Annotated in this window: 53 protein-coding genes and 1 pseudogene (2 of these 54 only partly in view); 16 read left to right on the top strand and 38 right to left on the bottom strand. The window is 64.0% G+C overall.

Going from position 1 to position 57004, the window contains the following annotated elements; translation table 11 throughout:
• Positions 1-459, bottom strand: the 5' portion of a protein-coding gene (locus ACR65K_RS05490) for a DUF3043 domain-containing protein (protein ID WP_056336780.1). It extends 144 nt beyond the left edge of the window; 459 of the gene's 603 nt are visible here — the first part of the coding sequence; its start codon is at positions 457-459; its stop codon lies off the left edge, out of view.
• A 92-nt stretch (positions 460-551) separates the two neighbouring features.
• Between ACR65K_RS05490 and ACR65K_RS05485 the strand changes: the two genes are divergently transcribed.
• From ACR65K_RS05485 to ACR65K_RS05465, 5 genes are all read left to right on the top strand, one after another.
• Positions 552-2006: a dipeptidase gene (locus ACR65K_RS05485; protein ID WP_440151654.1), complete on the top strand. Its 1455-nt coding sequence runs from the start codon at positions 552-554 to the stop codon at positions 2004-2006.
• Between the two features lie 184 nt (positions 2007-2190).
• Positions 2191-2580, top strand: a complete 390-nt coding sequence (locus ACR65K_RS05480) for a HesB/IscA family protein (protein WP_056336786.1) — start codon at positions 2191-2193, stop codon at positions 2578-2580.
• 185 nt (positions 2581-2765) lie between these two features.
• Positions 2766-3638: an aa3-type cytochrome oxidase subunit II gene (ctaC, locus tag ACR65K_RS05475; RefSeq protein WP_440151653.1), complete on the top strand. Its 873-nt coding sequence runs from the start codon at positions 2766-2768 to the stop codon at positions 3636-3638.
• Positions 3639-3648: 10 nt separating this feature from the next.
• Positions 3649-5376, top strand: a complete 1728-nt coding sequence (gene ctaD, locus ACR65K_RS05470) for an aa3-type cytochrome oxidase subunit I (protein ID WP_440151652.1) — start codon at positions 3649-3651, stop codon at positions 5374-5376.
• Entirely contained in the window at positions 5373-5774 is a 402-nt protein-coding gene (locus ACR65K_RS05465; RefSeq protein ID WP_056336795.1) for a cytochrome c oxidase subunit 4, read from the top strand. Before ctaD ends, ACR65K_RS05465 begins: the two co-directional genes overlap by 4 nt.
• 76 nt (positions 5775-5850) lie before the next feature.
• On the opposite strand, the gene ACR65K_RS05460 is transcribed toward ACR65K_RS05465, so the two are convergent.
• Positions 5851-6144 (bottom strand): HPr family phosphocarrier protein, encoded by a 294-nt coding sequence (locus ACR65K_RS05460; protein ID WP_056336800.1) that lies wholly within the window; start codon positions 6142-6144, stop codon positions 5851-5853.
• Between the two features lie 159 nt (positions 6145-6303).
• Here ACR65K_RS05460 and ACR65K_RS05455 point away from each other — a divergent pair, with 159 nt between their 5' ends.
• Positions 6304-7074, top strand: coding sequence for a GntR family transcriptional regulator (locus ACR65K_RS05455; RefSeq protein WP_056336804.1), 771 nt, complete (start codon positions 6304-6306; stop codon positions 7072-7074).
• A gap of 142 nt (positions 7075-7216) precedes the next feature.
• Here the strand turns inward: ACR65K_RS05455 and qcrB are convergent, their stop codons facing one another.
• From qcrB to ctaE, 4 genes are all read right to left on the bottom strand, one after another.
• Positions 7217-8887, bottom strand: coding sequence for a cytochrome bc1 complex cytochrome b subunit (qcrB, locus tag ACR65K_RS05450; RefSeq protein WP_056336807.1), 1671 nt, complete (start codon positions 8885-8887; stop codon positions 7217-7219).
• The gene (gene qcrA / locus ACR65K_RS05445) at positions 8865-9935 is read right to left on the bottom strand and encodes a cytochrome bc1 complex Rieske iron-sulfur subunit (RefSeq protein ID WP_056336810.1); all 1071 of its coding nucleotides are present in this window, start codon (positions 9933-9935) and stop codon (positions 8865-8867) included. The genes qcrB and qcrA overlap by 23 nt, the downstream gene beginning before the upstream one ends.
• Positions 9936-10034: 99 nt before the next feature.
• Positions 10035-10823: a cytochrome bc1 complex diheme cytochrome c subunit gene (gene qcrC / locus ACR65K_RS05440; RefSeq protein WP_440151649.1), complete on the bottom strand. Its 789-nt coding sequence runs from the start codon at positions 10821-10823 to the stop codon at positions 10035-10037.
• A gap of 86 nt (positions 10824-10909) precedes the next feature.
• Positions 10910-11548: an aa3-type cytochrome oxidase subunit III gene (gene ctaE, locus ACR65K_RS05435; RefSeq protein ID WP_200831397.1), complete on the bottom strand. Its 639-nt coding sequence runs from the start codon at positions 11546-11548 to the stop codon at positions 10910-10912.
• A gap of 148 nt (positions 11549-11696) precedes the next feature.
• On the opposite strand from ctaE, the gene trpD reads away from it, so the two are divergent.
• The gene (gene trpD / locus ACR65K_RS05430) at positions 11697-12752 is read left to right on the top strand and encodes an anthranilate phosphoribosyltransferase (RefSeq protein WP_440151647.1); all 1056 of its coding nucleotides are present in this window, start codon (positions 11697-11699) and stop codon (positions 12750-12752) included.
• 14 nt (positions 12753-12766) lie between these two features.
• Here trpD and ACR65K_RS05425 read toward each other — a convergent pair whose 3' ends face one another.
• From ACR65K_RS05425 to ACR65K_RS05395, 7 genes are all read right to left on the bottom strand, one after another.
• Positions 12767-13048 (bottom strand): Lrp/AsnC family transcriptional regulator, encoded by a 282-nt coding sequence (locus ACR65K_RS05425; protein ID WP_043456257.1) that lies wholly within the window; start codon positions 13046-13048, stop codon positions 12767-12769.
• 114 nt (positions 13049-13162) lie between these two features.
• Positions 13163-13564, bottom strand: a complete 402-nt coding sequence (locus ACR65K_RS05420) for a DUF3054 domain-containing protein (RefSeq protein ID WP_440151645.1) — start codon at positions 13562-13564, stop codon at positions 13163-13165.
• Positions 13565-14012: 448 nt separating this feature from the next.
• A complete protein-coding gene (locus tag ACR65K_RS05415) occupies positions 14013-14288 on the bottom strand; it encodes a hypothetical protein (protein WP_440151643.1) in 276 nt (91 codons plus the stop codon).
• Positions 14289-14362: 74 nt separating this feature from the next.
• The gene (locus tag ACR65K_RS05410; protein WP_235565213.1) at positions 14363-14719 is read right to left on the bottom strand and encodes a hypothetical protein; all 357 of its coding nucleotides are present in this window, start codon (positions 14717-14719) and stop codon (positions 14363-14365) included.
• Between the two features lie 747 nt (positions 14720-15466).
• Entirely contained in the window at positions 15467-16324 is an 858-nt protein-coding gene (locus tag ACR65K_RS05405; protein ID WP_440151641.1) for a site-specific integrase, read from the bottom strand.
• Positions 16325-16979: 655 nt separating this feature from the next.
• On the bottom strand, positions 16980-17318 hold the full coding sequence (locus tag ACR65K_RS05400; RefSeq protein ID WP_387565392.1) for a helix-turn-helix domain-containing protein: 339 nt from the start codon (positions 17316-17318) through the stop codon (positions 16980-16982).
• Positions 17312-18418: a tyrosine-type recombinase/integrase gene (locus ACR65K_RS05395; RefSeq protein WP_440151639.1), complete on the bottom strand. Its 1107-nt coding sequence runs from the start codon at positions 18416-18418 to the stop codon at positions 17312-17314. The genes ACR65K_RS05400 and ACR65K_RS05395 overlap by 7 nt, the downstream gene beginning before the upstream one ends.
• A gap of 415 nt (positions 18419-18833) precedes the next feature.
• On the opposite strand from ACR65K_RS05395, the gene ACR65K_RS05390 reads away from it, so the two are divergent.
• From ACR65K_RS05390 to ACR65K_RS05380, 3 genes are read left to right on the top strand one after another with little or no spacing between them, the layout of a single operon-like run.
• Positions 18834-20057: a type III polyketide synthase gene (locus ACR65K_RS05390; protein ID WP_440151638.1), complete on the top strand. Its 1224-nt coding sequence runs from the start codon at positions 18834-18836 to the stop codon at positions 20055-20057.
• Positions 20058-20072: 15 nt separating this feature from the next.
• Complete coding sequence (locus ACR65K_RS05385; protein ID WP_440151637.1) at positions 20073-20768, top strand: class I SAM-dependent methyltransferase; 696 nt, start codon at positions 20073-20075, stop codon at positions 20766-20768.
• A gap of 1 nt (position 20769) precedes the next feature.
• On the top strand, positions 20770-21942 hold the full coding sequence (locus ACR65K_RS05380; protein WP_440151636.1) for an FAD-dependent oxidoreductase: 1173 nt from the start codon (positions 20770-20772) through the stop codon (positions 21940-21942).
• Between the two features lie 28 nt (positions 21943-21970).
• Here ACR65K_RS05380 and ACR65K_RS05375 read toward each other — a convergent pair whose 3' ends face one another.
• Positions 21971-22384 (bottom strand): nuclear transport factor 2 family protein, encoded by a 414-nt coding sequence (locus tag ACR65K_RS05375; RefSeq protein WP_440151635.1) that lies wholly within the window; start codon positions 22382-22384, stop codon positions 21971-21973.
• Between the two features lie 53 nt (positions 22385-22437).
• Between ACR65K_RS05375 and ACR65K_RS05370 the strand changes: the two genes are divergently transcribed.
• From ACR65K_RS05370 to ACR65K_RS05350, 5 genes are all read left to right on the top strand, one after another.
• Positions 22438-23118 (top strand): peptide deformylase, encoded by a 681-nt coding sequence (locus ACR65K_RS05370; RefSeq protein ID WP_056333947.1) that lies wholly within the window; start codon positions 22438-22440, stop codon positions 23116-23118.
• Positions 23119-23188: 70 nt separating this feature from the next.
• Entirely contained in the window at positions 23189-24070 is an 882-nt protein-coding gene (locus tag ACR65K_RS05365; RefSeq protein WP_440151633.1) for a putative RNA methyltransferase, read from the top strand.
• A 128-nt stretch (positions 24071-24198) separates the two neighbouring features.
• On the top strand, positions 24199-24672 hold the full coding sequence (locus ACR65K_RS05360) for an NfeD family protein (protein WP_440151632.1): 474 nt from the start codon (positions 24199-24201) through the stop codon (positions 24670-24672).
• Positions 24673-24694: 22 nt separating this feature from the next.
• On the top strand, positions 24695-25642 hold the full coding sequence (locus ACR65K_RS05355; protein WP_056333941.1) for an SPFH domain-containing protein: 948 nt from the start codon (positions 24695-24697) through the stop codon (positions 25640-25642).
• A gap of 243 nt (positions 25643-25885) precedes the next feature.
• Positions 25886-26233: an RNA polymerase-binding protein RbpA gene (locus ACR65K_RS05350; protein WP_026266052.1), complete on the top strand. Its 348-nt coding sequence runs from the start codon at positions 25886-25888 to the stop codon at positions 26231-26233.
• Between the two features lie 94 nt (positions 26234-26327).
• Here ACR65K_RS05350 and ACR65K_RS05345 read toward each other — a convergent pair whose 3' ends face one another.
• From ACR65K_RS05345 to ACR65K_RS05260, 18 genes are all read right to left on the bottom strand, one after another.
• On the bottom strand, positions 26328-27071 hold the full coding sequence (locus tag ACR65K_RS05345; protein ID WP_056333939.1) for a polyprenol monophosphomannose synthase: 744 nt from the start codon (positions 27069-27071) through the stop codon (positions 26328-26330).
• Between the two features lie 96 nt (positions 27072-27167).
• Positions 27168-28835, bottom strand: a complete 1668-nt coding sequence (locus tag ACR65K_RS05340) for an amidohydrolase (RefSeq protein ID WP_440151630.1) — start codon at positions 28833-28835, stop codon at positions 27168-27170.
• A 57-nt stretch (positions 28836-28892) separates the two neighbouring features.
• A complete protein-coding gene (locus ACR65K_RS05335; RefSeq protein ID WP_440151629.1) occupies positions 28893-31817 on the bottom strand; it encodes a DEAD/DEAH box helicase in 2925 nt (974 codons plus the stop codon).
• 20 nt (positions 31818-31837) lie between these two features.
• Positions 31838-32632 carry a twin-arginine translocase subunit TatC gene (gene tatC, locus ACR65K_RS05330; protein ID WP_440151627.1) on the bottom strand — a complete coding sequence of 265 codons (795 nt, stop codon included), beginning with the start codon at positions 32630-32632 and terminating at the stop codon, positions 31838-31840.
• Between the two features lie 48 nt (positions 32633-32680).
• A complete protein-coding gene (gene tatA / locus ACR65K_RS05325; protein ID WP_056333928.1) occupies positions 32681-32953 on the bottom strand; it encodes a Sec-independent protein translocase subunit TatA in 273 nt (90 codons plus the stop codon).
• Positions 32954-32985: 32 nt separating this feature from the next.
• A complete protein-coding gene (locus tag ACR65K_RS05320; protein ID WP_056333926.1) occupies positions 32986-33333 on the bottom strand; it encodes a hypothetical protein in 348 nt (115 codons plus the stop codon).
• Positions 33334-33343: 10 nt separating this feature from the next.
• Complete coding sequence (locus ACR65K_RS05315) at positions 33344-35329, bottom strand: helix-turn-helix transcriptional regulator (protein WP_440151625.1); 1986 nt, start codon at positions 35327-35329, stop codon at positions 33344-33346.
• Positions 35330-35421: 92 nt separating this feature from the next.
• The gene (locus ACR65K_RS05310) at positions 35422-35817 is read right to left on the bottom strand and encodes an FKBP-type peptidyl-prolyl cis-trans isomerase (protein ID WP_056333922.1); all 396 of its coding nucleotides are present in this window, start codon (positions 35815-35817) and stop codon (positions 35422-35424) included.
• A 62-nt stretch (positions 35818-35879) separates the two neighbouring features.
• Positions 35880-36848, bottom strand: coding sequence for an FKBP-type peptidyl-prolyl cis-trans isomerase (locus ACR65K_RS05305; RefSeq protein ID WP_440151919.1), 969 nt, complete (start codon positions 36846-36848; stop codon positions 35880-35882).
• A gap of 115 nt (positions 36849-36963) precedes the next feature.
• Entirely contained in the window at positions 36964-38328 is a 1365-nt protein-coding gene (gene pafA / locus ACR65K_RS05300) for a Pup--protein ligase (RefSeq protein WP_440151623.1), read from the bottom strand.
• A gap of 9 nt (positions 38329-38337) precedes the next feature.
• Positions 38338-39048, bottom strand: a complete 711-nt coding sequence (gene prcA, locus ACR65K_RS05295) for a proteasome subunit alpha (RefSeq protein WP_056333918.1) — start codon at positions 39046-39048, stop codon at positions 38338-38340.
• A 1-nt stretch (position 39049) separates the two neighbouring features.
• Positions 39050-39871, bottom strand: a complete 822-nt coding sequence (prcB, locus tag ACR65K_RS05290) for a proteasome subunit beta (RefSeq protein WP_056333914.1) — start codon at positions 39869-39871, stop codon at positions 39050-39052.
• An 81-nt stretch (positions 39872-39952) separates the two neighbouring features.
• On the bottom strand, positions 39953-40156 hold the full coding sequence (locus tag ACR65K_RS05285) for a ubiquitin-like protein Pup (protein ID WP_018761343.1): 204 nt from the start codon (positions 40154-40156) through the stop codon (positions 39953-39955).
• An 84-nt stretch (positions 40157-40240) separates the two neighbouring features.
• Positions 40241-41914 (bottom strand): depupylase/deamidase Dop, encoded by a 1674-nt coding sequence (gene dop / locus ACR65K_RS05280; protein ID WP_440151621.1) that lies wholly within the window; start codon positions 41912-41914, stop codon positions 40241-40243.
• Complete coding sequence (arc, locus tag ACR65K_RS05275) at positions 41911-43662, bottom strand: proteasome ATPase (RefSeq protein ID WP_056333908.1); 1752 nt, start codon at positions 43660-43662, stop codon at positions 41911-41913. Before arc ends, dop begins: the two co-directional genes overlap by 4 nt.
• An 83-nt stretch (positions 43663-43745) precedes the next feature.
• A complete protein-coding gene (locus ACR65K_RS05270) occupies positions 43746-44810 on the bottom strand; it encodes a tRNA (adenine-N1)-methyltransferase (RefSeq protein WP_056333904.1) in 1065 nt (354 codons plus the stop codon).
• Between the two features lie 93 nt (positions 44811-44903).
• Positions 44904-46103 carry a site-2 protease family protein gene (locus ACR65K_RS05265; protein ID WP_056334033.1) on the bottom strand — a complete coding sequence of 400 codons (1200 nt, stop codon included), beginning with the start codon at positions 46101-46103 and terminating at the stop codon, positions 44904-44906.
• A complete protein-coding gene (locus ACR65K_RS05260) occupies positions 46096-46779 on the bottom strand; it encodes an HAD family hydrolase (protein ID WP_440151918.1) in 684 nt (227 codons plus the stop codon). Before ACR65K_RS05260 ends, ACR65K_RS05265 begins: the two co-directional genes overlap by 8 nt.
• 199 nt (positions 46780-46978) lie before the next feature.
• Here ACR65K_RS05260 and ACR65K_RS05255 point away from each other — a divergent pair, with 199 nt between their 5' ends.
• On the top strand, positions 46979-47884 hold the full coding sequence (locus tag ACR65K_RS05255) for a PAC2 family protein (protein ID WP_056333897.1): 906 nt from the start codon (positions 46979-46981) through the stop codon (positions 47882-47884).
• A gap of 357 nt (positions 47885-48241) precedes the next feature.
• Here the strand turns inward: ACR65K_RS05255 and ACR65K_RS05250 are convergent.
• The 6 genes and pseudogenes from ACR65K_RS05250 to ACR65K_RS05225 form a co-directional block, all read right to left on the bottom strand.
• Positions 48242-48794, bottom strand: a pseudogene (locus ACR65K_RS05250) (recombinase family protein).
• Positions 48795-49202: 408 nt separating this feature from the next.
• The gene (locus tag ACR65K_RS05245) at positions 49203-49631 is read right to left on the bottom strand and encodes a hypothetical protein (protein WP_156386175.1); all 429 of its coding nucleotides are present in this window, start codon (positions 49629-49631) and stop codon (positions 49203-49205) included.
• 76 nt (positions 49632-49707) lie between these two features.
• Positions 49708-53973 (bottom strand): RHS repeat domain-containing protein, encoded by a 4266-nt coding sequence (locus ACR65K_RS05240; RefSeq protein WP_440151618.1) that lies wholly within the window; start codon positions 53971-53973, stop codon positions 49708-49710.
• Between the two features lie 585 nt (positions 53974-54558).
• Positions 54559-55029, bottom strand: a complete 471-nt coding sequence (locus ACR65K_RS05235) for a transposase (protein WP_082566762.1) — start codon at positions 55027-55029, stop codon at positions 54559-54561.
• Positions 54995-56272, bottom strand: a complete 1278-nt coding sequence (gene mshC, locus ACR65K_RS05230) for a cysteine--1-D-myo-inosityl 2-amino-2-deoxy-alpha-D-glucopyranoside ligase (RefSeq protein WP_056333885.1) — start codon at positions 56270-56272, stop codon at positions 54995-54997. The genes ACR65K_RS05235 and mshC overlap by 35 nt, the downstream gene beginning before the upstream one ends.
• Positions 56273-56287: 15 nt before the next feature.
• Positions 56288-57004 carry the 3' portion of an undecaprenyl-diphosphate phosphatase gene (locus ACR65K_RS05225; protein ID WP_056333882.1) on the bottom strand. 117 nt of this gene lie beyond the right edge of the window, so only the last 717 of its 834 coding nucleotides appear in the window; its start codon lies off the right edge, out of view; the stop codon is at positions 56288-56290.

Genomic DNA, 57004 nt, shown 5'->3' with positions numbered 1-57004 from the left:
GAGGATAAAGACGTCGACGAAGACTGCCAGGAACATGACCCAGAAAGCTCCCAGGACGTAGATCATCATGTCACTGGAGGCCGGGACCACCAGGGAAACCAGCACGAAGACCAGGGCGCCGAACATCAGGTACTCGCCAAGGTTGAAACGGGCGTCCACAAAGTCGCGGGCAAACCGCTTCTGCGGGCCCTTGTCGCGCAGCGGCAGGAATTTCTCGTCGCCGGTGTCCAGGGCGCGGCGCATTTTCAGCCGCTGTTCCTGGACGGCCTGGCGCTCGGCAGCCTTGGACGCCTTACGGTCCTCAGGCACCAGCGGGCGCTTGCGGGCAGCTTCCTGGGCCCTCCGGGTGGGGGTAGGCGCACCCTTGCCCACCGCACTGTTCTGCCTCGCTGCTGCTTCCGCTGCCTGCTGGTCTATTGTTTCCTGCGCCGTGGGCGCTTCTTTTCTACGTCCGAACACCTGAACAGAATACCTTGCAGCAGCCGGAGCGCTGCGTGCTACCGCATGTGCCCGGGCGGGCAGCGGAATGTGACGGGGGTAATGTTTTGGCCATGACTTCATCACCCGCGGCCACTCCGCACAGCACCACCGGCACAACAGGACCGGGCCCTGAGGTTACCGGCAGGACGGAAGATCTCCGTTCGGCGGTTGACCGTTCCTTCGACCAGACACTGGCACGGCTCAAGGAGCTCGTCGCCATCCCGGGCATCGCATGGCCGAGTTTCGACCGCACGCCCCTGGAGCGCAGTGCCGAGGCAGTCGCGGAGCTCCTCCGGGGCGCCGGGATCGAAGAAGTGCAGGTATTATCCGCCAACAAGGCTGACGGCACGCCCGGCGGCCCGGCCGTCGTCGCCCGCCGTCCTGCCGCTGAAGGACAACCAACCGTCCTCCTGTATGCGCACCATGACGTCCAGCCAGTGGGCGACGAGGCGCTGTGGGAAACAGAGCCTTTTGCCGCCGTCGAGAAGGACGGCCGCCTCTACGGGCGCGGCGCCGCTGACGACAAAGCCGGCATCATGGCCCACGTTGCGGCCTACACGGCTCTTTCGGAGGTCCTTGGCGGCTCCTTGGGACTGGGAATCACCTTCTTCATCGAAGGGGAGGAAGAAGCGGGGTCGCCCACGTTCCGGACATTCCTGGAGGCTAACCGCGAGCTGTTGCGGGCCGACGTCATTGTGGTCGCCGATTCCAGCAACTGGAAGGTCGGCGTTCCTGCCCTGACCACAAGCCTGAGGGGCCTGGTGGACGGAACGATTGAGGTGCAGGTCCTTGACCATGCGGTGCATTCCGGGATGTACGGGGGCCCGGTCCTGGATGCACCCACCCTCTTGTCCCGCCTGATTGCCACCCTCCACGACGCCGATGGCAATGTGGCCATCGAGGGCCTGGTGGCCAGCGACACAGTGACGGTCGACATGCCGGAGGCGGACTACCGTGCGGATGCATCCGTGCTCGACGGCGTCCGGCTGGCAGGAACGGGAAGCATCGCATCGCGGCTGTGGACCAAGCCGGCCTTGTCGATCATCGGCTTCGACGCACCCGCCGTACATGTCGCCTCAAACACCCTCATCCCGCGGGCGCGGGCAAAGTTCAGCCTTCGGCTGGCCCCGGGGCAGGTCCCCGCCGGGGCCATGGAGGCGGTCCGCCGGCACGTGGAAGCCAACGCCCCGTTCGGCGCAAAGGTCGTCTTCACCCCGGGGGAAGAGGGGAACCCGTTCCGGACCGACACCTCCTCCACAGCGGCAACGGTTGCCATGTGGGCCCTGGGCGAGGCGTGGGGAGTTCCTGCCGTTGAAACGGGGATCGGCGGTTCCATCCCCTTCATTGCCGACCTGACGGACGTATACCCAGGCGCGCAGATCCTGGTGACCGGCGTCGAGGACCCCGATTCGCGGGCGCACAGCGCCAACGAATCCCTGCACATTGGTGACTTCCGCAACGCCATCCTGGCCGAGGCCCTCATGCTCACGCGGCTGAACAGTGAAGGCCTTACGGCAGGCGGGTAGGGCTTCCGCAGCGCGAAGTCCAGGCAGCGGAATGCCAGGGAACAATCGGCGTGCTTTGACGGTTACGCCAAGAGTTAGAGCTACAGGACTGCCGCGCGTAGCATGTAGCTATAGCCCATACCGTATTTGTAGGGGCAGGCGCCGTTACGGCGACGCCGCCAGACCGTCCTAAGAAGGTAGGCCAATGAGCACCGCAACCAACGAAAACAGCACCGCCGCCACCAGCGTGGCCAGCGACGAACTGCCCGTTCACGAGGTCAACCTGACCGACGTCGCTGCAGGGAAGGTCCGCAGCCTCCTGGAGCAGGAAGGCCGCACCGACCTGCGCCTGCGCGTGGCCGTGCAGCCCGGCGGATGCTCGGGGCTGATTTACCAGCTCTACTTCGACGAACGGCTCCTTGATGGTGACGCTGTCCGCGACTACGACGGTGTCGAGGTTGTCGTCGACAAGATGAGCGTGCCGTACCTGAGCGGCGCCAGCATCGACTTCGAAGACACCATCTCGAAGCAGGGCTTCACCATCGACAATCCAAACGCCGGCGGGTCCTGCGCCTGCGGCGATTCATTCCACTAAGCCGGTTATTTCGCCTGATGTCCGCGCCGGGCTTCCTGCCGTCCAAAACGGCACGGGGGCTCGGCGCCGACATGTGGGCGAAACGCCCGGCGGAGCGGTAAGCTCTACACCGAGTAGTAAAACTTTTTTGTGCCCGGAGCGCCGATGGCTGCCCGGACAACAGCAACAAGTAGGAAGGGCCGTCTGTGAGTTCGCAGAACCGAACCGGCAGCCGACGCAAAACGATCACCACGATCTCAAGCTTGGCAATTGCCGGCGCGTTGGTTTTGACCGGATGTTCGCCAGAGGTAGAGAAAGGGTGGATGCCCACAGAACGTGGCACCACCAGCAACACCGACCGCATCATGGACCTCTGGGTCAACTCATGGATTGCTGCGCTCGTGGTGGGCACCATTACGTGGGGTCTGATCATCTGGTGCCTGATCGCCTACCGCCGCCGCAAGGGTACGGTTGGCTTCCCCCGGCAGACCAGCTTCAACCTTCCGCTGGAAGTCTTCTACCTCACCATCCCGATCTTCATGGTCCTGGTGTTCTTCTACTTCACTGACCGCGACCAGCAGGCGATCGATGACCGTTCCCAGCCGGCCGACGTCGTTGTTGACGTCCGCGGCAAGCAGTGGGCCTGGGACTTCAACTACAAGTCCGGCGACGTGATCCAGGAAGACGTCCACGAGGCCGGGGTCCAGGCCCACCTCACCGGCAACACCATTGACAAGGAACAGCTCCCCACCCTGTACCTGCCGGTTAATAAGTCCGTTGACCTTGAACTCAACGCCCGCGATGTTATCCACTCCTTCTGGGTTCCCGCCTTCCTGCAGAAGCGCGACATGATCCCCGGCAAGACCAACTACATCCGGTTCACCCCCACTAAAGAGGGCACCTACGACGGCAAGTGTGCCGAACTCTGCGGCGAGTACCACTCCGAAATGCTGTTCCGCGTCAAGGTGGTGTCGGAATCCGAATTCCAGGCCCACATGGACCAGCTCAAGGCTGAAGGCAACACCGGCCTGCTCGGCGTGGAGTACGACCGCAACCCGAACCTGAACGAAACCAAGTAAGGGGAGCGACGTGGCTACGTACACCCAATCCGCACCCACGGGGGTCCTGACGGCTCCCGTGGTACCAAAATCCAAGGGGCGCATCGTCGTCAACTGGATCACCTCCACCGACCACAAGACCATCGGGTACATGTACCTGATCGCGTCCTTCGTGTTCTTCTGCCTAGGCGGCGTCATGGCGCTGCTGATCCGCGCCGAGCTGTTCGAACCCGGCATGCAGATCCTGCAGACCAAGGAACAGTACAACCAGCTGTTCACCATGCACGGCACCATCATGCTGCTGATGTTCGCCACGCCGCTGTTCGCCGGGTTCGCCAACGTCATCATGCCGCTGCAGATCGGCGCCCCTGACGTGGCGTTCCCCCGCCTGAACGCGCTGGCTTTCTGGTTCTTCCTGTTCGGCTCCACCATCGCGGTGTCCGGGTTCATCACCCCGCAGGGCGCTGCCTCGTTCGGCTGGTTCGCCTACGCGCCGCTGTCCAACACCACCTTCACCCCCGGCATCGGTGGTGACCTGTGGGTCTTCGGCCTGGCGCTGTCCGGCTTCGGCACCATCCTCGGTGCGGTCAACTTCATCACCACGATCATCTGCATGCGCGCCCCGGGCATGACCATGTGGCGGATGCCCATCTTCACCTGGAACACCCTGATCACCGCCATCCTGGTGCTGATGGCGTTCCCGCCGCTGGCCGCTGCCCTGTTCGCGCTGGGTGCGGACCGCAAGTTCGGTGCCCACATCTTCGATCCGGAGAACGGCGGCGCCGTCCTCTGGCAGCACCTGTTCTGGTTCTTCGGCCACCCCGAGGTGTACATCATCGCGCTGCCGTTCTTCGGCATCGTGTCCGAGATCTTCCCGGTCTTCAGCCGCAAGCCGATCTTCGGCTACAAGGGCCTGGTCTACGCCACCATCGCCATTGCAGCCCTCTCGGTGACGGTGTGGGCGCACCACATGTACGTCACGGGCGCCGTCCTGCTGCCGTTCTTCTCGTTCATGACCATGCTCATCGCGGTGCCCACCGGCGTGAAGTTCTTCAACTGGATCGGCACCATGTGGCGGGGCTCGCTGACGTTCGAGACGCCCATGCTGTGGAGCATCGGCTTCATGATCACCTTCCTCTTCGGCGGCCTGACCGGCATCATCCTGGCCTCCCCGCCGCTGGACTTCCACGTCTCGGACTCCTACTTCGTGGTGGCCCACTTCCACTACGTGGTGTTCGGCACCGTGGTGTTCGCCATGTTCGCCGGGTTCTACTTCTGGTGGCCCAAGTGGACCGGCAAGATGCTCAACGAACGACTGGGCAAGATCCACTTCTGGCTCCTGTTCCTCGGTTTCCACGGCACCTTCCTGATCCAGCACTGGCTCGGCGTCGAGGGCATGCCCCGCCGCTACGCCGACTACCTGGTGGAGGACAACTTCACCTGGATGAACCAGTTCTCCACCGTGGCGTCGTTCGTCCTTGGTGCGTCCCTGATCCCGTTCTTCTGGAACGTCTACATCACCTGGCGCAATGCTGAGAAGGTCCAGGTTGATGATCCGTGGGGCTTTGGTGCTTCGCTGGAGTGGGCCACGTCCTGCCCGCCGCCGCGCCACAACTTCACGTCCCTGCCCCGGATCCGTTCGGAGCGTCCCGCCCTGGACCTGCACCACCCGGAACTGCGCCAGGTCCACACCGTTGAGTCGCCGGCACCCGCAGCATCGGTTCTCGGCAACGCCGACCAGAAGGACACCGCACAGTGAAAATCGAATCCTGGATCTTTGGCTCTGGAGTCTTCTTCTTCGTCCCTATCGCTGTGGTCTACGGTTTCCTGACCAACTGGGGTGAGTGGGTCGGCATCCTCGGCATCCTGCTCGTCGGTGGCCTCGCCGGCATGATCGGGGCTTACCTCGGTTTCACCGGCAAGCGGGTGGGCCTCCGTCCCGAGGACCGCAGCGACGCTGAAATCCACGAAGGTGCCGGCGAGCAGGGGCACTTCAGCCCCTGGAGCTGGTGGCCGCTGGTCCTGGGCATCGCCTGCGCCACCGGCTTCCTGGGCCTGGCAGTAGGTGCCTGGATCATCTTCATCGCCGGCGGCCTCGCCATCGTGGCCCTCGTTGGCTGGGTCTACGAGTACAGCCGCGGCGACCACGCACACTAGGTAAGCAAGAGAATAACGACGTCGGGCCCCACCAATCTGGTGGGGCCCGACGTCGTTATATGCCGTCCCAGGCCTTCTAGGCGGCCCCCTGCGACTCCAAGAGTTCGCGAAGCTGCCGGAGGGCCTCCTCAGCCTTCTCCCGCCCCAGGGCGCCTTCCAGCTCCACCTCCTTGATGGAAAGCTCCACTTCACATCCCTGTGGGAAGTCAGCTGCCATCACCTGAAGCAGCGAACGTGCATCCACCCTGCCGGCGCCGGCCTTGCTGATGGTGACCGCAAGGCCCGTGTCGGTGACGGCCCGGACGAATACCGCGGCAGATCGTGCATGCAGGCCCACCGGCGCTGCCACCACGGCCTTCATTGTTGGCAAAGGGACTCCTTTTCAAAAGACGGCCCCCACCGTCAAAGTACGAATTTCCAGACCAAATATAGCTGGAGGCCCGGCTGCTCCGCGAAAGGCTGCGGCGGTCGGGCAACTGGTCTAGACCGAACTAAAATTGAGGGGACACCCAACGGCAGGAGAACGATCATGGCAGCTGGCGCCGCCGCAATCACGGGGGAAATAGACCGCACCAGCGGAACGGCCATTTACGTCCAGCTTCGAGAAATCCTTCGTTCCTACATCGCACAGTCATGTCCGCCGGGCTCAGCCCTGCCATCGGAACGGGACCTGGCGGAGCGTTTCGGGCTGGCTCGAATGACGGTACGGCAGGCAATTGATGCCTTGGTGGGGGAGGAGGTCATCGAACGGGTGGTGGGCCTGGGGACATTCGTCCGCCGGCCAAAGCTTGACCTGCAGGTCAAGCTCACGTCCTACAGCGAAGAGATGCAGCGGCGCGGCATGGTTCCGGCCGCGAAGGTGCTCAGTTTCGAACAAATTGGCGCCAGCGCCTTCCTGGCCCGCGAGCTGCAGCTGGATGAGGGCACACCGCTGGTCCGTTTCCGCCGGCTGCTCCTCGCCGACGGGGAGCCCATGAGCGTGGACGAGAACTTCATCCCGGCGCATCGCGTTCCGGGCCTGCTCGACGGCGAACCGCCCACGTCGCTGTACAACGTCCTCAGCGAGCAGTACGGGCTGGTTATGGAGTGGGGCGAGGACATGATCGAGGCGACTGCGGCCTCACCCTCCACGGCCCGCCTGCTCAACGTTGAGGTGGGGGCGCCTTTGCTGAAGATCCAGCGGCACGCGTTTGTAGCCAGGGCAATGGTCGACTACTCGGTGTCCTACTACAGGGCAGACCGGTATAAGCTCTGGGTGCCGCTGCAGCGGCCGGGAGCCAGGCGGGCGCGCAACCACTAACCTGATCCGTCCACGGGCCGCTCCTCCACCGGCCACCAGGCGCACAGGTCCCTTTTTCGGGGAGTTGGGCTGAGCAATGGCGCAGAAACAGAAAAGGCCCGATCCATATGGATCGGGCCTTTCCCATTGCTCGAACTGGAGCCTAGTGCGTCAGGCTCCTGCTGCCTTCTGCCGCTTCAACAGCCTCGTGGCCGTGGCCATGTGCTGCCTCAAGCTCAGCAGGCGTAGCGGGAGCTACGCGGTCCTCAAAGAACCAGCGGGAGAGGAACGCGCGGCGCTTTTCCTTGCGGGTGACGACACCGTGCTCGTTGGGTACGGCCGGGAGGACCTGGGGCGACTCAAAGCCAACCAGCTTGTAGCGCTTGTACTCGTCAAGTGGAGCGTGCACCTCGATGAACTCGCCATGCGGGAGCCGCACGATGCGGCCCGTCTCACGGCCGTGAAGGGCAATTTCACGGTCCTTGCGCTGCAGCGCAAGGGCGACGCGCTTGGTCACGACGAACGCTATGACCGGGCCGATGAAGAACAGTGCGCGCAGCCAGTAGGTGACGTCATTCAGCGACACACCAAAGTGTGTTGCGATGAGGTCGGAACCGGCAGCGGCCCACATGACGCAGTACCAGACGAAGCCTGCCATGCCGATGGCGGTACGGGTGGGGGCGTTCCGGGGACGGTCCAGGACGTGGTGTTCACGGTCGTCCTTGGTGACCCAGCGCTCGATCCATGGGTACATGAACATGACGGTGAACAGGATTCCGGCCGGTACCAGGGCCGGCAGCAGGACGTTGAACGTGAAGACGTGTCCGAAGAACACCTGCTCAACGTGCCAGTCGCCGAAAGTACCCGGCATCAGACGCAGCGCGCCGTCAACAAAGCCGATGTACCAGTCAGGTTGGGTGCCTGCGGACACGGGGGAGGGGTCGTACGGGCCGTAGTTCCAGATCGGGTTGATGGTGAAGAATGCCGCCATCAAAGCGATCACACCGAACACGATGAAGAAGAATCCGCCGGCCTTGGCTGCGTAGACAGGACCGAGGGGGTAACCGACCACATTGTTGTCGTTGCGGCCGGGGCCGGGGTACTGCGTGTGCTTGTGGACGACAACCATGAACAGGTGCACCACGATCATCAGCAGGATCAGCGCCGGCACCAGCAGGATGTGCAGCATGTAGAGGCGGCTGATGATGGCCGTACCGGGGAACTCGCCACCGAACAGGAAGAACGAGATGTACGTTCCGATAACCGGGATGGACTTGATGACGCCGTCGATGATGCGCAGGCCGTTACCGGACAGCAGGTCGTCGGGGAGCGAGTAGCCTGTGAAGCCGGCAGCCATGGCCAGGATGAGCAGGACACCGCCCACAACCCAGTTCATCTCACGCGGACGCCGGAATGCACCGGTGAAGAACACCCTCAGCATGTGGACAGCGATCGATGCCACGAACAGCAGTGCTGCCCAGTGGTGCACCTGGCGCATGAAAAGTCCACCGCGGATGTCGAAGGAGATGTTCAGCGATGAGCTGTACGCCACCGACATCTCCACGCCCTTCAAGGGGACGTAGCCGCCGTCGTAGTGGGTCTCCGCCATTGAAGGATCGAAGAAGAAGGTCAGGAAGGTTCCCGACAGAAGCAGGATGACGAAGGAGTACAGCGCCACTTCACCGAACATGAACGACCAGTGGTCCGGGAAGACCTTGCGGCCGAACTCGCGGAGGATCCCGGAGCCGCCGACGCGTGCGTCGACGAAGTCGGTGATCCGTCCTGTCTTGGTTTTGGCGACGAAAGCCGGCTCAGCTGTTGATGCTGCGCTCATGCGAATCACGCTCCCAGTAACTTGGTCCTACGGGTTCATGGAAGTCGCTGGTAGCGACCAGGTAGCCCTCGTCGTCAACTGCGATGGGCAGCTGGGGGAGAGGACGGCTGGCGGGGCCGAAGATCACCTTGCACTCTTGAGTGAGGTCAAAGGTGGACTGGTGGCACGGGCACAGCAGGTGGTGCGTCTGCTGCTCGTACAAAGCAACGGGGCAACCAACGTGGGTGCAGATCTTCGAGTAGGCAACGATGCCGTTGTAGCCCCACTCTTCGCGGCCCGCGGACGGGTTCAGCGAGGCGGGATCAAGGCGCATGAGCAGCACAACGGACTTTGCCTTTTCGTTGAGCTTGCCTTCCTCGAGTTCGTTCAGGCCTTCCGGGATGACGTGGAAGGCAGAACCGATGGTGACGTCCGAGGCCTTGATGGGGGTTCCGTCAGGGTCACGGGTCAGGCGCTTGCGCTTTCCGTCCTGGGGCGCCCACATGGTGTGTGCGAGCTTGTCGTCCGGACGGGGTCCGAGGTCACCAAAGATGGCGACGGCGGGAAGCGGGGCAAGCGCCACAGCACCGAGCAGGGTGTTGCGGATCAGCGGCCGGCGCTTGATGCCGGTCTCTTCCACGATGTCATCGACGATGCGGACAGCGGCCTGGCGGTCCTCTTCGTAGCGGATCGCGTGGCGTTCTTCGGAGACTTCGTGGTCGGGCATCAGGGCCTTGGCCCAGTGCACGATGCCGGTACCGATACCCAGCATGGCGAAGGCAGTGCCTACGCCGAGCAGGGCGTTCTGGAGCCGGATGGTGGCGATGCTGGAGTCATCACCCAGATCAATGGCGAAGTACGCCACCAGGAAGATCAGGGTTCCAACAACAGAAATGCCAAATAGTAAGGCGACCTGCCGTTCTGCCCGCTTTGCGGCCTTCGGGTCCGTGTCAGCCAGGCGCAAACGATGCGGGGGAATTCCAGGATCCTGGAACTTCTCCACCTCATTCTGACCAGCCGTAGCTACGGTGCCCGAGTGGTTCGGACTGCCGTCACTATGGTTGCCCATAATTCGCCTCATCCTTCTCTCGTCCCGGCGTTTACCGGGTTAGTTTCTAATTTCAAGCTGCTGACTGGGCAGCAGAAGTTGTGTGTTTCCCGCGGGAAGTCAGGACGTCCTGGAGGTCAGCCAGATGGTGAAGGCGATGATGACGCCCAGGCCGGCAACCCATACGAACAGGCCTTCAGCAACGGGGCCGAGGGAGCCGAGGTCGGCGCCGCCCGGAGAACCGGTGGTTTCGATCTGCTTCAGGAAGGTGATGATGTCCTTCTTGCCCTCGGGGGTGATGTTGGCGTCATTGAACACGGGCATGTTCTGCGGGCCCGTGGCCATGGCTTCGTAGATGTGCTTGCCGGATACGTCCGCCAGGGCCGGTGCGAACTTGCCCCGGGTCAGTGCGCCACCGGCAGCGGCGGCGTTGTGGCACATGGCGCAGTTGGTCCGGAACAGCTCGCCACCGGCAGCAGCGTCGCCGCCACCGTTTGTCAGGTCCTCTTCAGGAATGGCCGGGCCGGCTCCAAGGGAAGCGACGTAGGCTGCAAGCTGGTGGGTCTGTTCATCGTTAAACTGGACCGGCTTCTTCAGGGCCTGGGGGCCGTTCATCTGCATCGGCATGCGGCCGGTGCCCACCTGGAAGTCGACAGCAGCGGCACCGACACCAACCAGCGAGGGGCCGTCCTTGGACCCACTGGCACCCATGCCGTGGCAGGTGGCGCAGTTGGCCGCGAAGAGCTTGCCGCCCTCTTCCGCGTCATTAGTGCTGAAGGTGGTGGTGGAAGCTTTGGCCTCGTTGACGGTGGTTGCCACGGCGTACAGCCCACCCGTGAGGAGGAGCCCCATCAGAAGCAGCGCTATGGCTGCAAGTGGGTGACGCCGCTTTTGTGAGAGTGCCTTCACGTGGTGGTTCCTTTATTCGATCCTGCGCCGGCTCCGGGAGCCGCTACCTGAAATTCTGCCTCTTGTAGAAAAAGAATCAAAGCTGGCTACTTGAGTACGTAGATGACCAGGAAGAGGCCGATCCACACAACGTCAACGAAGTGCCAGTAGTAAGAGGTGACGATCGCGGACGTTGCTTCAAAGTGTCCGAACTTCTTCGCCGCAAAGGACCGGCCCATGATGAGCAGGAAGGCGATCAGGCCGCCGATGACGTGGAGGCCGTGGAAGCCGGTGGTCATGTAGAAGGCAGAGCCGTAGGCGTTGGAGGAGAGCGAGACATGCTCGGAAACCAGCATCGCGTATTCGGTGGTCTGGCCGGCAACGAAGAACGCACCCATGATGAACGTCAGGGTGAACCATTCGTTCATTCCCCAACGGGCGAACGAAAGGGCACCCCCGGTACGCCGGGGCTGCAGTCGCTCTGCAGCGAAGACGCCCATCTGGCAAGTAAAGGAACTGGCCACAAGGACGATCGTGTTGACGAGCGCAAAGGGGAAGTTGAGCTTGGCTGTCTCTTCAGCCCACATCTCACCACTCGTGGAGCGGAGCGTGAAATACATGGCGAAGAGACCGGCGAAGAACATCAACTCGCTGGACAGCCACACAACGGTTCCGACAGAAACCATGTTGGGGCGGTTCAGCGTGGGGTGCGCCGGGGTACTGGGGGCATGGGTCGCAGATGTCACATAGACATTATGTCTGTAAAAGTCCGTGCTGCCCAACGCAAACCGCCTTTTCGGAGGACTTTTTCTACAAAGACGCGAAATTGCCCGGAAAAGTTCCGGCAGCCGTTCACATTGGTCAGCGCCTGCCATCGGTCGATAGCATCAGCAGGTGACTTCACAGGCAACTGCAGCGTCCGGCAACACCTGGCCCCGGCTGATTTCGGCACTGATTAAAGGCAATGACCTCACGGCGGAGAACACGTCCTGGGCCATGGATACCATCATGTCCGGCGAAGCCACGCCCGCCCAGATCGCCGGATTCCTGGTGGCCCTCAGCGCCAAGGGTGAAACCGTGGATGAGCTTTCGGGTTTGGTCGAAGCAATGCTTGCCCATGCCAATCCGGTGGAAATTTCCGGGGAGAAACTGGACATTGTTGGCACCGGAGGTGACCAACTTAACACCGTCAACATCTCAACCATGGCCGCCCTTGTCGCTGCCGGCGCCGGCGCGAAGGTGGTGAAGCACGGCAACCGGGCCGCGTCGTCGTCGTCCGGATCCGCGGACGTGCTCGAAGCGCTGGGCGTTCGTCTTGACCTCTCCATAGGCCAGGTGGCCCGGAACGCCGAACAGGCGGGCATCACATTCTGCTTTGCTCAGGTGTTCCACCCGTCATTCCGCCACACCGCTGTGCCCCGCCGCGAACTGGCCATCCCCACGGCATTCAATTTCCTGGGTCCGCTCACCAACCCTGCCAACGTGCAGGCGTCTGCCGTGGGCGTCGCCAATGCGCGGATGGCACCGCTGGTTGCAGGAGTCCTGGCGCGGCGGGGGAGCAGGGGACTGGTCTTCCGTGGCAATGACGGCCTGGATGAACTGACCACCACGGGTCCTTCCACCGTTTGGGAGATCCGTGACGGTGCCGTTGATGAGTTGCTGTTCTCCCCGCAGGACCTTGGCATAAGCCTGGCCACGGTCGAACAGCTTCGCGGCGGTGATGCAGCCGCGAACGCAGGCGTAGTCCGTGACGTGCTGGCCGGCAAGGAGGGCCCGGCCCGCGACGCAGTCCTGGTCAATGCAGCGGCCGGTCTGGTTGCCTTCGATCTTGAAGCAGAGGGCCCGTTCCTGGCGCGGATGCAAAGGGCCTTCGCACGGGCGGCCCAATCAATCGACTCCGGTGCCGCTGCCGCCGTCCTGGACCGTTGGGTCTCCCTGTCCCGCGCCTGATGCCGGGCGCCGGGTTACTGCTCGAAACCCAGGGAAAAGGCTGCGTCCAGGTCGTGCTGTGAGTATGCGCGGAATGCGATGTGGGTGGTTGTGTGGACGACGGCGGGAACTTTGGAGAGCCGGTCGGCGATGACGTCGGCCAGGTCCTCGTGCCGGTGTACCCGCGCAACCGCAATCAAATCCCACTCTCCGGTGACGGAGTAGACCTCGCTGATGCCTTCGATGGCGGAGATTTCCTCCGCGGTCTCGGGTATGCGGGCGGCGTCAGTCTTGATCAGAACAAATGCGGTAACCACGTTTGTACCCCTTTAATCAGTTCCGCCGCAGCAAGGCACGGCAGGTTTGTCTCTCCTGCCAGCCTATTACACGGGGGTCCCTTTCCCGGCAGGCACCTGCCGGTTGGCCCTCCGTTACCGGCTGCGGAGCCGGACGGCGGCGGCCAGCAGGAGCCGGTAGCCCACGAGGAAAACGGCCAGGGCCAGTGTGGCCACGATGACGAAGGGAAGGACTATCGTCTGCGCGGTAAGTGCCCGGAGGAGCATGCCGACGATCAGGCTGCCAAGCCATACGGGAACTCCGGTATGGAGGACCGACAAGGGACGGCGCCGGGCCCGGGAAGCGGCCCATCCCGCTGCTGCCCCTGCAAGGAAGGGCCAGGCTGTCAGCAGCACACCAAGGATGGGTTCCTCGCGGTGATGCGCGTCGCGGCCTATTGCGGCGAAGGCGAGAATCAGCACAACATCGGTCACTGCGGCTGCCAGCACCGTCTTTCCGGAAGCCGTTGCCGCCGCCTTCGTTTTCAAGGAACTCATGGTTTCGAGCTTAGCCGCCCGGGGACTTGGCCTGGCGCGGCTCAATAGGTACAAGGTGTGGGGGAGTGGTCGTCCTGGTCCTAAGGAGTCCGTGCTGCGATGCTTTGATGAGGTGAACGATGGAATGGGCAGGAGCTGTTTCACAGGACTTCCCCGTGGCGGTTACATAGGCAGTAGGGTCTCAGCAGGAAGCTGGGGTCAGCCCAGCCATATAGGAGGCGCAGTGAACAAGGCCTTGTGGATTTGCAGCCTGCTTGGTGCTGCCTTGGGGATCAGCTTGGGGCTCGCACTGTTCCATACGCCGTTTTGGGGCCTCGCGCTGGGACTTGGCATCGGTGCCGTGGTCGGGGCGTCAATGCAGCGGCGCCACTAGCCGGAAGCTGGGCTGAATAGCCAAAGCAGGGGCGCTGATATGTACTACTGGTAACGGTGCATATTCGATTCGGAACTATTCAGCGTCGGTCGACGGAAAGCGCTCCGGATGCTTAGGATCCCGTCCTTTTTCGCGCCAGTATTCGTCCCGCTGCCATAGCGAGAATCTGGTGACTTGGACGCAGAATACGACGGCGGCGATGCCGAAGAGAATGCTCCGAGTCCAGAACCACGGCTCCGAATCGACACCAACGAGACTTAGGACGGTGGAGATCAGCATGATGATCGTTACTGGAAGGAACCAGCGGAGGATGCGTTGAAGCCTCCGCTGCAGTTCTTCCTTTGTTGCCACCTTTGCCTCCATTAGTCGGGCTGCCTTCGGAGAGGCCCGGCCCCGTTCCCGATTCGAAGGTCTCCAAGGAGCGCTTATCGACCCATCCCGATGGTGTCAGTCATTATCCGCGTCGCCTGGATTCTTGGGTAGCGGGACCAGGGTTCGGCAGCCGCTGCGGAGTGTTTCTGGGTGACTTGGTAGCTGTAGCCGAGCATTTCGGCCACGAGCGGGGCTGGCACTTCCTTCACGAGGGCGCGGAGAGATGCATTGCGTGCGCCCAAGAGGTCGATGCCGATTTCCCGGAGACGTTCCATGAGCGTGTTGGGGTGGATGTGTTGCCCGGGCCGGTATCCGGGGAACAGCCATTCGCTGCCGGAGCTGCTGCCGGTCCGCATGTTGGGGCGTGCGGCCAGGTGTTCTGTGAGCAGTGAGGCGAACGGTTCGGGCACGGGCGCTGGATCTCCTTCCGCGAGTGACAGATGCGGGCGGATCAAAGGGCCCTTTCCGGCCTGATGCAGTCCAACTCTTGAGGACTGCATGGTGGACTCAAGAGTCGGCCCCAGTCGACCATTCTCACAGTGTTTGCGCAGGTCACAGGCATTTTTCTGCTTCAAGCGAGGCCATGCCGGTGGCAATGAGCGGAGGGAGGAGTGATCGTGCATCAGATGCAATAATCACGATTCTACTGGCATCCCTGCGGATTCGAGACCGGCGTATTTGTGGGCAGCAGCGCCCGGCGGAATGATGAGTCAGATCGAAGTGGGGATACGGTGTCCACTCCAAGGACCCCGGCTAACGTTCACCATAGATTTCCTGGCGTGAAAGCCCATACGGTGCAGAGAAGGCAGATGGCGCCCAACATCCAGGGAGCTATTTTTGCGCAATAGAGGGCAAATTTGGAGGCATCGTCTCGAAACGGGCTTCTTCCTCTCCTGCGGTAAAACCACAGCATTAAGATCCAGAAGACGAGCATGGCCCCGCTCAGGACTGCAAGAAAGACTTCGCCGACACTTGCCGTATCCGTGAAGTAAGTCATATCCCAAAAGGAGTCGCGTCCCACTCCTCCGTAGCTGGGCAGTAAACGCGCCATGTATCCCCAATTCTGGCGGTACGAGTGTTGCACTCATCGGTTTTGAAATGACCATACGCCCGGCGGCCGACGTCAGGAAGGTCGGTGTGGATTTTCAGCGGCGGTATCAGGGTTTGGTGCGCAGGTTGACGTAGCGTGACCAGGCGTCGCCTGCTGCGTCGGCGTGGAGGAAGGCTACTTGGTGGCTATAGCCAAGGGCGTCGGCGACCAGCGGCGGTGGTGAGGCTAAGAGGTGTTCGTCGAGGGCCGTGTTTCGTGCGCCCTGAAGATCGATGCCCAAGCTTCGGAGCCTATCCATGATGCCGTTTGGGTGAAGTGGTTGTCCGGCCCGGGTCCCCGGGAAGAGCCAAGGGCTTTGTGCGTCTGATCCTGTTCTAAGATTCGGACGGCCTTTAAGGTGCTCTCGAAGCAAGTCGGCGAAGGGTTCGGGAATGGGCACTGGGTGCGGGCCGAAGGTGATCCGCATGTTGCCGGTGCTTTCATTGGTTTCGATAGCGTCGGTCCGGAGTTTGGCGACCCGAACGAGCGGCTGGGCGTAGAGAAGCAGCAGGATGCCTGCGACTCGGTAGGGCATGGACTCGCTGGTGCCTGTAAGCAGTTCCCGGAGCCAGGCCACGCGCTGGTCCTGGGTGATCGCGGGGCGGGTCTTGGCTGTGTAGTGGCCCATGTCCACGCGGTGGTTCGTGCCGGTGTTCTTGATGAAGACGATGAAGGTGCGAATGGCTTTTCTGGTCGTGGGACCGGTTGCGAGCCAGGTTTCGATGTCTTGTTGGGTGCAGTTCGCCGCTGTCCGCTGGTGGGTTTCCCAGAGCCAGTCCAGAAACTTGATGGTTTCGGTGATCTCTTGCTTGGCGGAGTGGACCGGGGCTTGGGCGCTCTTCTCCGGTGTTGTGATGGACCGGATGCGCCGGAGGTGATGCCAGGTGGCGAACTGTGCGACGGGTTTGGCGACCTCCTCGGGCAAGTGGCGGAGCTTGTCGTCAATCCAGGTTTCGAACCGGGCCAGATACGGGTCTTGGTAGGGGAGGAGTCCGTGATGAATGAACAGGGCGCGCAGGTGATTGGCTTCGCGGTTCGCTGACTTAGCCGCGGCATCGAGTCCTTCGTGCGTCAGCGGAGTCTCCCCGCTCGATAGAGAGCCGAGGAGTGCTTGGACTTTGGGGGAGCGCTTCCACGTGATGATGCTTTCAGGCCGGTCTGCTTTGCAGAGGACATCAACGATTTTGCGGGCTGTTTCTGGGCCGGGGCCGGACGAGCCTGGCGACAGTAGTTCGTTGAGGTCCTCCCGGAGAGCGCAGCGGGCGCATATGCCGCGCCGGTAGAACTCGCCCTCCGTATTGCAACGGGTGCAGTGGAAGTCATGGAGGATGCCTGCGCAGGGTGCGCAGCGTGGCCCTCCGCTGATGTCCGGTGGCCCGGGTAGAAGTCTGTGCTGGCCGCACTCCGGGCAGGTTCCGTGGGTGCGGGTGGCGGTGGTGAAGCAGGGGCCGCAGATTCGGCCTTCGGGCCAGCTGGCGCGTGTTCGGCCGGCGGACCGGCCGCAGCGTGCGCAGGTTGCCGTTCCGGTGGTGCGGGGCCGGCCGCGGTTGGTGCTGCGGGGGCTGAGGCCTTGGGGTTTGTCAGTGATCATTGTCGATGATGCGCGCCCGTCGTGGTCTGACGGTGCGGTTCAGGTCGACGACGTTGGGGGCGCTGGTTCCGGTTTTGCGGGCGCGGGCGTCGGCGGCTGTGACGGTGATGAGGTCCTCGGGTCCGCAGGAGAAGATGTCGCAGATCGCGGCGATGACCTGCAGTGCGACGCGTTCGGGTTTCTGGTTGACGAGACGGTAGACCTGTGGCCGGGACAAGGTGATGCCGCGCTCGGCCAACAGGGGGATGAGGTCGGTTGTGTTGTGCAGTCCCCGTGCTGCCATGAGCTCGGAGAGCCGCCATTTGTATTCGACTTCGCGCCTCACCATTGACCTCGCATCTGCACGCCCAGGACCTCATCGATGGTGCGGTCCAGCGCCGCACGGAGAGTCGTGTTGCGGAAGTCGTCGCTGACGAACTGGTAGATCCCGGTGGTGGAGGCGTGTTCGTGGCCCATCTGATGTTGCACGAATCTAGGATCCCATCCGTCCTCAAGCAGGTGCGTTGCATAGGAGCGCCGGAGTGAATGCAGGTCCAGGCCATCCATTGGCAGGCCCAGCTCGTTGAGGTAGCGCCGGAGCCGGCGCAGCAGGGTGGATTCACAGATTAGGCCGCCGCGTTCGCTGGGGAACAGGTCCAGGGTGTCGAGCGGGCCTCGTCCGTTGGCGAGCCAGTCTTCGAGAACGCCGGCGGTCCAGTCGAAGACCGTCAGGACGCTGCGGGGTTTGTGGGGGGAGCCCTTGCGTGATTTGCCGAACCGGACCTTGCAGACGCCTGCCTTGCCGAACCTTCGTGCTTGGGGATTGGCGGCAAAGTCGATGGTTTGCAGGTGCCGGAGCTCGTTGAATCTGAGCCCGTACGAGTAGGCGATTTTCAGCATGACGGCGTCCCGGTAGGCTGCCTGCCAGCCTTTCTTGCCTGAGGCGGCGATGAGTTCGACCTGGTCGTCGGCGTGATCGAACAGCATCTGCAGTTCCGTCTTTGTGAACGGCCGCTTGGAGGCGCGTCCTTCGTACTCCTGTGTGTGGGAGGCGGTGTTCCAGTCAAAGAAGACCTGGGACGGGTGTGTGCCGAAGCGCTGTTCGCAGACCTGGTCCCAGCCGTAGTCGGGGTTCGACACGTATGACGTGAACCGGCGGAGCGTGGACTGGTAACCGCGGACGGTGGAGTGCTTCAGCTGGTGGATCGAGCGGAGGTCACCGAAATACTCCTCGACATGCTCCGGTGCCCAGTTCCAGGGGAACTCGTTCACGTGGCTGACGAACCTGCGGACACTTGCGATTCCCTTGTCGATCGTGTCGAACTGGAGGTTCCTGGAGAGCTGCTGGTTGCGCCACCCGGTCAGCATGTCCTCAAGCGTCTGTTCCTCGGGATGCAGCAGCTGAACAGCACTCAGCTGCAGCACACGCCCGGACGCGTCGACCGCCATTTTCGCCCCACAGTTCCATCGAAGTTTGCGCTCAAATCCTGAATCAATGATTCATTAAATGCATCATCGGCACAAAACCTCAGGTCAGACGCTTGTTACAACCGCTTCGAGGGTCGATATTGCACCCGCCAGGCAGCGCCTGGCCAGCGGCGCATTAACGCTGTCAGGCCGCAAATTCCGCGGAATCTCAAGGAAGTGAGAGAACTCCTTGCGGATCGGGGGGATCGGGATGATTGATTCATCTGATGCAATACGCAGATTATTACTTGACATAATGTAGATTATCGGCGCTTTGGAGCGGCCTGGGGTTGGGGTCGCATCCAGCCGCCTGGTGACCGGGAAACGCCCCCGCAAAAGCGCTGGTCAAAGCCGCAACCCCATTGTCTTTGTTCTGGCGCCCGTCAAGAATGAACCAATGACGGTCTATGTGCGCTCACTTGAAACTGCAGTTCCGGGGACAAAGCTCGTCCAGTCCGAAGCCCGTGATGTGTTTGCGGCCCAGCCGGGACTGACCCGTTTGGGTTCACGGCTGGTCAATACCTGTTTTGACGGTGCAGCAATCGAGACAAGGTTCACCGCCGTGCAGGAACTCACCAACACGTCCCGCTCGGAAAACCCGCAGTTCTACGACCAGGAAACCGGGCTGCTGCTGAACCCCAGCACCAAAGTGCGCAACGATATCTTTGCCAGCGAGGCCACCAAGCTGTTCGTGGAGGCCGCCCGCGCTGCCCTGCGGGCAGCCCCGGAACTCGATTTACTTGACATAACTCACCTCGTGACAGTCTCCTGCACCGGTTTCTTCAATCCTGGCCCCGACTACAAGCTGGTCCGCGAACTCGGCCTCAACCCCGCAGTCCAGCGCTACCACCTGGGCTTCATGGGCTGCTACGCGGCCTTTCCAGCGCTGCGTGCGGCGAAACTCTTTTGCGAGGCTGACCCCAACGCCGTCGTCCTGGTTGTCTGCGCCGAACTGTGCTCCCTCCATGTCCGCACCTCCAACGACCCGGACACCATCATGGGCTCGGCGCTGTTCGCCGACGGTGCCGCCGCCGCCGTCGTGACTGCGCGCCAAGGTGCGGAAGAAACCGCGCTGATGAAACTGGACCACTTCGAGACGGTCCTGACGCCTGTCGGTGAGGATTCCATGGCATGGAACATCGGCGACAACGGCTTCGAGATGATTCTCGGAAACTACGTTCCCCACATTATCGATGACCACATTGTCGGCGCCCTGGAGCCCCTTCTCGAAACGGAACCGGAACTGGCGGCGCTCCCCTACACGGCAATCCCCCACTGGGCCATCCATCCCGGCGGCCGCAGCATCCTGGACAAGGTGCAGTCGAGGCTTGGCCTCAGCGACGTCCAGCTGGTCCCCGCACGGGAGATCCTCCGCAACTACGGCAACATGAGCAGCGCCACGGTCCTTTTCGTCCTCAAGCACATCCTGGAGCAACCCTTGCAGGAGGGACCTGCCGGGGACGAACGCATCTGTTCCATGGCCTTTGGCCCGGGCCTGACGGTGGAAACCGGCCTGTTCACCAAGCTCCGGCAGGCAACAGGCGGCCAGGAGGACAAGGCGACCGAGGGTGACCTGACGGTGTTCCAAAGCCGGACTGCCGCCGAAGCGCCCGTAGCCTGAGGCAGGCTCCGCCGAATGGGATTCCTGCTGCGCCAACGCGCCACGACGGACATCGAGCAGATGGACCGCCCTGACTGCGATGCCCGCCTCCTGGACAACACTTACCGGCAGTTTGGTGTCATCAACCGGGTGCTGTCCGGCTGGCGGAAACTGTACGCTAAGGAGCTTCGACCCATGATTACGCCCGTCCACCACCCGTTGACGGTGCTGGACGTCGGATCCGGCGGCGGTGACCTGGCCGTAATGCTGGCCCGCTGGGCGGCGCGGGACGGGAAGGCGATGCACATCACGGGCATCGATCCCGATCTCCGCGCAGACCGTTTCGCCGGGCAGCGCCCCTCCATGGCCGGCGTCGAGTTCCGCAAGGCGCACAGTAATGACCTGGTCAGCGAAGGTGCCCGGTTCGACGTCGTCATCTCCAACCACGTGCTGCACCATCTGACACCGGAGGAGCTCCGGAAACTCCTGGCGGACTCGGAAATCCTGGCAACCGGGAAGGTACTGCACAACGACCTGGTCCGCAGCCCGGCCGCATTTACCCTCTTCAGCGTGGCCGCCCTGCCGTTCCGGCAGTCCTTCATCCGGGAGGACGGCCTCACCTCCATCCGGCGCAGCTACAGGCCAGCCGAGTTGGCGGCCGCCGCTCCCCCGGGCTGGTCCGTAGAGCGTTCGTCGGCCTTCCATCAGGTCCTCACCTACCGGCGGGGCTGACGTGGACGCCGATGTCCTGATCGCCGGGGGCGGGCCCGTGGGCCTGTACCTGGCTGCCGCGCTCCTGCAGGAAGGCGTAAAGGTCAAGGTTCTTGAACAGCGGACGTCACGGAACCGGCATACCCGCGCCATCGGCATCCATCCTCCGGCGTTGGAGGCACTGGCCGGGATCCAGGTTGCGTCCGGCCTGGTCCAGGAAGGCGTCCGCATCAGGACGGGCATGGCGGTCAGCGGCGGGAGAACGGTGGGAACCATGGCGTTCGACGCCGTATCGAACCACTATCCCTTCGTCCTGGCGCTGCCACAGTTCAGGACCGAGGAACTCCTGGAGGACCGTGTCCGCGCCCTGGATCCCGGGGCGCTGATCAGGGGTGCCAGTGTCACCGGAGCCAGGGACGACGGCGACAAGGTCACCATCACGGTCCGGTCCAGCCCGGGTGCCACGATCCCAAGCAGCCACGGCAGCAGCGCCACCGCCGCCTTGCTGGTGGCGGCAGATGGAGCCCGGTCACTGCTTCGCGGCGCGCTGGGCGTCCCAGTGGACCGCAAGGCGTACCCCGACCACTACCTCATGGGGGATTTCGACGACGACAGCGGCTACGGTGACAAGGCCGTCCTGTTCCTCGAACCGGAAGGGATCGTCGAGTCCTTTCCATTGCCCGGCCGGGTGCGCCGGTGGGTGGTGCGGCTGGACCGGCCGGCCCAACCTGAAGCAAGTCCCCGGGAGCTGGCGGAACTGGTGCACGGCCGGACCGGCTTCCTGCCTGATTCGGCTACCAACTCCATGCTGAGCGCGTTCAGCGTCCGGGCGGTGACGGCCCGGCGGATGGTGACCGGGCGGACTGTGCTGCTGGGGGATGCGGCCCATGAGATCAGCCCCATTGGGGGGCAGGGCATGAACCTTGGCTGGCTTGACGCTGCGGAGCTGGTCCCTGTGATGTGTGCCGCGCTGGCGGGCGAATCCACGGGAACGAGGGTCCGGGAGTTCGAGAAGAGCCGGCGCCGGGCTGCGGCCGCATCCCGCCGGCAGGCCGAAATCAACATGATGCTGGGCAGGCCGCTGCCCCGGCCGCTCCTTCGGGTCCGCACTGCCGCGATCGGCGCGGCCGCTGCCGTCCCCAGGGTGAACCAGTGGGCGGCCAGGCGCTTCACCATGCAACAGATGGCTCACTAACCTGACGTCCGGACCCGCAGTTGCAGGGCTACCGGTAATAGCAGTCGTAACTGTCCTGGCTCACGATGGCACCGTCACGCACCTCGAACACCGAGGACGTCCTGGCCCGGAGGGTTTCGCCGCGGTCCCAGTACCGCAGATCCATCAGCACCGTCGCCGACCAGTCTGCTTCCACCACCACCCGGCCTCCCTCACAGGTGGTCCGCCGGATGATGAACTGCTGGTCCTTCACCACCTCGCGGCTTTGGTCTGCACCGGCAAGCACTCCCGCCAGCGTCCGGGTGGAACCTTCGGGAGCCAGGAGGTGCGGAGCCTCCGTCAACACGAACGATTCCGACAGGAACGGCCGGATATCCTCCGCTCCGCCGCCCGCCTCAAGGACCCGGATGAATTCCAGGACGTGGTCCAGCGGGGAAACCGGCGGGAAAGAGTCATCAGCCATGCAGTCGACCCTAGCTCAAGGGTCCTGAACCTGTCCGCCAGTAGGCTGTCCCCATGACCCAGACTGTTCCCCCAACAACCGCCGGCACCGGCGAAATCCGTCAGATTGTTGAGCGCATCCTGTCCGCCGGGTCCCTCCCGCCCATTGTCCAGGCCGGGCACCCCGCGCTCCGCCGGCGTGCCGCCGCGTTCGACGGCCAGCTCTCCGCCAACGAATTGGAACGACTGATCGGGGTCATGCGGCAGGTCATGCATGAGGCCCCTGGGGTGGGCCTGGCCGCCCCGCAACTGGGCATCCCCCTGCAGCTCGCCGTGCTGGAAGACCAGTTCGACGTCGATCCGGACGCCGCGGTGCTGCGGAACCGGAGCCCGCTGGAGTTCCTCGCCATCCTCAACCCCAGGTACACGCCGCTGGGTTCCGGACTTGCCTCGTTTTATGAGGGCTGCCTGTCCGTCAACGGGCTCCAGGCGGTGGTGGCGCGGCCGGACGCCGTGCTGCTGGAGTACCTGACGCCCGACGGCGCGGCGGAGCGGCGGGAGTTCTCGGGGTGGCAGGCACGGATCGTCCAGCACGAGACGGACCACCTCAACGGGATCCTGTACCTGGACCGCGCCCAGCTCCGGTCCCTGAGCAGCAATGCCGAATATGCAGCGCACTGGGCTGAAGCCGGCATCAGCAAGGCGCAGGAAGGGCTGGGTTTCGACGACGGACCGGCCGGCGTATCGCTCGGCTGACCTTCGCTGTTCCCCGGAGGCAGTGACAGCGGACAGGGAAGGGAAGCCCGGCCGCCCTAAAATGGTTCCCATGCCTTCCGCGGAACTCCCCCTCCTTTGCCCTGTCTGCTCACATCCGCTGGAACACCTCGCGGCAACGGCTGCCCGCCAGTCCTGCCTGCTTTGTCCAAACGGCCACAGTTTCGACGCCGCCCGGCAGGGCTATTTCAATCTCCTGGTGGGCAGGGGCAGCCCCTTCGAGCCGGACAGTGCCGCGATGGTGGCGTCACGCTTCAACTTCCTGGGGAACGGCACCTACCTTCCGCTGGCGCAGGCGGTGGCCGACGCCGTCGTGCCCAACCTGCCGCAGGAAGGTGCAGTGGTGCTGGACTCGGGGACCGGGACCGGACACTATCTGCGGCGGATCCTCGACGCCGCAGCGGCCAGTGGGCGGGAGGTGTCCCCAATCGGCCTGGACATCTCCAAGTTCGCCCTTCGCCGGGCTGCACGGCTCAATCCTGAAGCCCTGAACCTGGTCTGGGACATCTGGCAGCCGTTCCCGTTGGCGGAGAACTCGGTGGACGCCGTCACGGTAGTCTTCGCACCGCGGAATCCTGCCGAATTTGCCCGGGTCCTTCGTCCCCAGGGCGTGCTGGTGGTGGTGACACCACGGCCTGGACACCTTGGGGACATTGCCCGCATTACGGGGATGCTGGGTATCGAGGAGGGCAAGGACGAGCGCCTGGCCGGCGCGATGGTGGAACATTTCGAACTGGACGCCACCTTCGACGTCGACATCCCGCTGGAGCTGACCCGTACCGCCGCCGCAGACCTGGCCTTCATGGGACCGGCCGGACACCACCTGGACCTGGGACAGATTGCCGCCCGGCTCGAAGATTCCCGGGAGCCGGTAACAGCCGAGGCAAGGTTCCGGCTCTTCGTGTTCAGGCCCAGGCGCAATGCGGCCCCGTAACGACTTGGCCACTATCCCCCGGAGCCGGCGTGAACAGGCCCGCGGGGCAGGTCCGCGGACTACGATGAAAGGACAGTTGCTGGCGGGCCCGCGGATGCGGCTCCCCCGTGGCGAAGGGGGAAACAAGGATGTTCGATTGGCTTGGCGAAAACTGGTGGGCATTGTGGCTCACGGCTTTCCTGGCGTTTGCAGTGGTCGAGATGATCACCCTTGACTTGTTTTTCATCATGCTCGGCGGCGGATCGCTCGCCGCACTGGTCGCTGACTTCGCCGGCGCAGAACCCTGGCTGCAGGTGGTGATCTTCTGCGTCGTGTCCCTGCTCATGGTGGCCTTTGTCCGGCCCGTGGCTCTTGCCCACCTGAAGAAGGGACCGGCCGAGCAACGAACCAACGTGGACCGGCTCATCGGTGAGCCGGCCGTGGTGATGGAGGCCGTGACCTCCGACGGGGGCCTGGTGAAAATCGGCGGCGATATTTGGAGCGCCCGCTCCGCGGCCGGGATCCTTCCCGCGGGCCAGAAGGTGGTGGTGGCAGCCATCGATGGCGCAACAGCAGTGGTTTCGGTACCGCCGCCGGCGGTCACCGGTCCAGATACAGCCTGACAATTGGGGAACAAGGAGTTGTATGGAAAACGCAGGCGGAACCGCACTGGCCATCGTGCTGGTGGTTCTGATCGTCTTTGTCATCATAGTTTTGGTCCGGTCCGTCCGGATTATTCCGCAGGCCCGCGCCGGCGTCGTTGAACGGCTCGGCAAGTACCAGCGGACGCTCAACCCCGGACTGACGATCCTCATCCCGTTCGTGGACCGGCTGCTGCCGCTCCTGGACCTGCGTGAACAGGTGGTGTCCTTTCCGCCGCAGCCGGTCATCACCGAGGACAACCTGGTGGTCTCCATCGACACGGTGGTCTACTTCCAGGTCACGGACCCGCGGGCAGCCACCTACGAAATCGCCAACTACATCCAGGCCGTGGAGCAGCTCACCACCACTACCCTCCGCAACGTGGTGGGTGGACTGAACCTGGAGGAAGCCCTCACCTCCCGCGACCAGATCAACGGACAGCTCCGCGGGGTCCTCGATGAGGCGACGGGCCGTTGGGGCATCCGCGTCTCCCGGGTGGAACTGAAGGCCATCGATCCGCCGCACTCCATCCAGGATTCCATGGAGAAGCAGATGCGCGCCGAACGTGACCGCCGCGCAGCCATCCTCACCGCCGAAGGAACCAAGCAGTCAGCCATCCTCACCGCCGAGGGCCAGCGGCAGGCCGCCATCCTGAAGGCAGAGGGCGAGGCCAAGGCAGCCATCCTACGTGCGGATGGTGAGTCGCAGGCAATCCAGAAGGTCTTCGATGCCATCCACAAGGGCAACCCGGACCAGAAACTCCTGGCCTACCAGTACCTGCAGACCCTGCCCAAGTTGGCCGAGGGCTCGGCCAACAAACTATGGATCATCCCAAGTGAAGTTGGCGAAGCCCTGAAGGGTATCGGAAACGCCCTCGGCGGCGCGGGAGCGGAATCCCCCGCTGCAGGTGGGCTTTTCGATGATGTGCAAGGTGAGCGCAGCCAGCCCTAGGTAAGCAAAGAATGCCGGGAGGGTTCCGTGGGTCGCCATGGAACCCTCCCTGTTTTGGTGCGGGCGGGATAACGCGCGTATAATTGGGTATTTGTCCGGCAGGAGACTACCAGCTGGAACAACCAAGCTTCGCAATGCGTTGAATCTTATGAAGCAGCACAGGGCATACAGAAGTCCGGTGGTGCAACGTTGCCACCGGCCAACGTGGAGATTTCATCCGCGAACCGACCAGAGGGAGAAAACATGAGCGATCGCAGCCTGCGGGGCATGCGCCTTGGTGCGCAGAGCATGGAGACCGAGTCCGGCGTTGAGCCGGCTCCGCGCCAGCGGGTCGAGTACCGTTGCGCAGATGGCGAGCAGGTCTTCGTGACGTTCTCCTCCGAGGCGGAAATTCCTCCGGTGTGGGTCTCCAAGACCGGCAAGGAAGCGCTCCTGGTTGACGGTGAAAAGCCGGACACCAGCAATGACAAGGCAGTCCGCACCCACTGGGACATGCTGCTGGAACGCCGGTCGCTTCCTGAACTCGAACAGATCCTTGAGGACCGCCTGACCATCCTGCGCGAACGCCGTGGAGAGCGCCGCTCCGCATAAGGCCAGCCCAAAGAAGGGGGCGGCCCCGCACTGTTGTGCGGGGCCGCCCCCTTTTCTGTGTCCGCTTAAGGCCGTTTGGCCCGGCAGGGGCGGATTACGCCTGCTTGTTCTTCAGCTTCCCGGTCAGGGTGTTCCAGCGGGCTGCCAGTCCCCACCGGGTGACGTTGACCATTGCCTCGATCACGATGTTGCCGCTCATCTTTGAGGCGCCGAGTTCGCGCTCCACGAACGTGATGGGGCGTTCTTCGATGCGGAGCCCGAGTTTGGCCACGCGCCACGCCAGATCCACCTGGAAGCCGTAGCCCACCGAGTCGACCTGGTCCAGGTTGAGCTTTTCCAGGGTGGTCCTGCGGAATGCCCGGTAGCCGCCGGTGACGTCTTTGATCCGCAGGCCGAGCATCAGCCGGGCGTAGGTGCTGCCGACCCTTGAGATGGCCTGGCGGTACAGCGGCCAGTTAACCACGCTGCCGCCGGGAACCCAGCGCGAGCCCATGGCCAGGTCTGCGCCCTGATCCACGGCTTCGAGCAGTTGGGGAAGCTGTTCGGGCTGGTGTGAGCCGTCGGCGTCCATCTCCACCAGGACGTCGTAGCCGGCGTCCAGGCCCCACTTGAACCCGGCGATGTAGGCGGCGCCCAGGCCTTCCTTGCCCTTGCGGTGCAGGACGTGGACCTGGGAGTCCTCGGCGGCGAATCCGTCGGCAAGTTGGCCGGTGCCGTCGGGGCTGTTGTCATCAACCACCAGCACGTCCGACGCCGGAACGGCCTTCCGAAGGCGCTGGAGCGTCTTGGGCAGTGATTCCAGTTCGTTGTAGGTGGGAATGATCGTAAGGACGCGCACAAAGGGCCTTTCCTGGTGGAGGTGGTCGGAGCACCTGATGCCGGGCCGTGCCGGCGGCGGGCGCAACTACCCATTATAGGGCGGAGGGCTGCTGCGTCAGGAACGCAGGGCCGGGCTGGCGAAGAGTTCGGCGCCGTCTTTCACGGTTTGCAGGCATACCGGATCGGAACCCGTGTCCAGGGCCGGCAGCAGCGGGGTCCTGGCCCGCGGATCGGTGCTCCATGACTGCACCCTGCCATCAGCCACCTGGACCATCAATTCCTCCACCTCCCACACGGCGAAACTGGCCGGCGCCCCGGGAACAAGCTGTCCGGCCATGGGGTTGGTGTGGCGTGCGGCCCTCCAACCGGCACGGGTGTGGCCCAGGAAGGCTGCCCGAGCGGAAATGCGTTGCTCCGGGTTGTGGTGTTCCACGCAGGCGCGCACGCTGGACCAGGGACGGAGCGGCGTGACAGGGCTGTCGCTGCCGAAACAGACAGGAACACCCGCCGAGTAGAAAGCGGCGAAGGGGTTCATTGACCGGCTCCGCTCCCCCAACCTCCGCTCGTACAGGGCGCCGGCTCCGCCCCACGCTGCATCAAAGGACGGTTGGGCGCTGACGGTCACGGAGTAGTGCGCCAGCTTGGCCACAGCCGCGGCGTCAGCCATCTCCACATGCTCGAAGCGGTGGCCCGCGGCTCGCACCCGCTGCTCCCCAACTTCCTTGGCTGCCAGGTCCAGTGCCTCCAGCGCAGCGTCCAGCCCGGCATCCCCAATCACATGGAATCCGCCCTGAATCCCTGCCAGGGAACAGGCGGCAAGATGGGCTGCCGCCTGGTCGGCGCTGAGGTACAGGCTGCCGCATTCCTGGCCGGCATCGCTGTAGCCGGCGCGCAGCGCGGCTGTCCTGGAGCCGATCGATCCGTCGATGTTCAAGTCCCCTGCGAGCCCCCGAATGCCGGCGCCGAGCTGCTTAACGAGGGAACGGGCCTCCACCTCGGACGAGACCAGTTCGCCCCAGTACGGCAGCACCTCGGGAAAGCGCTGCACGCCCGGGCCCACCTCATTCCAGCCTGCGGCAAGCCGCACATCATCGGCGCCACCGATGTGCGGGGCCCCCATCTCGGCAACGGCGACATAGCCGTTGGCCGCAGCCTCCGCCAGGGCACGGGCCTGGTGCCGCTTCAACGCGTCCTGCGGCATCTGCCGAGTTGCCAGCCGGGCGGCGTGGTGGGCTGCCCGCATGACCCGAGCGCCGCCGTCGTACCCGTCCCTGCCGCGAAGCTCCGCGGACTGTACCAGCGACGTCGACACCAGAGCCGAGTGGACGTCCACCCTGGAAAGGTAGACCGGACGGCCCCCGGACGCCCGCTCCAGTTCCTCGGCGCTGGGCAGGGCGGGATCCGCCCACGTGGACTCGTCCCAGCCGTGGCCGAGCACGGGCCCTTCCCCGCCAGCGGACGCCACGGCATCCAGCAGCGCGCGGGCCGAGGTGGCCGTCCCCAGTTGCAGCGAGTCCAGCGCAATTCCGGTTTCGGTCAGGTGGATGTGGGAGTCCACGAAGCCCGGTGCAACCAGGGCGCCGCGGAGGTCGATGATCTCCATGGAACTGTCCGCAATGGAGGATGCGGCCTGCTCTGAGCCAACCCAGGCAACGGTGTCACCGTCCACCAGCATGGCGGTTGCGAAGGGATCTGCCGCCGTGTAAACCGAACCATTGCGGTACAGCACCGGCGCGGGACGGGGGGCGGCATTGGGGACGGGCGTGGCATCGGGGCGGGGCATGGCGGGGCAGTCTCCTGGGTGGGGGCACGCCGGCAGGAGCCGGCAGGGACAACGGGGCTAGAGGACAGAGGAATACGCCACGACGCCGCGGCGGATGAGGTTGATCGCCTCGGCGCACAGCCGTGCCAGCCGGGGGTCGAGGCCGGGGATTTTGGCAAGCTGGTCCAGAAGGTCCACCACCTGCTTCACCCAGCGGACAAAGTCGCCGGCCGCAAGATCAGTGCCGCTGAGGACATCCTGCAGGTGGCGCCCGCGGGCCCATTTATACAACGGCCACACAAGTCCCAGTTCAGGTTCGCCGGTCAACGGAAGCTTGTTCTCCTCCTCCACGTCCTCAAGGAAGGACCACTCCTTGACCACAATGTCCACGGAGGTCTCCAGCGAGACGCTGGGCATGCGCGGCCGCAGGCCCCGGTCTTCGCGTTTGGCCTGGTAGACCAGCACGCTGGCCAGCGCAGCAACCTCGGCGGCGTCGAGATCATTGAACGCGCCAAGCCGCAGCGACTGGGAGATCAAGAGGTCCTTCTCGCCATAGATCCTGCGGAGCCGCTGGCCGTCCGCACTGATGTTAAGCCTGCCGTCTCCCGCATCTTCCAGGTAGCCGTAAGCGGACAGTACATCGCAGACCCGGTCGAAGGTCTTGGCGATCGTGTTGGTCCTGCCCTGGATCTGGCGGACCAGGCCGTCCGTTTCGCGCCGGAGTTTCCACCAGCGCTCCGACCAGCGCGCGTGGTCTTCCCGTTCGCTGCACCCATGGCAGGGGTGGGCCTTCAGGGCCCGGCGCAGTTCCGCGATGCGCTTTTCCTGGTTGGGCAGGGCGGCGCCGCGGCCGAAGTCGTGGTTTCGGTTCTGGCCCGGGGCGGGCGGGCGGTTTTCCCGCAGTGCGTTCCGGACGGAGGAGGCGAGGTCCCTGCGGGATTTGGGCACCTTGGCGTTGAAGGATTTGGGGATCCGGATCCTGGTAACGGGCGCGATGGGACCTTCGAGATCGTCGGCGCCGATCCTTCGCAATTGGTTGTCCAGCGTCAGCACGGCCGGCCGCGGCTCGCGGCTGGTGTGGTCCGAGCTAAGGACGACGGCGGGCCCCGGGGCGCGGCCGCCGGGGACGTCGACCACATCGCCGGGCAGGAGGCGGGCCAGGGAGTCGTCGCAAAGGGATTTGCGGACGCGGGACTTGGTGCGGGAAGTGGCGTTCTCGGCGTCGGACAGTTCCCTGCGCAGCCGGGCGTACTCCGTGAAGTCACCAAGGTGGCAGGTCATGGATTTTGCGTAGCCGGCAAGGGACTCCTCGCGGCTCCGCACCTGGCGGGCCAGGCCCACCACTGACCGGTCCGCCTGGAACTGGGCAAAGGATGACTCCAGGATCTCCCGCGCCCTGGCCCGGCCGAACTGCGCCAGCAGGTTGATGCTCATGTTGTAGGTGGGGCGGAAACTGGAGTTCAACGGGTAGGTGCGCCGGGATGCCAGCCCGGCAACGGCCGTCGGGTCGGTCCCAGGCTGCCACAGCACCACGGCATGGCCTTCAATGTCGATGCCACGCCGTCCGGCACGGCCGGTCAGCTGGGTATATTCACCGGCGGTGATGTCAACATGGGCTTCGCCATTGAACTTGTCCAGCTTTTCCAGCACCACCGAGCGGGCTGGCATGTTGACGCCGAGGGCGAGGGTTTCCGTGGCGAAGACAGCCTTGACCAGGCCATCGGCGAACAGTTTCTCAACCACCTCCTTGAAGGTGGGCAGCATTCCGGCATGGTGGGCGGCGAAACCGCGAAGCAGCCCGTCCCGCCAGGTCCAAAAGCCCAGGACGTCAAGGTCATCCGGCGGGATGTCCTGCCCCGCCTCGTCAACGCGCTGGGCAATGATCCGCTGCTCTTTCTCGGTGGTGAGCCAGAGTCCGGATGCAACACACTGGGCAACCGCTGCCTCACAGCCGGCGCGGGAAAAGATGAAGGTGATGGCAGGGAGCAGATCCATCCGGTCCAGGCTGGCGATCACCTGGGGCCGACTGGCGGGGCGCACCCCCGTCGGCTCTCCACCACGGGCCGGACGGTCGTTTCCGCGCCGGCCGCGCTGGCCCCTTCCCGCGGGTCCGGGCCTGCTGCGGAAGCTCTGCCGGCTCTCGCTCTGGGCCACCGTCAGCAGGTCGGGGTTCACCTCGAAACCGCGCCCGTTGCCGGCGTCGCGGGACTTGCCGGACGAGGACGGCTGCTGCTCGTCTTCCTCAACGGGCGGGGCGATCTCGTCGAAAGTGGTTTCCCCGGCAAACAGGTCCATGATCCGCCGGCCCACCATGACGTGCTGCCACAACGGAACCGGGCGGTGCTCGGAAACGATGATGTCGGTGTCACCGCGGACGGTGTCCAGCCAGGCGCCGAATTCCTCGGCATTGGAAACGGTGGCACTCAATGAGGCAACCTGGACCTCGCTGGGCAGGTGGATGATGACTTCCTCCCACACGGCCCCGCGGAACCGGTCGGCGAGGTAGTGGACCTCGTCCATGACCACGTAGCCAAGGTCGCCGAGCGTGGCCGAATCCGCGTAAAGCATGTTCCGGAGGACCTCGGTGGTCATGACCACCACCTGGGCATCTCCGTTGATGCTGGTGTCCCCGGTCAGGAGCCCTACATTGTCAACGCCGTATTTTTCGGCGAGTTCACTGAACTTCTGGTTGCTGAGCGCCTTGATGGGCGTGGTGTAGAAGGCCTTCAGGCCCCGCTGCAGCGCGAGGTAGATGGCGAACTCCCCCACGATGGTCTTCCCGGCGCCGGTGGGGGCAGCCACCAGGACACCCCTGCCCTCCTGCAGGGAACGGCATGCCTGCCGTTGAAAGTCATCAAGCTCGAAGTCCAGGGTTCGGATGAACGCCCCAAGGTAGGTGGCGGCCTCGGCCCGGCGTTCAGCGCTGGCACGGTATCTCTCGGCCGGCGACATTTCTTCAGGATCGATGGGGCCGGCGGAGAAGGGTCCGGTGGTGGAGGACATACCCCAAGCCTAACGGCAGGCTAGAGCTTCTTAAGTTCGCTGCTTGGGGTTGCGACATCAGCGGTGGCCTCGGTTTCCTCAACCTGCCGCGCTTGGCGGCGTTCGCGGCGTTTGTCGTTCATGATGCAGATGCCGATGGCGGCGAAGAACAGTGCCAGCAGCGGTCCGGCCAGCATGAACATCGAAATCGCGTCCGCGCCCGGCGCGGCGATGGCGGCAAGGACGAAGACCAGGAAGACGGTGATGCGCCAGGCTTTAAGGATGGTGTGGCCGGAGACGATGCCGGCCATGTTGACGCCCACCAGCACCACGGGAACCAGGAAGGCCAGGCCCAGCATGAGCACCATCCGGGTGACGAACTCAATGTAGGTCCGGGCGTCGATGACGCTGGAGGAGCCTTCCGGGGTGAACTGCGTCAGCGCGTGGACCACCTGCGGCACCACAAGCCAGCCCACCCAGATTCCCGCCAGGAACAGCGGAATGGCGGCTGCCATGTAGCCCAGGGTGTAGCGCCGTTCCTTGGACGTCAGCCCAGGGGTTACGAAGGCCCAGAGCTGGTAGATCCAGATGGGGCTCGAAATGACCGCCCCAATCAGGAGCGACATCTGGAGCTTGAAGTCGAAGGGTGAAGCGATGGTCCCGAAGTTGATGGCCGCGAGGCCGCCGGTCTCGTTGGAGATGCGGTTGACCGGTTCAGCCAGGGCCTTCAGCAGCGGATCGTAAAGTATCCAGCCCCCAATGCCCCCAATGACGACGCCGACGGCCGACTTGATCAGCCGGTTCTTCAGCTCGTTGAGGTGCTCCCAAAGAGACATCCGCCCTTCGGGGTTGGCTTTACGGGCCCGCGACAGTGCCACGGGAGATCAGGCGCGGGTCGACGGCGGAACGTCAGTGCCGTCTGTCGGCTCACCGGGCTTCGCCTTGGGGTGGTTCACGATGGTGCCTTCCACCGGACCATTTGCCTCGGTGGAGTCGGCTTTGCCGTCGTTCTTCATTTCCTTGACCTCGGACTTGATGATCCGCATTGACTGTCCCAAGCTGCGGGCCATGGCCGGAAGCTTGGGGGCGGCGAAGAGAAGCAAAGCAACAACGATGATGATTACGATAGGCCAGGGGCCATCAAAGAGTCTTCCCACGGGAAATCCTTTCCTCTAAGTACATCCTACTTCTATGTGAAGTCGAGATCTCCGAGCGCCTGCGGCTGGCCCCGGTCCTTTTTACGCTGCACTCGCCGGCGGCGGCGTTCCTCGCGCCGGGCCCATTTGGATGCCTCGTAATCATGTCGCATGACAGCGGGTGAGGCAAAAACGGCAGAGCCCGGCAGGGCCCGGGACGGATCCACGGGTTCGTCCGGCAGCTCAATGGGGGTCAGGTGTCCCAGCTTTTCGCCGGCGGCCCCCAGATCCTTTACCGTGGCCATGAACTGGCGGAAAAGTCGGATGCCCAGCAGGACATAGAACAGCAGGGCTACTGCGACCAGCGCCACCCATATGAGAATCCAGGACCACCAAGGCATGCTGAGAAGTCTATCGGTCGTAGCTGGCCAGCGAGGCCGCGAGCCAGTCGCGCGCGGCGGAAGCGAGATCGGCCGGGGCCAAAATCCGGGCTGAACCGCCATGCTGGGCCACGAACATCGGCAGCCACGCCGTGTTGCCGAACCGGATCTCGGCCACCAGGCCGCCGTCGGGCAACTCCGCGGTGCGCTCCGCGTAGTAGTCCTCCGCCAGGCCCCTCCCCTGCCGGGTGAGCTGGACCGTGACGGTGGTGTCGTCGTCGTTCGCGGTGAACAGCTTGGCCGGGACCCCGCCCTCCGGAGGCCCGTGCGGCGCGGCGGGTGCACCGTTCGGCTGCACGTCCTGTGTCCGGTCCAGGCGGAAGTTCCGCAACCCGTCCACCAGGTGGCACCATGCTTCGAAGTACCAGGTGTTGTCCAGGGAATACAGCCGCAGCGGGTCAACGTCGCGCTCGGTCACGGCGTCGCGCTGGGGTGACAGGTAGGTCAGGTGGAGCTGGGAGCCGGATTCGATGGCGCGGCGTACCGTGGCGTGGGTTCGGGCGTCCGCCGGCGCAACCTGTGGCCCCGCGATGGAGGCCGCCTGGAGTCCTTCCTCGCCTGCGGCAGCCAGGAGCTTCAACGTGACAGACTCCAGGGCACCGCCGCCGGGAAGGTCCGGCAGGCCGTTGAGGGTTTCAAGACCCGTCAGAAGCGCGCATGCCTCGGCCACGGTAAACCGGACCGGCTTCTTCAGGTCAAGGTCCTGGGTAATGAAGACGTGGTCGTTTTCCCACTGGATATCGAGCAGGTCGTCAGGATAACCCTCCGGCAGCCCCGAGCAGATGAGGATCCGCAGGTCCGCCTCGAGCTCCTCCCGGGTGATACCGAAGTGCTCTGCGACGTCCTGGATGTGCAGGCCCTGGTTATGGACCAGGAACGGCACCAGCTGCAGCATGCGCTTGAGCTGGTCCTCAGAGGTCCCCTTGCGGGCTGTCCGGGAGCGGGTATCGGCAAAGGCGTAGGCGGGAACCGGTGCGTCGCTGAACGAGGACGCGGCCTGCAGCCTGCGCCGCACGGCTGCGGCCAGGCCGGCTGGTTCCTGTACCAGTGCATCGGGTCCGTAGGAAGCCAGTTCTTCAGCAAGCACCTCCGGGTCGCGGTACTCCACGAAGAGCCGGTCGTAGCCCTCGGCGGGGTGTCCCGGTACCTGTTCCGGGGCGCCCTGGACGGCACGGCGGCGCAAGGCCAGCAGGTGCCCCTCCCTGACATCCACGACGGCGGTGCGCAGCGGCAGTTCAGGCAGGCGGTCAAGCTCAGCGCGGATATTGAAGTCCACGGGGGGCGAGTACTGCTCCCTTGCCAGGGTGGTCACGGCGCTGGTGAAGCGCGACAGCCGGAAGTGCCGGGGCGCCTTCCGTGCCCGGTCATAGCCCATGAGGTACCACTGGCCGAACCGGCTGCCCAGGCCCCACGGCTCCACCGTGCGTTCTTCCTCTTTGCCCGTGGTGCCGGCAAGATACGTGAACGTGACGGGATGCCGGGCGTGCATGGCGGCCAAGATGTCATCGAAGGCCTGCCCGGCGGGTTTGATCCGTGGCTGGACCCCGGCCGGCAGTTCAACCTCGGCCATCCTGCCTGAAGCCTGGAGCTTGCGGAGGGCGCTTTGTGCGGCGGTTCCCAACGCCGCACGCTCCCACAGCTGGGAGGCCAGCAGGAGGACGGTCCATTCCTCCGGCCCCAGTTGGACGTCCGGGAGCCGGTTGGACTCTTTGCCGATCCGGTACCTGGTGGTGGCGGGATCGTCCTCACTCCAGCCCAGGTCCGTCAGTGTCTCGACCTCGAAACCCATTGCCCGCAGGTCATTTTTGTCCCGCTCGAACATCCGTCCGAATGCGACGTCGTTCCCGGAGCTGTCGTGGTAAACCTTTTCGCGCAGTTCGCTGCGGTGCAGCCCGTAGCGGGTGTTGAGCAAGGCAATCAGCAGGTTGAGGAGTCGTTCAGTACGGGATAGGGACACGTCCGTTACGTTACTAAACTCCCCCGGGGAAAGCAGAAAGCGCGGCAGTAGGGGAGGAATATCCTCCCGTACTGCCGCGCTTCCCGGTTCAATCAGCGGACGGCCACGAGGTCCACGACGAAGATCAGTGCTTCGTTGGGGGCAATCGCGCCACCTGCACCGCGCGAGCCGTAAGCCAGCTCGGAGGGGATCTCAAGGCGGCGGCGGCCGCCGACCTTCATGCCCAGCAGGCCCTGGTCCCAGCCCTGGATGACCTGCCCGACGCCGACGCGGAAGTCCAGTGGTGCGCCGCGGCCCCAGGAGGCGTCGAATTCCTCGCCGGTGGACCAGGCAACCCCGACGTAGTGGGTGGAGACGGTGTCCCCTGCCTGGGCCTCCCGGCCGTCACCCTCGATGAGGTCGGTGATGACGAGTTCCGTGGGGACCTCGCCTTCCGGGAAATCAATCTCGGGCTTCTGGCGGTCAAATTCCCGCTGTCCAAAAGACATGCTTGCTCCTATGCGTGGGTGTGATGGGTGCCGCGAGGGACGCGGCGTCCTTGTAAGTCTTGCTACTTGACCCCGAGGATGTCCACTACGAAGACCAGGTCGCCCTTGGCCTGGCCCTGGCCGGCGTCGCCGTAGGCCAGGTCCTTGGGGATGACCAGCAGGACACGGGAGCCGACAGTCTTGCCGGCGAGGCCCTGCGTCCAGCCCTTGATGACGCCGGTCAGCGGGAAGGTGGCGGGCTGGCCGCGGTCGAAGCTGGAATCGAACTTGGTGCCGTCGGCGAGGGTGACGCCCACGTAGTTCACGGTCAGGGTGTCGGACTCCTTGACGGTGGCGCCCGTGCCCTTGATCAGGTCCTGCGACACGAGTGCTGTGGGGGCCGGGGCGCCCGCAACGTTGATTTCCGGTTTGCCGTCTTTTTCCGTGACCGTCGGCAGGCCCGCGGGCGGCGTTACCGTTTCACCCTGGGGCTTGTCCAGCACCGGGGTGGGGTCGGCAGCGGAAAGAACCTTGATGATCAGCAGCTGGCTGGGCGCTGCTGCGGCGCTCGGGCTGGGGCTGGCGCCGTCAGACGGGCTGGGGTTCGTTGATGCTGCACTCTGCTGGCCGGGAACGGCCAGCGCCAGGCTGGAACCGACCTTTGCGCCCACGAAAGCGTTGTAGATGACTGCGCTGCTGGTCTTGAGCTCATCATTCAGCTCAAGGCTCTCAGGCTCGTTGGCGAACGTATCCTCAAGCTGGGAACCGTCCGTGCCGTTCAGCGCCAGGATGGAGATCTTGGCGATCTGGTTCGCCTTTACGGCGTCACCGCTGCCTTCGGACACCACTTTGATGGTTGGCTCGGTCACGGTCAGGGGCTTGTCGAAGTCCACGCCAGGGGCCTTCTTGTCCCCGTTGTCGGTCAGCTTGAGGGAGTCGAACTTTGCAGTCTCCCCGGCGGACTGGCTGCTGGGCTCCGGCTGGGAGGCGTTGCCTCCGCAGGCAGTGAGGAGCAGCAGGCCGGGAAGGAGGATTGCTAGTAGTCGGCGCACGTAGGAAAACTTTCGTCGGGGCAGGGTGGATACGACATTCCGCATGCCAGCGGAGCATGTCGTGGAGAGGTCCCGTTAAAAGGACCTTATCCAGAATAGACCCTGAAGCTGGACGTCAGCCCATAGAGTCCAGGAGCGCATCAACACGTTCATCGACGCTGCGGAAGGGATCTTTGCACAGAATCGTCTGGTGGGCGCGGTCATTCAATTTCAGGTGCACCCAGTCCACCGTGTAGTCCCGGCCCAGTTCCTGTGCTCGGCGGACAAAGTCGCCGCGCAGCTTGGCGCGGGTGGTTTGCGGCGGTGCGTCCACGGCTCCCTTGATGACGGTATCGTCGACAATCCGGCGCACGGCCCCACGCGACTGCAGCAGGTAGAACAGCCCGCGGCTGCGGGAAATGTCGTGGTACGTCAGATCCAGCTGGGCAATGCGGGGCGCGTCCAGGCCCAGGCCGTGGCGTTCGCGGTAGTTGTCCATCAGCTTCTTCTTGATGGCCCAGTCGATCTCGGTGTCAATTCCCTTGGTGTCACCGGATTCAATCGCGTGCAGAGTCCGCTCCCACAGATCGAGGATCAGCGGTACGTGCGGGTTGTGCGCGCCGTGCTCCTGGACGAAGGCCGTGACCTTGCTCAGGTACTCCTGCTGGATTTCAAGGGCGGTGAGCTGGCGTCCGTTGGCAAGGCGGACCAGTGCCCGCCCACTGAGGTCGTGGGAGATTTCGCGGATACTGCGGATGGGGTTCTCCATCCTCATGTCGCGCATGATCACGCCCGCTTCGATCATCCGCAGGACCAGGTCCACGGTGCCGACCTTCATCAGGGCAGTGGTCTCTGACATGTTCGAGTCGCCCACAATGACGTGCAGGCGGCGGTAGAATTCCGCGTCCGCGTGCGGCTCGTCCCTGGTGTTGATGATGGGCCGTGACCGTGTTGTCGCGGAGGACACTCCCTCCCAGATGTGGTCGGCGCGCTGGGAGAAGGCATAAGTGGCACCATGCGGGGTCTTCAGGATCTTTCCGGCGCCGGCGATGAGCTGGCGGGTGACCAGGAACGGAATGAGGATTTCGGCCAGGCGGGAAAATTCCCCACGGCGGGGAATGAGGTAGTTTTCGTGGCTGCCGTAGGAGTTGCCGGCGGAGTCCGTGTTGTTCTTGAAAAGGTACACCGTGCCGTTGAAGCCCTCGGCGGCCAACCGGGCCTGGGCCTCATCCACCAGGTCATCGAGGATCAGCTCACCCGCGCGGTCGTGGGCGATCAGCTGTGCGAGGTCGTCGCATTCGGCGGTGGCGTATTCGGGGTGGGACCCAACATCGAGGTACAGCCGCGAGCCGTTGGTGAGGAACACGTTGGACGAGCGCCCCCAGCTGACCACTTTGCGGAAGAGGTACCGGGCCACCTCTTCCGGGGCAAGTGGCCTCGAATCGGGGCTCGAGTAAGAGATCCCGAACTCGGTCTCGATGCCGAAGATTCTCTTGTCCATGTCGTCCTCCTAGGCCAGCAGTGCTGTGATGTCCGCGTCGTTCAGCCTGCGGAAGGCGCGCCGGGATCCGCGGGAGCTTTCGGAAAGCCGGTCCAGGACTGCCACTTCGAGCGCGCCCGGCGGCAGCGGTGCTGCCGGCTGCTCTCCCTCCTGGGCAGGCGTGAGTCCCTTTAAAGCCAGCCGGACAGCGTCAGCGAAGCCCAGGGAGGCCTGCCAACCCGCATCGATGGCTGAAGACACCTTTTCCGCCTGGCCGCCCATGACCACGAAACTGTGTTCATCGGCGATCGAGCCGTCAAAGGTCAGCCGGTACAGGTGGTCGTCCGCCTGGCTGGGTCCCACTTCGGCTACCGCCAGTTCCACCTCGAACGGTTTTTGCTCGGCGGTGAAGACCGCCCCCAGGCTTTGCGCGTAGACGCTTGCCAGGCCGCGGGCGGTGACGTCTTCACGGTCATAGGAGTAGCCGCGGACGTCTGCATAGCGGACCCCGGCCTGGCGGAGGCTTTCGAATTCGTTATATTTGCCAACGGCAGCGAAGGCGATCTTGTCGTAGATTTCGCCGATTTTGTGCAGGGACGGCGAAGGATTCTCTGCGACGAGTGCGATTCCGTCGGCGCAGCTGATGACCACAACCGACCGGCCCCGGGCGATGCCTTTCCGCGCGAAATCCGCACGGTCCTTCATCAGCTGTTCAGGCGAGACATAGAACTGCTGGGTCATGTCAGGCCTCCCGTCCGGCGATGGTGCGTGCTTCAATCACGGCGCGCGAAGCAGCCGCGAGGTCGGCCTCGGACACCCGATGCGCTCCTGTCCTGTCCACCGTATAGACCACGGGCCACAACTGCCGGACGGTGTCAGGGCCGCCGGTGGCGGAGTCGTCGTCGGCGGCGTCATACAGGGACTCCACGGCCACAGACAGCGCCTCGGCAGCGGTGAGGTTGGGCCGCCAGAGCTTTTTCAGGGCACCGCGCGCGAAGACGGACCCGGAGCCCACGGTGTGGTGTTCGTGCTCCTCATACCTGCCTCCCGTGACGTCGTAGGAGAACAGGCGGCCCACACCGGCGCTGGTGTCGAAGCCTGCAAACAGGGGCACCACGGCCAGGCCCTGAAGGGCCATCGGGAGGTTGCCCCTGATCATGGCCCCCAGCCGGTTGGCCTTGCCTTCGAGGCTGAGCTGGGTTCCTTCAATTTTTTCGTAGTGCTCAAGTTCAACCTGGAAGAGACGCGTCAGGTCAATTGCTATGCCTGCTGTTCCGGCAATGCCAAGCACAGAGAAGTGGTCTGCCGGAAAGACCTTCTCGATGTGCCTGCTGGCAATGATGTTGCCCATGGTGGCGCGCCTGTCGCCCGCCATGAGGACACCACCGCCATAACTCATGGCAACGATGGTGGTGGCGTGTGGAACCTGCACCGGGACAGCCGTGGACGTGCCACCCTGGAGGGACCGGCTAAAGGGCAATAGCTCGGGCCGGTCCCGTTGCAGGTGCTCCGTAAAGGACGAGGTGGCGTTGGCGGCTACCTGGTTGGCGGTTGATTCCTGCACTCATCACTCCTTGAACGTGGTACTTCAACGTCGGTACAGATTCCGGCCGTCCGCGGCTTCCGCCACCTTCGGGGGTCCGGGTTACTGGCCGCCCTTTTGCACGAATGCCCGGACGAACTCCTCGGCGTTGGATTCCAGGACGCCGTCGATTTCGTCGAGCAGGTCGTCCACGCCTTCGGTCGATGCCGAAGCCTGGGCCTCGGGCGGTGCCGGTGGTGCCTCGGGGATGTCGTCCTCGACCTGGCTGTCACGTGACTGAGGCTGCTGCTGCTCCTGGCCTGCCATTGGTTTCCCTCCTTCTTCCTCCGGTGGATCCGGCGGATCCTCCGATATGCCCATCCTGCCACGGGACGGGCGTTCCGGCGCGGTTTATGCCGCAGGCGGAGTGCTGTTGTGTCCGAGCAGTTCCCCAAGGAACGGTCCCGCTTCCCGGTAGCGCTCGAACAACGCTCCGGTGAGGGCTTTGGTTCCCCTGAGGGGTTCCCTGGTGGGCACCCGCTGAAGCCGTCCGTAGCCCGGCACGTCGAAGATGACTGAATCCCAGCTTGCGCCAACCACATCCTTGCCAAAGCTGCTGATGCATTTGCCCCGGAAGAAGGCGCGGGTGTCGGCGGGGGGCTCTGTCACCGCAGCGGCAATAGCGGCATCCCCCACCACACGCTGCATGCGGTTCCTGGACAACAGGCGGTAGTAGAGGCCCTTCTCCGGCCTGATGTCGGCCCACTGGAGATCCACCAGGCCAAGCCGGGCGTCGTTCCACTGCAGTCCATCGCGCTGCCGGTAGCCGTCAAGCAGCGTAAGTTTCGCCAGCCATTCCACGGAAGTGGCAGCGGCAGCCCTGTCAGTGTCCAGTTGGGTGAGAACGGAAGCCCACCGTTCCAGAACGTCATGGGTGTGCCCGTCACCGTCCAGGGCGTCGCCCACGCCGGTGTCCTGGGCCAGCTTGGCCGCGGCCTCGTGGTACATCCACTGAATGTCCAGGGCTGTGACCCGCCGTCCGTCCAGCAGGCGCAGCTTTGCGGTGAGCGAGGTATCGTGGCTGACCGTTTTGAGTGCCGCGACGGGCTCGTAGACCTCGATTTTGGGAGCCAGCCCTGCCTCGATGAGGCTAAGGACCATGGCCGTGGTACCGAACTTGAGATAGTTGGACACCTGGCTGAGATTGGCGTCACCGATGATGACGTGGAGGCGCCGGTACTTGTCGGCGGTGGAATGGGGTTCATCCCTGGTGTTGATGATGGGCCTGCGGATGGTGGTCTCCAGGCCCACCTCGGCCTCGAAGAAGTCCGCCCGCTGGCTGACCTGGAAGCCGGGCGTTGAGCTGTCCTGTCCTATCCCCAGCCGGCCGGCGCCGCACACCACCTGCCGGCTCACAAAGAAGGGCGTGAGCCCGCGGACAATGTCGCCGAAAGGGACAGACCGGGGCATGAGGTAGTTCTCGTGGGAACCGTAGGACACGGACTTGTTATCCGTGTTGTTCTTGTAGAGGTTGACCGGCGGGAGGGCGGGATCCGCGGCCAGCCGGCGGACGGCAGCGAGCCCCACCAGGTCGCCGGCAGCATCCCACGCCACCGCGTCCCGCGGGTTGGTGACCTCAGGGCTTGAATACTCGGGATGGGCGTGGTCGACGTACAAGCGGGCACCGTTGCCAAGGACCATGTTCATCAGCAGGGTCCCGGACTCGTCCTGGCCGTCCAGCTCGAGTTCCTCACGGCCGTAGGCCAGGGCCACCGCCTCAGCATCAAGCACGGGCGGCTGGTCGGTCAGCTGGCTGGGGTGTGCAGCGCCACGGTCCACGGTCCAGCCCCGGGCATCGTGCAGGGGCTCTTCATCGGTGTAGTCCCAGCGGGTTTCGGCACCGCCGGCCGCCCGCTGCCTGGTGACCTGGGCATAGGCCTGCACCACCCGGGCACTCATCATGGTGGCATTTGCCGAGGGAGCGGAGGGAGCGTGGATGCCGTACTCCGTTTCCGCCCCCATCACCCGCATGGCCCCGCCGACGGGGAGTGATTCCCCGGCGGCAGGTCCCTTTGCATCCGTCATAGATACTGCCCCGTGGTTGGCATCGTCTCGATGGACTTGCCCGGCTCCTGCCCGGCCTTGCCCTGGACGATGGTACGGATATAGGTGATCCGTTCGCCCTTCTTGCCGGAGATGCGCGCCCAGTCGTCGGGGTTGGTGGTGTTCGGCATGTCCTCGTGTTCGCGGAATTCATCCACCACCGCACGCAGCAGGTGCTCGATGCGGAGCCCCTTCTGGTGCGTGGTCAGCAGGTCCTTGATGGCGTACTTCTTGGCCCGGTCCACCACGTTCTGCACCACGGCGCCCGAGTTGAAATCCTTGAAGTACAGCATCTCGGTGTCGCCGTTGGCATAGGTGACCTCGAGGAACTCGTTGGACTTGTCCGTGGAGTACATGGCTTCAACGGTGCGCTGGACCATGGCGTCAACCGTGGCCTGGATGTCTCCGTTGTGTTCAGCGAGGTCCGACTCGTGGAACGGCAGGTCCGTGGTGATGTATTTGTTGAAGATGTCTGCAGCGGCTTCCGCGTCGGGACGCTGGATTTTGACTTTCACATCCAGCCGGCCGGGCCGGAGGATGGCGGGGTCGATCATGTCCTCGCGGTTGGATGCACCGATGACGATGACGTTGTCGAGGCGTTCCACGCCGTCGATCTCACTGAGGAGCTGGGGCACGATGGTGGTTTCGACGTCGGAGGAGATTCCGGTGCCTCGGGTGCGGAACAGGGAGTCCATTTCGTCGAAGAACACCACGACGGGGCTGCCGTCCGAGGCCTTTTCCCGGGCGCGGGAGAAGATCAGGCGGATGTGCCGTTCTGTTTCACCCACGTACTTGTCAAGGAGTTCAGGCCCCTTGATGTTCAGGAAGTAACTCTTCAGGTCCACGTTCCCGGACCGTTCCGCGGCGCGGGCAGCGAGGGAGTTGGCGACGGCCTTGGCGATAAGGGTCTTGCCGCAGCCCGGAGGACCGTACAGCAGGATTCCCTTGGGGGCCTTCAGCCCGTGTTCACGGTAGAGGTCGGGGTGCAGGAACGGCAGTTCGACTGCGTCCCTGATTTGCTCGATCTGGGGACCAAGGCCGCCGATGTCCTCGTAGGTGATGTCCGGAACTTCTTCGAGCACCAGGTTCTCCACCTCGGAGCGCGGCACCTTCTCAAGGGCATAGCCGGTCCGGGAATCGACGGAGAGGGCATCACCGACCCTGAGCTTCTCGGCTTGGAGCGCACCGGAAAGCCGGACCACGCGTTCCTCGTCGGCCCGGCCAACCACCAGGGCCCGGTCACGCCCCAGCATCTCCTTCAGGGTGGCAAGCTCGCCGGCGCGTTCATAGCCGAGTCCTGCGACGATCAGGAGTGCTTCGTTGAGCAGTACCTCCTGGCCAACCGCCAGTTGGTTGACGTTTACCAAGGGGCTGATGCCCACCCGCATCTTCCGCCCGGCGTTGAAGATATCCACCGATTCCTCGGTGGAAGCCTGGCCGCTGTTGCCCGGGGAAGGCTGCCGCTTCGGATTGATCTGGAGGATGGTGCCGAAGCTGTACGGCGGCTGCCCTTCCTGGTCCAGGGCATTTTTCAGCCGGAGAATCTCCGCCTTGGCCGTCTCAAGCATGCTGACCAGCTTGGTGTTGTTCTGCGTCGCCGCTGCCAGCTGGCGGTCGATGTGCCTGAGCTTGTCCCGAAGTATGTTGACCTGGCGGTCAGCAACCGAGAGGTCGTTGGCGGCAGACTGCTCTGCCGGTGTACGTCCGGAGTCCTGGTTTGGTGTCTCCATGATGTATCAGCCCCTTCCTGCGCTTCTCTTAAAGACATTAGTCCCAAGATGCCGGGTAGGGATGGAGACTCCCGAAATGTGGACTAGTTCGTAACCTCGGGCGTGTCCACCACGTTCGTTCCCGCGATGGCGTCCCGGGCCGCGCGCCGCAGCTTCTTGTCAGATACTGCCCGCTCCCCTACTGCGCCGGGAGTCCAGGCATTGACGTCCTCTTCGTTGAATTCGGTCTTGGACGGCCGGCGCTTGACCGAGATGCCGGTGACGCCGTCGGCGAGACGCCGGGTGACCAGCAGGAATCCGGTGTGGGCCACCATGCGGTGGTCCGGCCGGACCGCCAGCCCTTCCAGGTGCCATCCGCGGACCAGCGATTCCCAGGCGTCGGGTTCAGTGAAGCGGCCGTCCGCACGGATGGCTTCGGCCGTTCGGGAGAGCTGTGTGACGGTTGCTACGTAATTGATCCAGACGCCGCCGGGGGCAAGGACGGTGGCGACGGCGTCGAGGCATTCCCAGGGTGCCAGCATGTCCAGGACCACGCGGTCCACGGAGCCGGGCTCTTCAGCCTTGACCACTTCCTCCTGGAAGTCGCCGAGGGAAATCTGCCAGGCAGGGTGCGGGCCGCCGAAAATGGTCTCCACATTTCCACGGGCGATGTCGGCGAACTCTTCGCGCCGCTCGAAGGAGTGCAGGTAGCCGTGGTCGCCCACGGCGCGGAGCAGGGAGATGGACAGGGCGCCGGAGCCGACGCCTGCCTCCACCACGCGTGCGCCGGGGAAGATATCCGCCATGGTGACGATCTGCCCTGCATCCTTGGGATACACGACGGCGGCACCGCGAGGCATGGACAGCACGAAGTCGGAGAGCAACGGGCGGAGGGTCTGGTACTGCTGGCCAACATTGTTCACCACAACGGAGCCGTCCACCTTGCCGATGATCTCGTCGTGGTTGAGGAAGCCCCGGTGGGTGTGGAAGGCGCCCCCGCGCTCAAGCGTGATGGTATTCATGCGGCCGCGTTCGTCGGTGAGCTGGACACGCTCGCCTTCGCGGAAGGGGCCGCGGCGACGTGCAGCTCCCACCGGCTGCGAGCCGCCGGCTGGAGCACCGGCCTGCGCTGCTCCCGTGGCGTCGTTGACCGCAGTTTCGCTGCTCATGATGTTCCTCGCTCCTGTAAACCCTTTGTGCCGCAGCCAAAGTCCCAGGGAAACCGGGGCTTTGCGGCGGCAATGCACGACCGGCAGGTAACTCTACCGGTTCTGCCCCTGCGGGTGCTTATCGTTGCGCTGCCTCTTTCCGGTGATGGCCGCCAGGACAACGTCCTGGGTCAGCAGCCCGGTGACCCCGCCGTTGTGGTCCACCACTGCATAGTGGCGTCCCTCAACCTGCGATAGGAACTGGATCAGCTCCTGCCCTTTGGACCATTCGGGGACATAGGCGCCGGCAGCCAAGGGAAAAGAAATAGCGGTGACGGGGGTTGAATCAGCGGCTGCCCCGGGCACCGATGCCAGCGCACCGGGGTCCACAACGCCCTGCGGCCGGCCGTCGGGCGCGCACACCACCACGGACTTTGTTCCGGCAGCCGCCAGGCGGAGGGCCTCGCGGACGGTGCCACTGGCAGGTATGCCCACGGCCGGCGTCGACAATCCCGCTGCGCTGACCAGTGGGAGCCGTGCCCGCAGCGTGCCCTGCTGGATGGAAGCAGAGGCACCCATCCAGAGGAATCCGCCCACCAGCACCGTGATCATGAGGAGGCTGAAGTCCGGCTCCTCGCCGGCGAGGTACGGGCGAAGGAGGAACCAGTAGGCAATCGCCAGGACGATGATGCGCCCGCCCCAGCCGGCGGCCACGGTTCCTTTCGCCTGGCTGCCGGTGGCCTTCCATACGATGGACTCGACCAGGCGGCCACCGTCCAGCGGCAGGCCTGGCAGGACGTTGAAGACGGCGATCAGGAAATTGGCCCACATGAAGATGTTGGTCAGGATCTCCGCGACACTTCCCAGGCTGTTGGTGCCCAGCAGCAGCCAGGCCCCGCCGGCGAGGAAGAAATTGGCTGCCGGGCCGGCCAGCGCCACCAGTACGGACCGGCCGGGCGAAGCTGTGAAGCTTTCGAATTGCGTGTGCCCGCCCCAGAGGTTGAGGACGATTTTTTGCGTGGGCCATCCGTAGATTTTGGCGGTGAGGGCGTGGGCGAGTTCGTGCACCAGCACGGAAATCAGGAGCAGGACGGCGTACGCGAACGCCACGATATAGGCGCTCATGCCGAGCATGGGATTGTTCCGCGCCAGAACTGGCCCGTAGGCGATGACTGTGAAGGCTGCGATCACGAACCACGAGTAGGCAAGAACGACCGGAACGCCGGCAATGCGTCCCAGCGGGATCCCTTCACGTCGCCCTGTCGTGGCCGGGGTTCCGGGTTCCGTACCCTGTTGAGTGCCCGGTTCAGCCACGGGAGTCACCGACGGCCGCGGCGGCGGGCCGGGTTGCCCCCGCCTCCAACAGCAGGGCTTCGAGCTCTACCAGGCCGCGGCCGGACAGCGAGTCCCAAAGCGCATACCTGCCGTCGTCCGGCAATGGAACGATGTGCGGAACAGCCACGGTGGTGACGCCGGAGGCGACGGCCGCGGCAACGCCGGGGACGGAATCCTCAAGGGCTACGCAGTGGTGGATTCCGAGATCAGGGTCGCGTTCCTGCAGCATTTCGACGGCGGTCAGGTACGCCTCCGGGTGTGGCTTGCCTTGGGTAACAGTGTCGCCGGTGACCAGGACTTCAAAGTAGGGGCGGGGCAGGCTGGCCACCACTTCCCGGGCCAGCGGCCCCTCGGACATGGTGACCAGGGCGCAGCGCACGCCCGCCAGGTGCAGTTCCTCGAGGAGTTCACGGGCGCCCGGTCGCCATGGCACCTGCTGCTGGACGCTGCTGATGACCTGGGCCGTCAGGGAATCGATGATCTCGCGGATTCCGAGCTCGACGCCGGCCTGCTGGAGCAGGCCCGCGGAGAACGTCAGTGACTGGCCCACCAGTTGCATTGCCTGGTCATGGCTCCAGGTCCCGCCATGGGCTTCCACCAAGGCATGCTCGGCGGCGATCCAGTATGGCTCGGTGTCCACGATGGTCCCGTCCATGTCCCAGAGGACGGCTTTGAGCGGGGAACCGGCGGCAGGATTTCGCATGCAGCCAGTCTACGGGGCGGGGCTGGACGGAGGCTGTGGGCTACGCCCTTGGCGAATATGAAGCAGGCCTGGTGCACTTTGCGCCGTTTACCGGCGTTTTGCGGCGCTTCATTCCATGCGCGAGTGTCCACCTTGGACGTAGGGTGAAGAAATGAATAGCTTCGAGGGAGACACCGCCGAACAAGGTGCCGGACCCGAGCGGGAACGGTTCCTGCAGCCGGTGGCTGACGGACAGCGCGTAACCGTAATGCTTGCCGCCTTCGAGGGGTGGAACGACGCCGGAGAAGCGGCCAGCGATTCGCTGCGGTACCTGAACAAGTTGTGGGGTGGCAAGAAGGTGGCATCGATCGATGCCGATGAGTATTACGACTTCCAGTTTACGCGCCCCACCGTCCGCAGGAACGCTGCCGGTGAACGCAAGATCAAATGGCCCTCCACGAGAATCTATAAGGCCAGCGCGCCCAACTCCAATGTGGATGTGATCTTCGTTCAGGGGACCGAGCCGTCCTATAAGTGGCGCGCCTACACCGCTGAGCTGCTGGTCCATGCGGAGGCTCTGAACGTGGACTACGTGGTGCTGGTGGGGGCGCTGCTGGCCGATGTCCCGCACAGCCGCCCCATCCCGGTCAGCACGTCATCCGATGATGCCCAGCTTCGGGAACGCATGAACCTGGAAGCGTCACAGTACGAAGGCCCCGTGGGCATCGTGGGGGTCCTGTCCGAGGTGGCGCTGCTGGCCGGAATACCGACCGTATCGCTGTGGGCCGCGGTGCCGCACTATGTGGCACAGGCGCCCTCGCCCAAGGCACAGCTCGCCCTCCTGCACCGCATCGAGGAGCTCCTGCAGGTGCCGCTGGATACCCAGGAGCTGGCGGAGGAAGCGGACGCCTGGGAGCGTGGCGTGGACGAATTGGCCACCGAGGACCCGGAAATTGCCGCCTACGTACGCCAACTGGAGGAAGCCAAGGACACCGCCGACCTGCCCGAGGCCAGCGGGGAGTCCATTGCCCGCGAGTTTGAGCGCTACTTGAAGCGGCGGGGCCAGGACCGGCCCTGACGCGGGAGAGACGTTAACAGGAAGGAGGCGGGGCCGAGAGAAATCCTGGCCCCGCCCCCGACGCTTCTATGTTTGTCAAGCGGGTGGAAAGTGGGCGCGGGTGCTGACCACCGGCTCGCCCTCTCCCCCGGGCGTTTTTTGCGTGCTGCCGGAGCATTGCGGAGCTGTGCCCGGCGAAGCGGGCACGTGCGATCCGCAGGACAGCAGCAGAAAACAGAAAAGCGCTTTTACAGCCCGAGCGAAGCGAGGACGGTGCAGTAGACCTGGGCGCTGGCCAAATGAGGCCGGAAAGCGGAGTCTTCGAGCAGCGCGTGGTTTTTCGGTCTAGGTTGTGGTGCTCTGGCGTGCGGCGCGGGCTTACTGGTGGCGGTAGAGCGTTGCGCTGCTCCAGACAACGAGACGGGCAGCGTCCTCGGCGGTGCGGCCTTTGGCGCGGGCGTCCCGGGCGATCGCGAGTTTGTCCGCGATGACGGCCGGGTCGGCCGAAGCGTGTGCCGTTCTGGCGTGCTGCGGCGATGCCGACATTGACGCGCTCGACGATGAGCTCGCGTTCATACTCGGCAAGAGTTGCGAGCATGTTCAGCATTAGCCGGCCGGTCGAGGTTGCCGGGTCGATGCCATCGGAGATGGAAAGGACCTGAACACCGCGGCCGCGCAGCAGGGCCACCGTGTTCAGCACGTCGATGAGCGACCGGCCCAGCCGGTCGACCCGCCACACAACAACGGTGTCACCCTCCTCGGCATACTCGAGGAGCCTCTTCATTCCGGGCCGCTCAATCGCCGTCTTGCTTCCGGACGTCACGTCAGCGAAGACATCGCGTTTTTGCACACCGGCAGCGACCAACGCATCCAGCTGGAGCTGGGCGTCTTGGCTGGAAGTACTGACGCGGGTGTAACCCAGTAGCCTCACACGGCAATTCTGACTCGAAAAAGCCCCGATGCACCTGCGGCGAGACGATTTACCGCGAGACGCCTTTACGAGACGACGGGTACGCGGCTATTCCGACTGCTGGCGCGGCCGTCGCTGGCCCTCTCGAGACCCGGGGCCAGTGTCTTGAAATGCTGTAGTTTTCCGGACAAGAGTTGGAAACTTCAGACCGACCTGGAGAGCCGTGCCACAAACCCGGTCACTTCCGACCGGGCGATCATCCAGGCGTCAGCAAGGGGTAGGAAACCAAGTTTCTCAATTCCTAGATATGATCGACACGCCAACTGATGCTAGGACACATACTCCGAAAGCCGCACAGTCCTGGTACTTCGCCCAACCAACTTTCCAATCCTCACGCAATCAGCAGGAATCATCGTGGACGAACACCTTCTACTTATGCGCCGGTAGACTCTTTTGAACTAATTCAATAAACAAGGCAAGATCCTTGCCGTTCTGACCGTAGTCAAACAGTGTCGTTTTCAGCCTAGGCCGACAACTCGCCTGCGCCACAGTGCCCTCGGCGTCCTCCATAAGCCTCACTTCTATGACTTCCCCCCACGTCCAAAAGTTGCCCCGCACATAGACTCGCAGTCCTATGGGCCCCTCCTCCATCCGACTGAATCTGCCGTTGCTGTGAACTACCGAGCGAATTCGATCGGTGACAGCATCAGGTTCGATATTGACGCGGAATGACTTATGCGCTTCAACACCCCTGTATTCAATACCAGCTTTCGCAGCTATCGCCTTCGACTTCCTCGTTCGTGTAGCCATAACCGGGCCTAGAATAATTACTACGAGGAGGCAGATTGCGAGGACCATCAGGAAAGGAAATCCCCAAACAGGTATGGATGGAGCCTCGGCGCGAACAGTAACAGCATCGAAAAAGTTTGGCATTTCAGCGCGCCCACTCGAACCCTGGCGTGCGGCAAATAAAATTCCCATAAACAATTGATGTCATTGCCATCCGACTACCCCCGATAACAGCGCCTGCCACAGCTCCACCTGCCAGCCCGAATAGGACGCCGACTGGATTTGCGCTTGAAGCGCCCGCAGCTGCACCCATGACGGCTCCTACCAGTGCACCAATGGCCATGCCTCGGAAGAAGCCATTGGTGATTTTTTGTTGCACGCAATCGTCGGCAGCATCCAGGCCAGTCGGATCCGTCATATTGCAGGGATTTGCTTGAGCATAGGCGTATCGGTTTTGTTCTTGTCCGGAGGGGTCGGGTTGGGTGAAGCGGCCGCGGGCGGGGTGGTAGTAGCGGGCTCCGAATTTGATGCGGTTGCTGGTGGTGTCGTTGTAGCCGCCGGCGTAGGTCCAGGGGTTGGTGGCGGCACTGGTTCCGGTGGTGCCGGTGTCTTCTCCCCAGGAGTCGTAGCTGTAGGTGGCGGCTTTGGCTTGGGCGCTGTCGGTGAGCAGGATGGTCGAGCCGAGAGCGTCGGTGGTGTAGTAGTAGCTTGCCCCGCCGCTGGTGCGCATGCTGATCAGCGTACCTCCGGGGTCCGGGATGAACGAAGTGGTCCCGCTTGTCCTGGTCTGCTGGGTGACGCCCAGAGAGCCGTTCAGGAACGAGGTGCTGCCGGCGGTGAGGCGTTCGTCGTTTCGGGTTCCGGCGTAGGTGTAGTTCGTTACCGTGGAGCCGTTCGTGCCGGCTGTGAATTGGTTGAAGACGTTGTAGGTCAGGTTTGAGGCGGAGCCGCCATCGATGAAGTTGCCGTTCGCGTCATAGGAGTACTTGGTGGCTCCCGTGGTCGGGGTGGAGCAGTTCCCGTTGGTGGGTCCGTACCAGCAGAGCTGGTCCGCGGCGTTGTAGGTGGAATAGCTGGTGGCGGTCCCGGTCTTGGCGGCGGTGAGTCGGTTGCTGTTGGCGTCGTAGGTCCAGAATTCGGTAACCGTGCCGGTGACAGCGGAGGTGAGCCGGTTGAGTTTGTCGTATCCGTAGGTGGTGACCGCTCCGGTGTCGGTGGTCATGGTCTTGCGCTGCGCACCGTCTTTCGTACCGTTGAGGGTGTAGGTGTAGGCCCGCTTGGCCAAGACCGTGTTGCCGGTGTTGGTCGCGGTGATGGCCGTGATCTTGCCTGCACCGTCGTAGGTGGTGGTGTTCCTGACCCCGTTAGGGTATTTGGTGCCGGTACGGCGGTTGGCTTTGTCGTAGTCGAAGCCCGTGCATTTGGTGCCGTTCGGGAACACCAGAGTGGCTGGGCAGGAGCCGCCAGGTTCGGCCAGGGCAGTCAGCCGATTCGCCCCGTCATACCGGTACGTCACGGTCCCGAGCGGGTCGACGTAAGTCAGGACGTTCGATGCCCCGTCGTAGGTGACGGTGGTGGTGACCCCGCCGATGGTCTTGCCGGTGGGCCGGTTCTGGGCGTCCCACGTGTACGTGGTGGTGCCGGCTGCATCGACCCTGGTGGTGAGGTTCCCGGCGTTGTCATAGGTGTAGGTGACGCAGGTCGCCGGAACGCAAGTCGCGGCGTAGCGGATCTGGGTGATCCGGTCGTTGTTGTCGTAGGTGAAGGTCGCGGTCTGGTTCTTGCCATCCTTGGCTGTGGTGACCCTGCCTGCCGCGTCATAGGTGTACGTCGTGGCCCCGAGCGGGGCGGGCGGGGCGACCGTGGCCGGGTTTCCAGCCGCGTCGTAGTTGTAGGTTGTTTGGTTGCCGTTCCCGTCCGTGGAGCGGCATAGTGACCCGGGCTTGGCGCCACAGATCGTCCCTGCAGCGTCCCCCTGGTAGTACTTCCGGGGTGTGCCTCCGAGGTTGTCAGGGGTCAGGATCGCCGACGGGTTTTTGGTGTTCGGGTCGTACTGGATGGTGCTGGTGTTGCCCTCACTGGTCGTGGAAGTGTCAGGGCGGTAGTTCAGCAGCGGGTCCCCGACCGCCGTGGGGTAGGTGAAGGACACATCCCCGCCGGTGCCCGTGGAACCGGCCAGCGGGGAGGTGATCTTCGTCAGGGAATTAGTGGCGTTGTACGCCGCGGAGGTGGTCTGGCCCAGACCATTGGTGATGGTCAGCCGGTTGTCGTGGCCGTCAAAGGTGGCCGAGGAATTGTTCCCGTTCGGGTCGGTGCTCGTCAGGACGCGGGTTTTGCTCGCGTCCAGGGTGTAGGTGGTTTGTTTGCTGTTCGGGTCGGCCAGGTAGGACAGGCTTCCGTCTGTGTTGTGCGTCAAGGTCCAGGTCGCGGCCGCGGCTGATCCTTGCCCGTAGGTGATGGTGTTGACCCACCCGTCCGTGGCGTAGGCGAGGGCGGTGATGTTCGTGCGGCCGTCGGTGAAGGAGCTCAGTTTCCCGTTGGTGTAGGCGAACGTGGTTATGGCGCCGGTGGCGTCGGTGATCTTGGACATCCGTCCCTCACCTCCGCCGTATTCGATGCTCACGGTGCGGTTCAGTGAGTTGTCCGTGATCGCGGAGGGCTGGTTAAGGTTCCTCGTGTCGTTGTAGACGTAAGAGGCTGTCCGGCCCTGGGTGTCGGTCGTCTGCGTCAGCCGGCCGTTGCCGTATGTATAGGTCACGGTGTTCGGGTTCGTGCTGTTCGCATCGACGGACCGGACCAGGGCGAAGTTGGTCCCGTCGTCCTGGTAGACGTTGGTGATCCCGCTGTCGTTTAACCGCAGCCAATACTCAGTGGTGGAGATTTTCGTCAGGGACGCGTTCAGCTCCGGCGCCATCGCGTACACGCCTCCAGTGTTCGCGAAGGTGTACCAGCCACCGTCCGGGGCCGTGTAGATCATGTTCCCCGTTGCGGGATCGGTTCGTAGGGCTGTTTCCAGCCGGCCCATGGACAAGGTTGGGCGGTGGTCGTACTTCGAGTTGTATCGCCATGCGACGTTCATGTCCTGCCCGACACCCCTGATACTGAAGAGCCGTCCGGTCAGCACCGTGTTGCCGCTGGTCGGGTTGATAGCGAGTTTGGCCGAGTCGGTCAGGGTGTGCGAAACCATCGAGGCCTTGCCGCGCGACCCTGACTCCGTCCCGTTCACCGTGACCGGGGGCAGGAGGTTCGCGTTGCTGAACCAGCCCTGCGAATCAATCACGACGTGCACCGGGCTGGCGCCCTCGTTGTAGATCTTCACCGTCCCCGTGATCGCACTGGGCCGGACCACCACATTGTTCGAGACCGGATCCGCGGAGTAGTTCACAGTGCTCAGGTTCGGCTCGGGCTCATCCGCAGGCCAGACCCGCAGGAACCCGACCCCTACCGAGTTCTGCGGGGTCACATTCAAGACGACACCTGCAAGATTCGTCGACGCAGCGGGCAGGCCGCCGACCCCGGCGATCTGAACCTCGATCCTGCCATAGGCCGGGATCGGGCTGCTCGTCAGTCTTGAATCGTAGAGCCTGGATTCCACGGTAGTGAAGGCGCTGTTCGATACCTGCCCATCGAAGTAGCCCTGGATATCGACAATCACGTGCACACCAACGGCGTACGCGTAGTGCTTGATATCCACCACACCGGCAGAGTTGAGGTTCAACACCGCTGCCACTGCTGTGGTCTCATTTCTCCGGAAGTTCACCGATGTCCCAGCTCCACCGCCGGCGTCGAAGCCACCCCCGGGAAGCGTCTCAAGAATAGGGTCGGCAGTAGTGTCAGTGCTCACGACAGTGATGTTCGCGAAAACAGCCGTCGCCGTGTCCGGGACCCCGCCTTTGCCCTTTAAAGTCAGGCTCTTCACTCCCGTGCCCGTCCAGAGACCTGCAGGATAGCCGGTACCGTCACGGGTATCGATCACCCTGGAGGTCGGGACCGAGACGAAACCGCCCGGCGCGGGGGTGTCCCCCGCCGTGAAATAACCCTGCACGTCCACCATGAACTGCTGCGACGTGGAGGCAATCAGGGCAAGCTTCCCGTCCGTTCCCACTGCGACAATGGCGGAATTGGAAACAGTGTCTCCCGTCCCTGAAAACAGCACGGTCGTCTCGCGCTGCCTCCCCGTATTGGGGACCACCTGCGCGGCACTGGCACCGGTACTGTTCACCACCGTCAATGACACCAGCACAGCGTCCACACCCGTGGTGGGGACACCACCGGCCCCCAGGATCTGGAACGGGTACCAGGTATCGGGCGTCAACGGCCCCGTGATCCCGCCCAACCCTGTCCTCGTATCCACAACCCGGCCCTGCACCGGCACGAACACGCCCGCCTGCACCGAAGGAGTCGACTGCATGGGAGCCAACGATGGAGCCTGCACAGAGGCTGGAGCAACAGGGGCAGAACCCGCAATCTCAGGAACGGCGAAAGCGGGCGCACTCAGCCCAGCGATCGTAATGCCGAAAGCAACAACAGCGGTGATGGCAGCCCTGATGGCGAGAAAACCAACCGAGACAGGCCTAAAAACGGCAGAACGAATCGAGCCCTGAACAGTAGACATCCCCCACGAACTTTCTACGAACAGATCCGCGGCAATCCCCAGTTCCCGAAAGCCCGACCCCCCAACGAGTGATGCCCCGACGCTAAACCCACCCAACTCCAAGCGGCAACGATCCTGATCAAAACCTTGGACAAACCTGCGGAAGGGCCCCTCATCGTTCCAGAGAACCGTGCCTAGCTTTCGTATACTGGCGCGTTGCACTGGCTTAGCAATGCCTGGAAGTTCGGAGGACTCCCTCGCACGGGGCCGAGAATCCTAGGTGATGCGCTAGGTGTGCTCCTGTTCCAGGCAACGGGCTGCCCCGGCAGTGTGGGATGGGGCCGGTTCCGCGGTGGCGTACAGGGTGTTGAGTTGGCGGTAGAGGGTTCGGGCGATGTAACGCTAGAGGGACCTCCGGACCTCGCGGGTAGCTGCGGCCTTCTTGAGTGCGTTTGGTGACGTAGTCCCTGTTCCGGGATCGTGGACCATCCGTGTCATCGTGATGGTGTGCAAGGCCCGATTGAGGCGCCTATCACCGCCCCGGTTGAGCCTGTGCCGGACAGTGTTACCGCTCGAAGCTGGCAAGGGACTCACCCCGGCCAGGGAGGCGAAGGCAGCTTCACTGCGAACCCTTCCCGGACGCGACCAGACTGTCACGCAGTAGCGACCGTGACAGCCCCGGCGCCCACCATCTCCAACAACGGTGCAGCGGGGCTTTGCTGGATCAAATCTGTCATGCGCTTCTGGTTCACAGCCAGCTGAGTGGTCACTTCCAGAACGCGGCGCGCCAACCGAACTGCTTCCTCCCGGGGGCGTCGAAGCCCTGGAGCCCGATGCCTTAGAGCCGGATGCCCAGGAGGGCGTCCACCGCATCCTTAACCAGGGCGCGGTCTGCGGGGCTGGCAGCAGCACCGCCGTCGTTCGCGGACCGTGCCCAGCGCGAGACAGCGCCAACCGCTGCCGGCGCGTTGAGGTCCGCCGCCAGTGCCTCACGCATTTCGGCCAGCAGGGCCTGGCCCGAACCTTCCGGAGCGTGGTCGAGCGCCTTCCGCCAGGCTGCCAGGTCCGCCTTGGCAGCAGTGAAGCCTTCGTCCGTCCACGACCAGTCGGACCGGTAGTGGTGGGCAAGGATTGCGAGGCGGATGGCTGCCGGGTCTTCACCGGCGGCGCGAAGCTTGGAGACCAGCACCAGGTTGCCCTTGGATTTGCTCATCTTCTCCCCGTCGAGCCCTACCATCCCCGCATGCGCGTAGTGCCGGGCAAGCGGCACCTCCGCCAGGGAGTAGGCATGGCCGGCCCCCATCTCGTGGTGCGGGAAGATCAGGTCCGAACCGCCACCCTGCACCGTGAAGGGCGACGGCAGGTACTTCTGGGCAATGACGGTGCACTCGATATGCCAGCCGGGCCTGCCTGCGCCCAGGCTGCCACCGGGCCAGCTCGGCTCGCCCTGCCGTTCCACTCGCCACAGCAGCGGATCAAGGGCCTGCCGCTTCCCGGCACGGCCGGGGTCCCCGCCACGCTCGGCGAAAAGCTCCAGCATTTCGCTTTCACCAAGGTGGGAAATGCATCCCAGGGCCCAGGCGTCCGGTGCCGTTGACTGCTTGCCGGCCGCTTCGACGTCGTAATAGACATCTCCGTCGGGTTCCCCGTTGGTGCCGGCGACCCGATACGCGAGGCCCAGGCTGACCAGCCTTTCCACCTCGGGCACAATCAGGCCGATGGATTCGACCGCGCCCACATAGTGGTCCGGCGCCAGCACATTCAGGGCCTCCATGTCTGTCTGGAAGAGCTGCACCTGTTCGGCGGCGAGGTCCCGCCAGTCGACGCCGGTGGCGGTGGCGCGTTCCAGCAGGGGGTCATCCACATCCGTCACGTTCTGGACGTAGGAGACGTCGCCGCCGGCGTCGCGCCACGCGCGGTTCAACAGGTCAAAGGCCACATAACTGGCGGCGTGGCCCATATGGGTTGCATCGTATGGCGTGATGCCGCAGACGTACATGGATGGCCTGGCTTCCCGTTCCAGCGCCACTTCGCGGCCTGCCGCAGTATCGAACAGCTGCAGGGCGGGCATGTTTCCGGGCAGGGCAGGAACGGGGCGGGAAGTCCAGGATTTCACAAGCCAAGCCTAGTCCTAGGCGCTGATGACCCCGAAACCGAGCAGGAGGTACAGGGCCAGTCCCAGGAAGATCCGGTACCAGACAAAAAGCCGGTAGCTGCGGGTGGACACGAACTTCAGGAACCAGCCAATGATGACGTAGCCCACTACCAGTGCGATGACGGTGGCGAGGGCGGTTTCCGGCAGGCCAAACGGACCGGAGATGCCCTCCTTGGTCACCACCTTGTACAGCTGGTAGAGCCCGCTGCCGAAGACCGCGGGGATGGCGAGCAGGAATGAGTACCGCGCCGCAGCTTCACGGGTGTACCCCATCAGCAGGCCGGCGGTGATGGTGCCCCCGGAACGGGAGACGCCGGGAATCAGGGCCAGGGCCTGCGCCAGCCCGTAGAGGATGCCGTGCTTGTAGGTCAGGTGGGTAAGGTCCCGTTTCTGGGTGCCCACGGCGTCGGCCACAGCGAGGAAGAGTCCGAAGACGATCAGCATGGTGGCCACGATCCACATGCTGCGGAGCACGGATTCGATTTGGTCCTGGAAAAGCAGGCCCAGCACGATGATGGGAAGGCTGCCCAGGATCACCAGCCAGCCCATGCGGGCATCGGGATCGTGCCGCGGCACCCTGCCCCTGAGGGAACCTGCCCAGGCTTTGACGATGCGCACGATGTCGCGCCAGAAAAAGATCAGGACGGCGGTCTCAGTGCCGAGCTGGGTGATGGCCGTAAACGCCGCGCCCGG

It is taken from the genome of Arthrobacter sp. SAFR-179, from assembly GCF_059414945.1.
Note: the sequence above shows the minus strand (reverse complement) of the source record. Positions and strands in the feature narration are given on the sequence as shown.

What these genes read in the sequence shown, in the direction of transcription:
- ACR65K_RS05255 (WP_056333897.1), top strand. Translation starts at nt 46,979, where the DNA reads ATGAATAGCTTCGAGGGAGACACCGCCGAACAAGGTGCCGGACCCGAG.
- arc (WP_056333908.1), bottom strand. Translation starts at nt 43,662, where the DNA reads ATGGAGACACCAAACCAGGACTCCGGACGTACACCGGCAGAGCAGTCT.
- ACR65K_RS05310 (WP_056333922.1), bottom strand. Translation starts at nt 35,817, where the DNA reads ATGTCTTTTGGACAGCGGGAATTTGACCGCCAGAAGCCCGAGATTGAT.
- ACR65K_RS05390 (WP_440151638.1), top strand. Translation starts at nt 18,834, where the DNA reads ATGACGGTCTATGTGCGCTCACTTGAAACTGCAGTTCCGGGGACAAAG.
- ACR65K_RS05385 (WP_440151637.1), top strand. Translation starts at nt 20,073, where the DNA reads ATGGGATTCCTGCTGCGCCAACGCGCCACGACGGACATCGAGCAGATG.
- ACR65K_RS05240 (WP_440151618.1), bottom strand. Translation starts at nt 53,973, where the DNA reads ATGCAGTCGACTCCTTCGGTGCAGGCGGGCGTGTTCGTGCCGGTGCAG.
- ACR65K_RS05355 (WP_056333941.1), top strand. Translation starts at nt 24,695, where the DNA reads ATGGAAAACGCAGGCGGAACCGCACTGGCCATCGTGCTGGTGGTTCTG.
- ACR65K_RS05320 (WP_056333926.1), bottom strand. Translation starts at nt 33,333, where the DNA reads ATGCCTTGGTGGTCCTGGATTCTCATATGGGTGGCGCTGGTCGCAGTA.
- tatC (WP_440151627.1), bottom strand. Translation starts at nt 32,632, where the DNA reads ATGTCTCTTTGGGAGCACCTCAACGAGCTGAAGAACCGGCTGATCAAG.
- ACR65K_RS05365 (WP_440151633.1), top strand. Translation starts at nt 23,189, where the DNA reads ATGCCTTCCGCGGAACTCCCCCTCCTTTGCCCTGTCTGCTCACATCCG.
- ACR65K_RS05375 (WP_440151635.1), bottom strand. Translation starts at nt 22,384, where the DNA reads ATGGCTGATGACTCTTTCCCGCCGGTTTCCCCGCTGGACCACGTCCTG.
- qcrA (WP_056336810.1), bottom strand. Translation starts at nt 9,935, where the DNA reads ATGGGCAACCATAGTGACGGCAGTCCGAACCACTCGGGCACCGTAGCT.
- ACR65K_RS05400 (WP_387565392.1), bottom strand. Translation starts at nt 17,318, where the DNA reads ATGGTGAGGCGCGAAGTCGAATACAAATGGCGGCTCTCCGAGCTCATG.
- ACR65K_RS05245 (WP_156386175.1), bottom strand. Translation starts at nt 49,631, where the DNA reads ATGGTCCTCGCAATCTGCCTCCTCGTAGTAATTATTCTAGGCCCGGTT.
- ACR65K_RS05370 (WP_056333947.1), top strand. Translation starts at nt 22,438, where the DNA reads ATGACCCAGACTGTTCCCCCAACAACCGCCGGCACCGGCGAAATCCGT.
- ACR65K_RS05350 (WP_026266052.1), top strand. Translation starts at nt 25,886, where the DNA reads ATGAGCGATCGCAGCCTGCGGGGCATGCGCCTTGGTGCGCAGAGCATG.
- ACR65K_RS05335 (WP_440151629.1), bottom strand. Translation starts at nt 31,817, where the DNA reads ATGTCCTCCACCACCGGACCCTTCTCCGCCGGCCCCATCGATCCTGAA.
- ACR65K_RS05235 (WP_082566762.1), bottom strand. Translation starts at nt 55,029, where the DNA reads ATGCGGTGGACGCCCTCCTGGGCATCCGGCTCTAAGGCATCGGGCTCC.
- ACR65K_RS05360 (WP_440151632.1), top strand. Translation starts at nt 24,199, where the DNA reads ATGTTCGATTGGCTTGGCGAAAACTGGTGGGCATTGTGGCTCACGGCT.
- ACR65K_RS05455 (WP_056336804.1), top strand. Translation starts at nt 6,304, where the DNA reads ATGGCAGCTGGCGCCGCCGCAATCACGGGGGAAATAGACCGCACCAGC.
- ACR65K_RS05420 (WP_440151645.1), bottom strand. Translation starts at nt 13,564, where the DNA reads ATGAGTTCCTTGAAAACGAAGGCGGCGGCAACGGCTTCCGGAAAGACG.
- ACR65K_RS05395 (WP_440151639.1), bottom strand. Translation starts at nt 18,418, where the DNA reads ATGGCGGTCGACGCGTCCGGGCGTGTGCTGCAGCTGAGTGCTGTTCAG.
- pafA (WP_440151623.1), bottom strand. Translation starts at nt 38,328, where the DNA reads ATGGACAAGAGAATCTTCGGCATCGAGACCGAGTTCGGGATCTCTTAC.
- ACR65K_RS05480 (WP_056336786.1), top strand. Translation starts at nt 2,191, where the DNA reads ATGAGCACCGCAACCAACGAAAACAGCACCGCCGCCACCAGCGTGGCC.
- ACR65K_RS05285 (WP_018761343.1), bottom strand. Translation starts at nt 40,156, where the DNA reads ATGGCAGGCCAGGAGCAGCAGCAGCCTCAGTCACGTGACAGCCAGGTC.
- ACR65K_RS05485 (WP_440151654.1), top strand. Translation starts at nt 552, where the DNA reads ATGACTTCATCACCCGCGGCCACTCCGCACAGCACCACCGGCACAACA.
- ACR65K_RS05270 (WP_056333904.1), bottom strand. Translation starts at nt 44,810, where the DNA reads ATGAGCAGCGAAACTGCGGTCAACGACGCCACGGGAGCAGCGCAGGCC.
- prcA (WP_056333918.1), bottom strand. Translation starts at nt 39,048, where the DNA reads ATGACCCAGCAGTTCTATGTCTCGCCTGAACAGCTGATGAAGGACCGT.
- ACR65K_RS05340 (WP_440151630.1), bottom strand. Translation starts at nt 28,835, where the DNA reads ATGCCCCGCCCCGATGCCACGCCCGTCCCCAATGCCGCCCCCCGTCCC.
- dop (WP_440151621.1), bottom strand. Translation starts at nt 41,914, where the DNA reads ATGACGGATGCAAAGGGACCTGCCGCCGGGGAATCACTCCCCGTCGGC.
- ACR65K_RS05260 (WP_440151918.1), bottom strand. Translation starts at nt 46,779, where the DNA reads ATGGACGGGACCATCGTGGACACCGAGCCATACTGGATCGCCGCCGAG.
- qcrB (WP_056336807.1), bottom strand. Translation starts at nt 8,887, where the DNA reads ATGAGCGCAGCATCAACAGCTGAGCCGGCTTTCGTCGCCAAAACCAAG.